42 protein-coding genes and 2 tRNA genes are annotated in these 48,525 nt (G+C 61.6%); 19 read left to right on the top strand and 25 right to left on the bottom strand.

Annotation, left to right across the window (positions count from 1 at the left end; translation table 11 throughout):
* Both RO069_RS13875 and RO069_RS13870 read left to right on the top strand, forming a co-directional pair.
* Positions 1-76: transfer RNA gene (locus tag RO069_RS13875), tRNA-Val, on the top strand.
* A gap of 364 nt (positions 77-440) precedes the next feature.
* Positions 441-716 (top strand): fibronectin type III domain-containing protein, encoded by a 276-nt coding sequence (locus tag RO069_RS13870; protein WP_328188328.1) that lies wholly within the window; start codon positions 441-443, stop codon positions 714-716.
* 15 nt (positions 717-731) lie between these two features.
* Here RO069_RS13870 and RO069_RS13865 read toward each other — a convergent pair whose 3' ends face one another.
* The 4 genes from RO069_RS13865 to RO069_RS13850 all read right to left on the bottom strand — a co-directional run bounded on the left by RO069_RS13865 (position 732) and on the right by RO069_RS13850 (position 8,135).
* Positions 732-3,323, bottom strand: a complete 2,592-nt coding sequence (locus RO069_RS13865; RefSeq protein WP_328188327.1) for a CHASE2 domain-containing protein — start codon at positions 3,321-3,323, stop codon at positions 732-734.
* 67 nt (positions 3,324-3,390) lie between these two features.
* Positions 3,391-5,058, bottom strand: a complete 1,668-nt coding sequence (locus tag RO069_RS13860) for a FecR domain-containing protein (RefSeq protein WP_328188325.1) — start codon at positions 5,056-5,058, stop codon at positions 3,391-3,393.
* Between the two features lie 17 nt (positions 5,059-5,075).
* On the bottom strand, positions 5,076-5,792 hold the full coding sequence (locus RO069_RS13855; protein WP_328188323.1) for a response regulator transcription factor: 717 nt from the start codon (positions 5,790-5,792) through the stop codon (positions 5,076-5,078).
* 144 nt (positions 5,793-5,936) lie between these two features.
* Positions 5,937-8,135 carry a DNA topoisomerase III gene (locus RO069_RS13850; RefSeq protein ID WP_328188321.1) on the bottom strand — a complete coding sequence of 733 codons (2,199 nt, stop codon included), beginning with the start codon at positions 8,133-8,135 and terminating at the stop codon, positions 5,937-5,939.
* Positions 8,136-8,262: 127 nt separating this feature from the next.
* Between RO069_RS13850 and RO069_RS13845 the strand changes: the two genes are divergently transcribed.
* On the top strand, positions 8,263-8,589 hold the full coding sequence (locus RO069_RS13845) for a BolA family protein (protein WP_328188319.1): 327 nt from the start codon (positions 8,263-8,265) through the stop codon (positions 8,587-8,589).
* Positions 8,586-9,209: an L-threonylcarbamoyladenylate synthase gene (locus RO069_RS13840; protein WP_328188317.1), complete on the top strand. Its 624-nt coding sequence runs from the start codon at positions 8,586-8,588 to the stop codon at positions 9,207-9,209. Before RO069_RS13845 ends, RO069_RS13840 begins: the two co-directional genes overlap by 4 nt.
* A 7-nt stretch (positions 9,210-9,216) precedes the next feature.
* Here the strand turns inward: RO069_RS13840 and RO069_RS13835 are convergent, their stop codons facing one another.
* Positions 9,217-9,864, bottom strand: a complete 648-nt coding sequence (locus tag RO069_RS13835) for a hypothetical protein (RefSeq protein ID WP_328188315.1) — start codon at positions 9,862-9,864, stop codon at positions 9,217-9,219.
* A gap of 187 nt (positions 9,865-10,051) precedes the next feature.
* Here RO069_RS13835 and RO069_RS13830 point away from each other — a divergent pair, with 187 nt between their 5' ends.
* The 3 genes from RO069_RS13830 to RO069_RS13820 are packed head-to-tail and all read left to right on the top strand — an operon-like array spanning position 10,052 to position 13,570.
* On the top strand, positions 10,052-10,819 hold the full coding sequence (locus RO069_RS13830) for an SDR family NAD(P)-dependent oxidoreductase (RefSeq protein ID WP_328188313.1): 768 nt from the start codon (positions 10,052-10,054) through the stop codon (positions 10,817-10,819).
* Positions 10,820-10,874: 55 nt separating this feature from the next.
* Complete coding sequence (locus RO069_RS13825; protein ID WP_328188312.1) at positions 10,875-12,569, top strand: AMP-binding protein; 1,695 nt, start codon at positions 10,875-10,877, stop codon at positions 12,567-12,569.
* Entirely contained in the window at positions 12,566-13,570 is a 1,005-nt protein-coding gene (locus RO069_RS13820; protein ID WP_328188311.1) for an XdhC family protein, read from the top strand. Before RO069_RS13825 ends, RO069_RS13820 begins: the two co-directional genes overlap by 4 nt.
* Here the strand turns inward: RO069_RS13820 and RO069_RS13815 are convergent.
* The 5 genes from RO069_RS13815 to RO069_RS13795 all read right to left on the bottom strand — a co-directional run bounded on the left by RO069_RS13815 (position 13,563) and on the right by RO069_RS13795 (position 19,331).
* Entirely contained in the window at positions 13,563-14,186 is a 624-nt protein-coding gene (locus RO069_RS13815; protein ID WP_328188310.1) for a nucleotidyltransferase family protein, read from the bottom strand. The genes RO069_RS13820 and RO069_RS13815 overlap by 8 nt on opposite strands.
* A gap of 5 nt (positions 14,187-14,191) precedes the next feature.
* Positions 14,192-16,504, bottom strand: a complete 2,313-nt coding sequence (locus RO069_RS13810) for a xanthine dehydrogenase family protein molybdopterin-binding subunit (RefSeq protein WP_328188309.1) — start codon at positions 16,502-16,504, stop codon at positions 14,192-14,194.
* A complete protein-coding gene (locus tag RO069_RS13805) occupies positions 16,497-17,003 on the bottom strand; it encodes a (2Fe-2S)-binding protein (RefSeq protein ID WP_328188308.1) in 507 nt (168 codons plus the stop codon). The genes RO069_RS13810 and RO069_RS13805 overlap by 8 nt, the downstream gene beginning before the upstream one ends.
* A gap of 34 nt (positions 17,004-17,037) precedes the next feature.
* Positions 17,038-18,327 carry a cytochrome c gene (locus RO069_RS13800; RefSeq protein WP_328188306.1) on the bottom strand — a complete coding sequence of 430 codons (1,290 nt, stop codon included), beginning with the start codon at positions 18,325-18,327 and terminating at the stop codon, positions 17,038-17,040.
* 182 nt (positions 18,328-18,509) lie between these two features.
* Positions 18,510-19,331 (bottom strand): zinc-dependent peptidase, encoded by an 822-nt coding sequence (locus tag RO069_RS13795; protein WP_328188305.1) that lies wholly within the window; start codon positions 19,329-19,331, stop codon positions 18,510-18,512.
* A gap of 95 nt (positions 19,332-19,426) precedes the next feature.
* On the opposite strand from RO069_RS13795, the gene RO069_RS13790 reads away from it, so the two are divergent.
* On the top strand, positions 19,427-19,981 hold the full coding sequence (locus tag RO069_RS13790; RefSeq protein WP_328188303.1) for a DJ-1 family glyoxalase III: 555 nt from the start codon (positions 19,427-19,429) through the stop codon (positions 19,979-19,981).
* Positions 19,982-19,997: 16 nt separating this feature from the next.
* On the opposite strand, the gene RO069_RS13785 is transcribed toward RO069_RS13790, so the two are convergent.
* Both RO069_RS13785 and RO069_RS13780 read right to left on the bottom strand, forming a co-directional pair.
* On the bottom strand, positions 19,998-20,729 hold the full coding sequence (locus tag RO069_RS13785) for an META domain-containing protein (RefSeq protein WP_328188302.1): 732 nt from the start codon (positions 20,727-20,729) through the stop codon (positions 19,998-20,000).
* A gap of 165 nt (positions 20,730-20,894) precedes the next feature.
* Positions 20,895-21,887: an aldo/keto reductase gene (locus RO069_RS13780; RefSeq protein WP_328188300.1), complete on the bottom strand. Its 993-nt coding sequence runs from the start codon at positions 21,885-21,887 to the stop codon at positions 20,895-20,897.
* Between the two features lie 464 nt (positions 21,888-22,351).
* On the opposite strand from RO069_RS13780, the gene RO069_RS13775 reads away from it, so the two are divergent.
* The 4 genes from RO069_RS13775 to RO069_RS13760 all read left to right on the top strand — a co-directional run bounded on the left by RO069_RS13775 (position 22,352) and on the right by RO069_RS13760 (position 24,531).
* On the top strand, positions 22,352-23,107 hold the full coding sequence (locus RO069_RS13775; RefSeq protein ID WP_328188299.1) for a hypothetical protein: 756 nt from the start codon (positions 22,352-22,354) through the stop codon (positions 23,105-23,107).
* Complete coding sequence (locus tag RO069_RS13770; protein WP_328188298.1) at positions 23,107-23,409, top strand: hypothetical protein; 303 nt, start codon at positions 23,107-23,109, stop codon at positions 23,407-23,409. The genes RO069_RS13775 and RO069_RS13770 overlap by 1 nt, the downstream gene beginning before the upstream one ends.
* 181 nt (positions 23,410-23,590) lie before the next feature.
* Positions 23,591-24,169: a helix-turn-helix domain-containing protein gene (locus RO069_RS13765; protein WP_328188297.1), complete on the top strand. Its 579-nt coding sequence runs from the start codon at positions 23,591-23,593 to the stop codon at positions 24,167-24,169.
* Positions 24,166-24,531 carry a hypothetical protein gene (locus tag RO069_RS13760; RefSeq protein WP_328188296.1) on the top strand — a complete coding sequence of 122 codons (366 nt, stop codon included), beginning with the start codon at positions 24,166-24,168 and terminating at the stop codon, positions 24,529-24,531. The genes RO069_RS13765 and RO069_RS13760 overlap by 4 nt, the downstream gene beginning before the upstream one ends.
* A gap of 4 nt (positions 24,532-24,535) precedes the next feature.
* On the opposite strand, the gene RO069_RS13755 is transcribed toward RO069_RS13760, so the two are convergent.
* From RO069_RS13755 to RO069_RS13725, 7 genes are all read right to left on the bottom strand, one after another.
* Positions 24,536-25,831 (bottom strand): sensor histidine kinase, encoded by a 1,296-nt coding sequence (locus tag RO069_RS13755; protein ID WP_328188295.1) that lies wholly within the window; start codon positions 25,829-25,831, stop codon positions 24,536-24,538.
* Entirely contained in the window at positions 25,828-26,550 is a 723-nt protein-coding gene (locus RO069_RS13750) for a response regulator transcription factor (protein WP_328188293.1), read from the bottom strand. The genes RO069_RS13755 and RO069_RS13750 overlap by 4 nt, the downstream gene beginning before the upstream one ends.
* The gene (locus tag RO069_RS13745; protein WP_328188292.1) at positions 26,540-28,036 is read right to left on the bottom strand and encodes an ArnT family glycosyltransferase; all 1,497 of its coding nucleotides are present in this window, start codon (positions 28,034-28,036) and stop codon (positions 26,540-26,542) included. Before RO069_RS13745 ends, RO069_RS13750 begins: the two co-directional genes overlap by 11 nt.
* On the bottom strand, positions 28,020-29,048 hold the full coding sequence (locus RO069_RS13740; protein WP_328188290.1) for a glycosyltransferase family 2 protein: 1,029 nt from the start codon (positions 29,046-29,048) through the stop codon (positions 28,020-28,022). Before RO069_RS13740 ends, RO069_RS13745 begins: the two co-directional genes overlap by 17 nt.
* A complete protein-coding gene (locus RO069_RS13735; protein ID WP_328188288.1) occupies positions 29,032-29,385 on the bottom strand; it encodes a GtrA family protein in 354 nt (117 codons plus the stop codon). The genes RO069_RS13740 and RO069_RS13735 overlap by 17 nt, the downstream gene beginning before the upstream one ends.
* 260 nt (positions 29,386-29,645) lie before the next feature.
* A complete protein-coding gene (locus tag RO069_RS13730) occupies positions 29,646-30,101 on the bottom strand; it encodes a phosphatidylglycerophosphatase A family protein (protein WP_328188287.1) in 456 nt (151 codons plus the stop codon).
* Between the two features lie 73 nt (positions 30,102-30,174).
* Positions 30,175-31,137 (bottom strand): hypothetical protein, encoded by a 963-nt coding sequence (locus tag RO069_RS13725; protein WP_328188286.1) that lies wholly within the window; start codon positions 31,135-31,137, stop codon positions 30,175-30,177.
* A 347-nt stretch (positions 31,138-31,484) separates the two neighbouring features.
* Between RO069_RS13725 and RO069_RS13720 the strand changes: the two genes are divergently transcribed.
* Both RO069_RS13720 and RO069_RS13715 read left to right on the top strand, forming a co-directional pair.
* Positions 31,485-33,440 carry an alkaline phosphatase family protein gene (locus tag RO069_RS13720; RefSeq protein ID WP_328188285.1) on the top strand — a complete coding sequence of 652 codons (1,956 nt, stop codon included), beginning with the start codon at positions 31,485-31,487 and terminating at the stop codon, positions 33,438-33,440.
* A 64-nt stretch (positions 33,441-33,504) separates the two neighbouring features.
* Positions 33,505-34,515: a sodium:calcium antiporter gene (locus RO069_RS13715; protein WP_328188284.1), complete on the top strand. Its 1,011-nt coding sequence runs from the start codon at positions 33,505-33,507 to the stop codon at positions 34,513-34,515.
* Positions 34,516-34,662: 147 nt separating this feature from the next.
* Here RO069_RS13715 and RO069_RS13710 read toward each other — a convergent pair.
* Positions 34,663-34,739: transfer RNA gene (locus tag RO069_RS13710), tRNA-Arg, on the bottom strand.
* Positions 34,740-34,842: 103 nt separating this feature from the next.
* On the opposite strand from RO069_RS13710, the gene RO069_RS13705 reads away from it, so the two are divergent.
* Positions 34,843-35,577, top strand: coding sequence for a TIGR04283 family arsenosugar biosynthesis glycosyltransferase (locus RO069_RS13705; protein WP_328188283.1), 735 nt, complete (start codon positions 34,843-34,845; stop codon positions 35,575-35,577).
* Positions 35,574-36,215, top strand: a complete 642-nt coding sequence (locus RO069_RS13700) for a TIGR04282 family arsenosugar biosynthesis glycosyltransferase (protein ID WP_328188281.1) — start codon at positions 35,574-35,576, stop codon at positions 36,213-36,215. The genes RO069_RS13705 and RO069_RS13700 overlap by 4 nt, the downstream gene beginning before the upstream one ends.
* Here RO069_RS13700 and RO069_RS13695 read toward each other — a convergent pair.
* Complete coding sequence (locus tag RO069_RS13695) at positions 36,194-39,031, bottom strand: insulinase family protein (protein ID WP_328188279.1); 2,838 nt, start codon at positions 39,029-39,031, stop codon at positions 36,194-36,196. The genes RO069_RS13700 and RO069_RS13695 overlap by 22 nt on opposite strands.
* A 45-nt stretch (positions 39,032-39,076) precedes the next feature.
* Complete coding sequence (locus tag RO069_RS13690) at positions 39,077-39,373, bottom strand: hypothetical protein (RefSeq protein WP_328188278.1); 297 nt, start codon at positions 39,371-39,373, stop codon at positions 39,077-39,079.
* Between the two features lie 220 nt (positions 39,374-39,593).
* Here RO069_RS13690 and RO069_RS13685 point away from each other — a divergent pair, with 220 nt between their 5' ends.
* Positions 39,594-41,576 carry an SDR family oxidoreductase gene (locus RO069_RS13685; protein WP_328188276.1) on the top strand — a complete coding sequence of 661 codons (1,983 nt, stop codon included), beginning with the start codon at positions 39,594-39,596 and terminating at the stop codon, positions 41,574-41,576.
* A gap of 28 nt (positions 41,577-41,604) precedes the next feature.
* Here RO069_RS13685 and rnt read toward each other — a convergent pair whose 3' ends face one another.
* Both rnt and pyrC read right to left on the bottom strand, forming a co-directional pair.
* Positions 41,605-42,273 carry a ribonuclease T gene (rnt, locus tag RO069_RS13680; RefSeq protein ID WP_442915373.1) on the bottom strand — a complete coding sequence of 223 codons (669 nt, stop codon included), beginning with the start codon at positions 42,271-42,273 and terminating at the stop codon, positions 41,605-41,607.
* 68 nt (positions 42,274-42,341) lie between these two features.
* Positions 42,342-43,376 (bottom strand): dihydroorotase, encoded by a 1,035-nt coding sequence (gene pyrC / locus RO069_RS13675; RefSeq protein ID WP_328188274.1) that lies wholly within the window; start codon positions 43,374-43,376, stop codon positions 42,342-42,344.
* A 135-nt stretch (positions 43,377-43,511) separates the two neighbouring features.
* Between pyrC and RO069_RS13670 the strand changes: the two genes are divergently transcribed.
* Complete coding sequence (locus tag RO069_RS13670) at positions 43,512-44,465, top strand: flagellar protein MotY (RefSeq protein ID WP_328188272.1); 954 nt, start codon at positions 43,512-43,514, stop codon at positions 44,463-44,465.
* Between the two features lie 53 nt (positions 44,466-44,518).
* On the opposite strand, the gene RO069_RS13665 is transcribed toward RO069_RS13670, so the two are convergent.
* Positions 44,519-45,448: a histone deacetylase family protein gene (locus RO069_RS13665; RefSeq protein WP_328188270.1), complete on the bottom strand. Its 930-nt coding sequence runs from the start codon at positions 45,446-45,448 to the stop codon at positions 44,519-44,521.
* A gap of 184 nt (positions 45,449-45,632) precedes the next feature.
* Here RO069_RS13665 and RO069_RS13660 point away from each other — a divergent pair, with 184 nt between their 5' ends.
* Complete coding sequence (locus RO069_RS13660; protein WP_328188269.1) at positions 45,633-48,377, top strand: bifunctional acetate--CoA ligase family protein/GNAT family N-acetyltransferase; 2,745 nt, start codon at positions 45,633-45,635, stop codon at positions 48,375-48,377.
* Positions 48,378-48,525: the final 148 nt, after the last annotated feature.

Genomic DNA, 48,525 nt, shown 5'->3' with positions numbered 1-48,525 from the left:
GGGTGGTTAGCTCAGCTGGGAGAGCATCGCCCTTACAAGGCGAGGGTCGCAGGTTCGATCCCTGCACCACCCACCATATTTCTCTCCGTACCTTTCCTGAATGACGCCTAATGCTACGCGTAATGTGGCGGCCCCATGCCTGGAAAACTTCACGACACGTCGTAACTGCATGCTGTTACGTAAGTTTTCAGAGTTTAACAATTTTCCTTACGAAAACTACAACTTACGTTCATAAAACAGATCTTGCGCACAGAGTTGACCCCCTGTAGTTTTGTAAAATTCTATTAAATCGTATGTGCCGGGAGTCATCATTGATGCAGTGTCACGCTACTGAAAAATCACGGGCAGGGATTGCCGCCGTCGTATTCGCGGCCTTGTTGACTGGCTGTGGTGGATCCGGCAGCGGGTCGTCCTCTAGCAATTCAGCGGAAGGGTCCACCGTGCGGGGGCAGACCGTTTCGCTGAGTTGGCAGGCGCCTGGCCAGCGCATCAATGGCGAGCAGATCAGCCTCTACGATATCGATGCCTATATTGTTCGCTATGGGCGTGATCCGGACAATCTGGACCAGCAGGCAATCGTCGACGGGTGTTCATCGCCGCAGTGCGCCTATGACATCAAGGGGCTTGCGTCGGGTACCTGGTACTTCGCGGTGCAGACGAAGGACGTCAACGGGCTGATCAGCCTGCCCAGTGCCCCCGTTTCCCGGACCATCTGAATACCAGGTTCCGGGTTAGTGCTCGGGCTCCCCGGGGTGGGCCGTGACTGGCAGCTTCAGGGTGAAGGCGGAACCTTCACCCTCTTTTGATTCCACATTGATCTCCCCCTTGTGTTTCTCCACCACGACGCTGACGAACGACAGGCCCAGGCCGACGCCGTGCTTGCCGGCCAGTTCGCTGCTTTTCTGCCGCTGGAAGCGATCGAACAGGGTGGGGAGTTCCGAGGCGGCAATGCCCGGGCCTTCATCCGTGACCGTCAGGCAGGCCTGATGGCCGGCGCGGAATACCTGCATGGTAACCGCCGTGCCGGGCTCTGAGTACTGCACGGCATTGGTCAGCAGATTGATCACCGCCCGCTCCAGCAGCTCCGCATTGCCCCGGAGCCAGAGATCGTCACTGCCCAGTAGTACCAGCTTGATGTTCTTCTGCAGGGCCTGTTCGCTGACGCTGTCCCGGGCATTTTCCACGATGGCAAGGAATTCGCAGTCATAGAAACGGGTTTCCGTGAGCTGCTCGGCCCGGGCAAGCTGTACGAATTCCTCCGCCAGGTGATAGCTGCGCCGGGCCAGCTTGCGGAGCTGTTCCAGCTGTTCTGTCTGGACTTCACCGGGGCGGCGCTTGAGCTGTTCGATCAGCGCCAGTTGGGAGACCAGCGGTGAGCGCACGTCGTGGGAGATAAAGTCGATGGCTTCCCGGTGCTGGCGCTGCTGTTCCCGCAGTTCCGAAATATCCGCGATGTTGGCAATCACGCCATTCTGGTTACTGTCCGGCAGCAGGAAAGGTGCAAAGTGGATCAGGAAATCCCGCCCGTGCAGGCGCAGGTCCACGGTGCGGCTCTGTTGCTGGGTCAGGGTGTCGGCCACGGTCTCCGACCAGCCCGGTGATCGTGGGTCGTGGCCCTGAAGCAGCGTTGCCAGGGACATGCCCTGCAGGCTGGGCTGCGGCTCGTTGAACCATTGTGGCACGTGCCCATTGGCGAACAGGATCAGCCCCAGCGGGTCGGTGACCACAATGCCGTCCGGCATGTGCTCGAAGCTGCGCCAGATAAAACTCTGGATATGGTTCAGCTTCTGGGTGGCCTGTTGGGCCCGGTTGATGCGGGTGGACAGGTTCTCCCGCACCACGGCCACCGGCTGATGGTCATGGGGTTGCTGTAGCTCCAGGCGCCCGAGGTAGCGTTCGGCGGCGGCACCGGCCAGGCCTGATGGTAGCTTCAGGGCAAGTCGGTACCGGTGGTCGCCGCGGGTCAGGGTGGTTCGGCTGACGCCATGGTCATGCAGCCAGAATCCTGGGCGTCGTGGCCACACCGGCAGCTCGTCGTTGGACAGGTTCTCCCGGACCAGGATGGTGTCGTCTTCCATCAACAGCCAGCCTTCCGGTGTCACCAGTTCGCGAAGGTTGGCCAGGATCTGGTGCGGGCTGCGGCTCCAGGGTGGCGGCAGGTGCAGCAGGTTGCCACGCTCCAGTTGATCGATCTGCTGGTTGAGGAACCGGTTGGCCAGTGACAGCCGGCGGGCGCTCCATAGTGGAAACGCAATCACCGGAACCAGCAGAGCATTGGCCACCGGCACCCAGGTATCCAGGTACAGCAGGGTAAACACCGCAGTGCCCAGCACCAGCACGAACAGCAGGCCGGAAAACCCGAAGGTCCGGCTGGGGCGCAGTCGGGGCAGTACCAGCACGATCACCAGTCCGCTGAACAGGGCGAGCCCCACGGACCACAGTGGCGATACCTGACGAATCAGGCCGTGGTTCTCGATGGCGGCCAGTACGTTGGCATGGAATTCCACCCCCGACATGGGTTGGGCCAGACCGGAGAAGGGCGTGGGCAGCACATCGCCAAAACCCGCGGCGGTGGCGCCAACCAGCACGGTTTTTCCGTCCAGCCAGCCGGACGGCGGCGGGTTGACCAGCAGATCGCTGTAGGAATAGGTGGTATAGGCACCGCTGCGGCCGGCTAGGGGGACCCGGCGGAAATCCCGGCGGACGTTGACGTAGGCGGGGGCATCCAGCCCATCGGGCGATACCGGTGCCACTGAGGGGGAGTTGCTGCTGGTGGCCAGGGCCATGGCTGGCCAGAGTTCGTTGCCCAGGCCGTTGTAGAGGTAGAGACCCCGGGCAATGCCGTCGGAGTCCAGCTCCACATGGGCGTGGCCAATGGCAAAGGCGGCACCGGCCAGTCGCGGCGTGGGCAGTTGCTCGCGGAACAGGTCATCCTGGCTGCTGGGGGCCACATAGAGCGGCAGGATCACCCGGCCGTGGGAGCGCATGGCCTCCGCCAGGACCTGATCATCCATGGCCGGTTCCGTAAACAGGATATCCAGTACGATGCGCTCGGCACCGGCCTCCGCCAGGTTGTCGATCAGGCTGGCATGTACCGAGCGTGGCCATGGCCAGGGGCCGATGGCGGACAGGCTTTTCTCGTCGATGGCAACAATCACCACGTCCTCGGGAGCTTCCGGGGACCAGGTGGTGATCAGTGTGTCGTACAGCCAGTTATCGAGACGTTGCGGCAGGGTGGTGAACTGAAGCAGCAGCAGGAGGCCGATGAGGGGCAGGGCCAGCGTCCAGGCTGAATGTCCGGTGGAAAACCAATCCCTCGTCATGGGCCCTGCTATGGTACGTGGTGGATTCAGTGCTGACCGCCTTGAAGTCAAAAGGCTGACAGTACCATTATTCTACATATAATTCTCTACCCGGGCCCCACCGACCCACAGTTGGACCTTCGGTAACCGCCCGCAGACGTACAAAGTACCGTCTGCCGGGGATCAGTCGCAAGGCGGCCGTGGTATTGTCCACCGTGGCCTCCTTGATCACGTCCTCGAACGAGGGGTCTTCCGACAACTGCAGGAGGTAACCGGAAGCGTCCTCATTGCTTTCCCAGAATACCCGTACCTGGCGATCAATGTAGTTGGCACTGATCACCCTGACCGGCGGCAGGGTGCCGTTGACGGTCAGCGTCCGGGTCTCACTGGTGGCGACGGAATTACCACCGGCCTCGGTGACCACCCGCCAATGGTATTGCCCCGGCTTCAGGGACTTGTTCGGGGTTGCCGATTCCTCCCCGCCCCAGTCGCTGCTGGCTACCACGTCAGTAAAGCTGCTGTCGTTGGCGATTTCCACCCGGGCTTTCTCGCTGTCCCCCTGGTAACGCCACCGGAAGCGGGGTTGATCGTTGTCCACCTCGGCCTTGTCCGCCGGTTCCAGCAGTTCCGCGGCCCTGGCCGCCAGGTCCACCTGGAAGGCGACACTGGCGGGCATCCCGCTGGTGCCATCTTCCATGAGTGACGCCACCTGTACCTGGTACTTGCCGTTGGCCAGGCCGCCGAGGTTGACGCGAGTGTTGCCGGTCTGTTCCCGGCGGACCCAGTGCCCGGTGTTCTCGTCCAGGATATCCACCCGGTATCGACCGGCGCCGGTGGACTGCCACGCCAGCTCCGTGGGCATGTTGCTGATGGTTTCCGGCAATGGCTGGGGTTTCGGGGCTGGCGGCAGGCGGAGTATCCGCAGCTCCTTGGGGGTGCTGCGATTCACCGATGCGCCATAGCCCGCCGGGATCTCGCGGATGTCGTCGGGCGGGCCGAAGGCAACGCGGCCCTCGGTCACCTGCAGGTGACTGCCATTGCCATCCGCCTGCAGGGCGAAGGCGGTTCCCCGCACGGCGGCAATGGCCGATGGGGTTTCGATCTCGAAGCGGGCGCCTTCCTCGATCATCGGCTTGATGCGATTGCTCACGCCGCCCCGCTCCAGGCGCACCCGGGTGTCGGTCATGCCGGTGCGGCCATAGCGGGTGAGGCGGTTGAACACCACCGAGCTGCCGGGATTGATGCGGATGGTGGAGCCATCGGCAAGCTCGACGGTGACCATGCCATCGTGGGTGACCACGGTATCACCGGCCAGGATCTGTTGGCCGTCGGTCAGCCGTCGAACGGTGCCGGTACCGGCGGACCGGATCCGGGCATGACCGCTGACACCCTGAACCCGGGCGGGCTCGGGCTGTTGCTTGAGCCAGGCCACCGGAATCCGGATCTGGTCGCCGGCACTGATGGTGGACGGTGAGCGGAGGCCATTGTAGCTGGCCAGGCGGTCCGCGGAGGCGGACGATTTCAGCAGTTCCCGGGCCACCTGTCCGAAGGATTCGCCGGATTTGAGCGTATAGGTCCAGTCGGAGGGATCACCCACGGGCTGGGACAGACCGACGCCGGACGACCCGGAGCCCCTGGCGATGGTCAGCTCCGCCAGCGACGGGGCCGGCAACAGGCCGGCCACCAGCAGCAGGGCCAGGGTCAGGCGCACCGGGGACAACCGGTGTCGGCGTGTCATGGAAACGAATGATGGCAAGTGGCGGTCCCGGGTCATCAGGCGGAAGTGGTTTCCTCAGCAACGGTGGCGTCGGCCATGGACTCAAGCCGGTAGCCCCGTTGATAGATGGTCTTGATCCGGAAACCGTTTTCCGGGTTCAGGCCCAGGCGCCGACGCAGGCGACTCATATGGGTATCCACGGTCCGGGTGTTGATGTCCCGGGTCAGGCCCCAGACACGTTCCAGCAGCATCTCGCGGGTGAGCAGCCGGCCCTGGTTCTGGAACAGGAACAGGGTCAGGTCAAAGTCCTTGTCGGTCAGCGTCAGCAGTTCGCCGCGCAGGGTGATGGTGCGTCGGCTGGTGTTGATCACGAAGGGGCCGTAGACCAGCTCTTCCTTATCCGTGTCCGGGTTGGAGCGGCGGGCCAGGGCGTTGATACGGGCATTCAGTTCCGCCGGCCGTGCGGGTTTGGCCAGGTAGTCATCGGCACCGGCATCCAGGGCCTGGACGATGTCCTGCTCGCTGTCACGCTGGGTGAGGAACAGCACCGGTACCGGCCAGTTCAACTGCGCGCGTACGTCCCGCAGCACATCCAGGCCGGTCATGTCGGGAATCTGCCAGTCCAGTATCATCAGGTCATAGCTGCGGTGAAGCACGGCACTCAGGAATGACTGCCCCGTGGGGAAGCTGTCACAGGGGTGACCCTGATCCGCCAGAATCTGCTGCACATGCTGAGCCTGTTCATGTTCGTCTTCCAGCAGGGCTATGCGCATGATTTGTCTCCTGAAAACGCAAGTTTCACCGGCACCGGGTGATGATGGGCATCCGGGCGTTACTCAAACGGCTGTTTAACACGCCATATTGTGTCAAATATTTAATGACGAGTCAGTGTCATTATGTAGCGTTACGTAAGGTCGCTATGACCTGGCCGGCGGTCGCTGGAGCGAGGCTGGCGAACCATTGTCGTCATTGACTGTTTGTCGGCAGGAAGGGAAATTACTGCAGCCCCAGAACCAGCCGCGATGGCTTTTTCTGCGGACCAGGGGCGCATAGCAGGCGGGGCAGGGCCATGGTCGCTGACTGGTACCGTCCTGCGGGGCGGTGTCGTCGATGGGCCGGGTGCCGTTGCAGTCCGGGAAGCGGGTACAGGCATGGAACCGGCCGTACTTGCCCTCGCGGATGCGCATGGGTGCCCGGCACTTGGGGCAGTGGATGGCGTCCGAGTCAGCGGGCGCATCGGTGGATTGCCGATGTGAGGCCGCACCGGCGGTGGCGGCCGGCTGTCGTATGAAGCCGGTGATCTGCCCCTTGAGCTGATCCAGGAACTGGCGGGGGTCGCCCTTGCCGGCCCGGATCTCCTCCAGGGTGGCTTCCCAGAGGGCGGTCATGTCCGGCTGGCTGATGGCTTCCGGCAGGGCATGTATCAGGCTGCGTCCCTTCCCGGCAGCCCGGATGTGTCGGCCTTCCCGGTACAGGTAGTCCCGCCGGAAGAGGGTTTCGATAATGGCGGCCCGGGTGGCCTCCGTGCCCAGTCCGTCGGTTTCCCGCAGGGTCTTGCGCAGCTCCGGGTCACTGACAAAGCGGGCGATGTTGGTCATGGCGGCCAGCAGCGTGGCATCCGTGAAATGCTGGGGGGGCTGGGTCATGCGTTCCTTCACCGAGGTGTCGGTGCAGGTGACGTCATCGCCGGTTTCCAGCCGTGGCAGGGGCTTCTTCGGTGGGCCGTCCGGTGTGGCGGACTGACGTTGTTTGGGCTCCAGGGTCTTCCAGCCGGCTTCCAGCAGGGCGGTTTCCGTGGCCCGGAACCGGTGTTCGCCGATGGCCAGTTCCAACCGACCCTCCCGGTGGATGGCGTCCGCCATGAACTGCATCAGGTAGTAACGGGCCACCAGGTTGTAGACGTTCTGTTCCGCCGGTGTCAGCCGGCCCGCCGGTCGTGCCCGCAGTGTGGGGATGATGGCGTGGTGGGCATCCACCTTTTTATCGTTCCAGGCCCGGGTGCGGCGTTGCAGGTCGAGGCTGTCGGTGGCTGGTGCCAGGCTGTCGTCCACCCGGCCGATGGCCCGGACAACGCCGGCGGCCTGAGCCAGGTGCCCTTCGGGCAGGTAGCGGCTGTCGGACCGGGGGTAGGTGATCAGCTGGTGTTTCTCGTAGAGGTTCTGGGCGGTATCCAGCACGTCCTTGGCGCCCATGCCAAAGGCCTTGCCCGCCTCGATCTGCAGGGCGGACAGTGACAATGGCAGGGGCGGGGCCTCCGGGCGGTCCCGGAAACGGGCGGCGGTAATGCGGCCGGGTCGGCCCTGTACCGCCCTGGCTATATCCTCGGCGATGTCGCGGCTGAGCAGCCGGTCCTCGTCGTCCAGATGGTCGCGCACCGTCTCCGAGGGCAGCCACCGGGCCTCGAAGGACTGGTCGCCATCGTCATCGACGGGTTGCGCGGTAATGGTGAGGCGATACCAGGGTCTGGGCTCGAAATCGGCAATGGTGTCGTCACGGTGGACCACCAGTCCCAGCACGGGTGTCTGTACCCGACCCACGGAGTAGACGCCGTCCGCCCCCTGTTGCTGGTAGCTCAGGGTGTAGTAACGGGTCAGGTTGATGCCATAGAGCCAGTCGGCCCGCTGCCGTGCCAGGGCGGAGTGGGACAGGCGCCGGAAGTCCCGGTTGTCCCTCGGGCTGGCCAGGGCCCGGCTCACCGCATCCCGGTTGAGGTCGTTGATCAGTACCCGGTGCACGGGGCACTGGACGCCGAAATACCGCAACACCTCGTCCACCAGCAATTGCCCTTCCCGGTCCGGGTCGCCGGCATGGTAGATCACCTGCGCCTTGCGGATCAGGCTCTCCAGTACGCCCAACTGTTTGGTGACACTGTCCCGTGGCATCAGTCGCCAGCGCTCCGGAAACACAGGCAGGTCGTCCATTCGCCAGGATTTCCAGCGTGGATCGTAGCTGGCCGGCTCCGCCGGTTCCAGCAGGTGGCCGATGCACCAGCTTACCGTCACAGCCTGCTCACCTTCACCACAACGTAACCAGCCGGGGCCCTTCTGGACGGGGCCGGGCAGGGCGTCGGCTATGGCGCGGCCCAGGCTCGGTTTTTCGGCTATGTACAAGTGCATGGCGTCGTGGACTATCCGGCGGTTCAGGGGAGAGGCAAGATGGCGCCTCGGCCTCCCCCTGTCAAGACGCGGCACAGGGTGTAGACTAGATAGCAACAGCCACCACACCAACAGAGATACTACGGGTATGCGGATACAGCAGTCGATCGAACAGAAACTGGGCGAACGTTTCGAGGGCGGTCACCTCACGGTGGAGAACGAGAGCCATATGCACAGCGTGCCGCCGAACTCCGAAACCCATTTCAAGGTCACGTTGATCTCGGACCAGTTTGAGGGTCAGTCCAGGGTGCGTCGCCACCAGGCCATCTACCAGGCCCTGTCCGAGGAGATGCAGGGCGGGGTCCATGCCCTGGCGCTGCACCTGTTTACACCGGAGGAATGGGAGCAGGCCGGCGGCCAGGTTCCCGACTCCCCCAACTGCATGGGCGGTTCCAAACGGGAGCAGGCGTCGTGAGTCAGTTTTTCCAGATCCATCCGGAAACACCCCAGAAGCGGCTGATCAACCAGGCCGTGGACATCCTCCGCAAGGGCGGTGTGATCGTCTACCCCACCGACTCCGGTTATGCCATCGGCTGTTGCCTGGAGGACAAGCAGGCGGCGGACCGCATCAAGCGTATCCGCAAGCTGGACGACAAGCACAACTTCACCCTGGTGTGCCGGGACCTGTCGGATGTGGGCATCTACGCCAAGGTGGACAACACCCAGTACCGCCTGCTGAAGAACTTCACCCCGGGGCCCTACACCTTCATCCTGGACGCCACCAGCGAGGTCCCCCGCCGCCTGCTGCATCCGAAGCGGCGTACCATCGGCCTGCGGGTGCCGGATAACGCCATCGTGCAGGCGCTGCTGGGGGAGCTGGGTGAACCCATTATGAGCAGCACGCTGATCCTGCCGGGGGAGGAAGAGGTCATGACCGACCCCTACGACATCCGCGATGTGCTGGAACACGAACTGGACCTGATCATCGATGGCGGTTTCTGCGGCATGGAACCCACCACCGTGGTGAACATGACCGGGGAAGTACCGGAGGTTACCCGGGTGGGCAAGGGCGACCCGGAGCCTTTCCGGGTGTAGTGTCCCGTCAGGCCCGGGCGTTAAGTCGGAAGGCGTAGGCCCGGGCACTGGATGCGGTATCGCCGGAGTCGCCAGAGAAGGTGCGGCGTATGCTGTCATAGCGGTGCACCAGGTCCTGCAGGCCGTTGAACTGCTGGTTATCGCTGACTAGAGTATCCAGCACGGTATTGCTGGTGCCATAGGCTTGGTTCAGCTTCAGGGCGGTGTCGACGAAGGTCAGTGTCGGTTCATTGACGCTCAGGCGCTGGAGCGCGTCCCGGAACTCCCGGCTGTTGTTCAGGTCCTGCTGGATACGCTGCCGCGGCTGTTCCGGCATCCGGCCCTGTATTTCCACCTCTCCGTTGCTCCCCCGGGAGGCGGCAATCTGGGTGGTGGGTTGCATGCTGTACTCGGCAAGCTTGTGCCGCAGGGTCTCCCGCACGAAGGCAATATCCTGCCCGACCTGTTGCCGGTACTCGGTGACGGACAAGCGCCCGGTCTTGCTCCGGGGCTGGCCACCGGTGAGGGTAAAGGTGTCGTCATTGCCCTGGCGGGTATCCGTCGGCGTGGCCTGGCTGGCCTTGCCTGCCGCTCCGGCCTGGGGATCAGCGGCCTTGCGGGCGGTGGCCTGCTGGAACTGGCTACCGGCCTTGATCAATGATGTCAGCAGAGACATGGTGGCTTTACCTCCGGAACAAACCGGCCAAACAATGACGTGTCAGGAGGATGTAAGCAGGAATCGCGCCAGGAGGTCTGATGCCGACCTTCCCCGATCACTATCCCTGACACTGGCAATTTCCTGATTAGCATGCTTTCCTTTAACGGATTTCAATAAAAACAACCCCATAGAAGGTAGTAGAACCATGTCCCTATTCGATCTTTCCGGAAAAGTCAGCCTGGTCACCGGTGCCGGGCGTGGCATTGGCCGCAGCATTGCCCTGGGCCTGGCCGACGCGGGCAGCGACCTGGTGTTATGCAGCCGCAGCCGCGACGAACTCGAGGTTGTGGCCGGGGAGGCCCGCAGCAAAGGCGTCCAGGCGTGGGTCGTCACCTGTGATGTGGGTGACCCGGGGCAGATCACGTCCGCCGTGGAAACCGCCATCCGCGAGGCCGGCCATATTGATGTGCTGATCAACAATGCCGGGCTGGCGATCAAGCGGCGCGCCGAAGACCTGCCGCTGGAAGACTGGCAGACCATTATCAACATCAACCTGACCGGCGTGTTCCTGATGGCCCAGGCGGTGGGCCGGCACATGCTTGAGCGTGGCAGCGGCAGCATCGTGAACATTTCCTCCATCGCCGGCAAGACCGGGCTGATCGGCTCGTCCGCCTATTGTGCGAGCAAGGGTGGCGTCGACATGCTCACCAAGACCCTGGCGGTGGAGTGGGCCGAGCGCGGGGTGCGTGTCAATTCACTGGCGCCGGCGTATACCGAAACGCCCCTGGTGAAGTCCATCACCGATGTGCGAGCGGACTTCGCTGAACAGGTGGTCGCCCGTACCCCCATGAAACGCATGGCCGATCCTGACGAAATGGTGGGCACCGCGATTTTCCTGGCATCCCGGGCCTCGTCCTATGTCACCGGTGAGACGGTGATGGTCGACGGTGGCTGGACGGCCCTCGGAGCCTGAGCAGACCCTGTTTCGACAACCAAGTCATCAACAAACAGAACAAGAAGGAGTACCCATGAACCAAGCCGTTGTTGCCCCGGATGCCCCCTGGTTCTCCAGCTATCCCCCCGAGATTCCCCACCAGCCGGAACTGACCGGCCTGTCGGTCCACCAGATGCTGGCCCAGGCCGCGGGCCGTTGGCCGCAACGGGCGGCCGTCAACTTCATGGGCCGTGACCTGAGCTATACAGAGCTGGACCAGTTGGTGTCACGGGCCGCCGCCGGGTTCCAGGCACTCGGCGTTGGTCCCGGCGTCCATGTAGGACTCTATCTGCCCAATACGCCCCACGGCATACTCTGTTTCCTGGGTGTCCTGCGGGCCGGCGGTGTGGTGGTGAACTATTCGCCCCTGGATGCCGAGCGCATCCTGGAGCACAAGATCGGTGACAGCGAGACCGATATCATGGTCACTGTCGACCTCAAAGCACTGCTCCCCAACATGACCGGGTTCCTGGGCAACTCCCGCCTGCGGAAACTGGTGGTGGGATCGGTGGACGAGTTCTCGGGCCAGCCGGAGGCCGTGCGCGGCAAACTGGAACAGGCCGGGGAACTGGCGGAGGTACCCCGGGACGAGCAGGTGATGAGCTTTGCCAGCCTGCTGGATAACGATGGCCACTACCAGCAACACGCCGAGGCCAACGACCTGGACCGGCTGGCGGTGCTGCAGTACACCGGCGGTACCACCGGCGCCCCCAAGGGGGCCATGCTGACCCACGGCAACATTGCCGCCGCCGCGGATCAGCTGGGCACGGCCCTGAAGACCACGGTATCGCCCGGGGAGGAGAAGGTACTGGCGGTGCTGCCGCCCTTCCATATCTATGCCATCGTGGTGAACATGCTGTTTGGCCTGCGTAACGGCGCCACGCTGTACCAGCACATCAAGTTCGATCCGGAACAGGCCCTGGAAACCATCCAGAAGGACGGGATCACGGTGTTTCCGGCGGTGCCCACGATGCTCTCGGCCCTGCTGGCCTTCCCGAAGCTGGGGGACTATCAACTGGATTCCCTGAAACTCTGCAACTCCGGTGGCGCCCCGTTGCCCGTGGAGTTGCAGCAGCGGTTCCAGGAGGCGGCCAGCTGTTCCGTCAAGGAAGGCTGGGGCATGACGGAAACCACCGCCCTGGGCACCTTCACCCCGGAGGGCATGCCGTCCCCCGACGGTGCCTGCGGGGTACCGGTGCCGGGTATCGACCTGAAGATCATTGCCATGGATGGCAGTGACCGGGAAATGCCCCAGGGAGAGCGGGGCGAACTCTGCATCGCCGGCCCCAACGTGATGACAGGCTACTGGAAGCGGGACGACGCCACCGCCGAGTCCATGACCGCCAATGGCTATTTCCGCACTGGTGACGTGGCCTGGATGGATGACAAGGGGTTCGTCTACATCGTCGACCGCACCAAGGATATGATCATCTGCAGTGGCTACAACGTCTACCCGCGCAATATCGAGGAGGCCATCTACGAGCACCCGGCCGTGGCGGAAGTGTCGGTAATCGGCGTACCGGACGATTACCGGGGCCAGAGCCCACGGGCCTACATCACCCTGCGGGAAGGACAGCCGGAGCCCACCCTCGATGAGATGAAGGCGTTCCTCAAGCCGCGCCTGGGTAAACACGAGATGATCCACGGTCTGGAGGTTCGCGATGAACTGCCCAAGACCCCCGTGGGCAAGCTGTCCAAGAAGGAACTCTACGCCGAGGTGGGGCGTTGACCAGGGAGACTGCCACAGCCACCAGGCTGCGCAGTTGGGACTGCCTGGTGGAGGACTTCCTGGCCTTCCGGGCACAGGGGCAGGCGGTTGCCCTGGTCACGCTGGTGAACTCGGAGGGCGGCTCACCCCGCCCGCCGGGGAGCCAGATGGTGGTGGCCGCCAATGGCGACCATGCCGGACACCTGACCGGCGGCTGCGCGGAGAGCGTGATCGTCGACGAGGCCCGGGCCGCATTGGGGGAAGGGCGCAACCGCACCCTGCGCCTGGGGGCGGGGTCGCAATACCTGGACATCCAACTCCCTTGCGGCGCCTCGGTGGAACTCTATATCGACGTGACCGTGGACGACGGGACCATGGCCGCCGTCCAGGCTGCCCTGGGGCAACGCCAGGTGGTGGCCCTGGATACCCTGGCGCCGGGCTCTCACCAAGTGGTCATCGACCCAGGGGATGGCAGCCCCGCTACGGGTTTTCGACGCTGCTACTACCCGCCCCGGCGGCTGCTGATCTACGGCAAGGGGCCGAATGCCTACACTCTGGCGCGCCTGGCCCGGGAAAGCGACCTCCAGGTATCACTCCACGCACCAGACCGGGCCACCCTGTCGGCCTGTGACGGTACCGGCGTGGATACTGGCCTGCTGACATCGCCAGCGTCGGTCCGGGTGCCGCCGCTGGATGCGCACACGGCGGTCGTGCTGATGTTCCATGAGCATGACTGGGAGCCGGCATTGCTGAGGCAGTTGCTACCGACCAATGCCTTCTATCTCGGGGCGCTGGGCAGCCGCCGCACCCACCAGCAGCGCTGTGAGCAACTGGCGGCGGACGGCTTCCCGCAGGCAGCGGAGCGCATCCATGGACCGGTGGGGCTGGATATCGGGGCCGGCAATCCGGTGGAGATTGCCCTCTCTATCCTCGCGGAAATGGTCCGGGACTATCGCCGGGGGCAGGGCAACAGGCCACTGCTGATCAGGGCGAGCGCTGAGACCGTCGACCGGGTTACGTGAGCGCCGCCAGATCCGCCGGGGTATCCACATCCGCCATGACGCCGGCGATGGCAATCCGCTGTGCTCCAGCGGCCTCCAGAAGTCGTCCCGCCCCCCGGTCACCCTCCAGGGTCAGCACCGCCGGCCATAGCCACCGTGGCAGGTAGGCGGGGACCCCCGGGCGCCCTCCATAGTCTGCCGCAAACGGTTTTTCGGGCATCTGTTGCGCCGCGTCCCGCAGCCGCCCCAGGGCGTCATGATCCAGCAGCGGCTGGTCCACCAGCACCACGAACACGCCCCGGGCCGTGGACGGTAGGGTATTTATGCCTCTTTTCAGGGAGGCGGACATGCCTTGGGGCCAGTCGTCCGTATCCAGCCATGATGAAGGGCGTTGGCCGGCCCTGAGGGGCAGCAGTGGCCCCCGGCACCCCGTGATCACCCGGACATCGGCGCTGAGCCGGCGGGCCTGGCCTATGGCGTGATCCAGCAATGACCGGTTCCGCCACCGGGCCAGGGCCTTGGCCCGACCGAACCGGCGGGACGCGCCCGCCGCCAGTACCAGGGCCGGCAGGGTGTTCGTGGCGCGAAAGGCCGCCGCACACGCCTGCCGACATCGCGAGCCGTTACCGGCGACCACCGGCGTCAGGCCTGCAGGGCCTTGCGCACGGCCTCGGCGGTGATGGGGATCTCCCGCATCCGCACCCCGACCGCCGCGAAGATCGCGTTGGCAATGGCGGGGCCGGTCACCGTGGTGGCCGGTTCCCCCAGGCCCACGGCGGTCTCGGTGCTGTCGATGAACTCGATCTCCAGTTCCGGCACGTCCCCCATCCGCATCGGGGTATAGGTGTTGAGGTTACGGGCCACGGGTTCCCCTTTCTCGAAGTGGGTGCCTTCATGGAGGGCCATACTGGCGCCCCACAGGGCCGCCCCTTCCACCTGGGCACGGGCACCATCCGGATGGACGACGGTGCCGGCGTCGGTCACCAGGGTCAGTTTCTCCAGCTTCACCCGTCCGGTCTCCCGGTCCACGTTCACTTTCGCCACGCAGGCGGTCCAGGTGGGCATATTCCGCTCCTGGCCATAGGTGGTGGCGACACCCAGTCCGGTGCCTTCGGGCATCTCCTGACCCCATTCCGAGAGGGCCCGCACCCGCCGCAGCACATTGGCCTGGCGGGAGGCCCCGCCCACGGAATTGGGCGCTTGCCCCGCGTTCCTGCCCTCCGCCTTCAGCAAGGCCAGGCGGAAGTCGATGGGGTCCTGGCCCGCCTTGCGGGCGGCCTCATCCATGAACGACTCCAGGGCGAAATTGACCCAGCCGGAGCCCACGGAACGCAGCCAGCCGGGGCGGAAGGTGGCATTGGCGAGATCATTGGAGATGGCCCGGACCCGATGCGGGCCCACGGAATACCAGTGGGCCGCCCCCTGGATGGAGAAGGGGTCGAAGGGCTCGTCGTTGGCTCCCTTGGGCATGAAGAAGGGGGCCATCACCTGAGTGGGCCAGCCCGCCGTGGCGTGGTGCTCCATACCCACCGGGTTGCCGTCGCCGTCAAAAGCCATCCGCAGGCGCTGATAGGAGGGCGAGCGCAGGGAATCGAAGCGGCTGTCGTCCTCCCGGGTCAGTACCAGCTTCACCGGCTTGCCCAGCTGCTGCGAGGCCAGCGCCGCCGGCACCGCGTAGTCACCGTTCAGCCGGCGGCCAAAGCCACCACCGAGCATGTAGGTGCGCATGATCACCTGGCTCTCCTTGACACCGAGGGCCTTGGCCAGCACCGGAATGATCAGGGACTGCCACTGGTTGCCGGTGTGGATCTCCCAGGTGCCGTCCTTCTCGTAGGCCAGGGCGTTCACCGGCTCCATCTGGAAATGCAGCACACTGTGGGTGATGTAGTCCTGTTCGAAGACGTCAGCGGCGCCGCCGAAGGCATCGTCCACGCCCTCGTCCGGGAACATGATGGAGCCCTTGTCCGGGTTTTCGATCAGTTTCACACCGTGGTCCAGGATGTCCTGCTCGCTGACATCGGCGGTGTCGCCGGCGCTCCAGTCCACCTTCACCTTCGCGGCGGCCTTGTTGGCGGCGTGGAAAGAATCGGCGATCACCACGGCCCAGCCGGGCACGGTATTGGTGGGGTCCTCCAGCACGATGGTCTGCCGGTAGCCCTTGACCGATTTCGCCTCGCTGTCGTCCACACTGTTCACCGTCGCGCCATAGCGGGTTGGCGGAATCAGCGGGCGTCCGTACACCATACCATCCACCTTGGCATCCAGGCCGTAGCGGCTGGCGCCGTCGGTCTTGCCCGGGATGTCCAGGGCCATGGATTCCCGGCCGATCAACCGCCGCTGGGAGGGCGGTTTGATGGGCATTTCCTTGAGTTCTTCCTCACTGTAGGTACGGGTGAGGTCGCCCCGGCTGACAATATCGCCATAGCTGATGCTCTGGTCCCCGGCAATGACCTGGCTGTTGCGGGCCTGGCACTGGTCCGGGCTGACGCCGAGCAGGCGGGCGCCTTCCTCGATCAGGGCCTGCCGGCCCGCGGCCCCGGCCTGGCTCAGGGGGGTGAAGTTCTGCCAGACGGACCAGCTACCCCCGGTCACCATCAGGCCCCACTTGGGATCGCTGTCCACATGGTTCAGTTCCACCATGGACCAGTCCGCCTCCAGCTCGTCGGCCACAATACGGGCCAGGGCGGTGCCCACGTGCTGGCCCATTTCCGCCTCGGCGATATTAACCACAATGCGGCCATCCGGGTGCAGGTGGTACCAGATCGTGGGTTCGAAGGCTTCGGCCTGCACCACGTCCTCCGGTTGGGCAAAGCTCAGGCCGGAACGGAAGAAGGCGAGGGTGAAGCCGGCGCCGGCGGCGCCGATCAGGAAGCCGCGGCGGCTCAGGGACAGCCCCTGGTCTGTGTTGTCCTGGCTGCCCTCGGGACGGTTGAGATAGCGGTAGAACTTACTCATTGGTGGCCCCTCCTGCCTCGGACGCCTCGACGGTGTCGCCGCCGTTCAGTTCCCGGGCGGCCAGTTTGATGGCCTCGCGGATCCGTACGTAGGCCATGCAGCGACAGAGGTTTCCCCCCATCACCGAATTGATCTGCTCGTCGGTGGGCTCCGGGAAGTCCCGCAGCATGGCGGCGGCCTGCATGATCTGGCCGCTCTGACAGTAGCCGCACTGGGGCGTCTGGGTCTGCACCCATGCCTTCTGCAGGGGGTGCTGGCCGTCTGGCGCCAGTCCCTCGATGGTGGTGACGGTGGCATTGGCCACGGATTCCACCGGGGTGATGCAGGACCGGGTGGCGCGGCCATTGACCAGCACCGTGCAGGCACCACACATGCCGATGCCGCAGCCGTACTTGGTGCCGGTCAGGTCCAGGTCATCCCGCAGGGCCCAAAGCAGGGGGGTATCCCCCTCGATGTCCACGGCCACGGCCTGGCCGTTGAGTTGGAATTCAGTTGCCATGTGTTGTCGCTCCGTTCTGGTCTCTCGGCCAGGGTTATTGTTGTCTCTGGTCCCGAATGGTCTGTTCCAGGTTGTCCCAGGCCGGCTGATCGGTGTGGGTGTCCCGCAGGAAGGCCAGCAGGCTGGCGATCTCCTGGTCGCTGAGGGCATCCGCAAAGCCGGGCATCATCACACCGGCGATACCCTCCTCCTGGGAGACCCCATGCAGGGTGGCCCGCACCAGGTTGACCGGGTCCGGTGCCGATACCGCGCTGTTCAGGCTCATTTCCGGGCGCATGGCGCTTGGATCGGCAGGGTCGTTGTAGTGGCAGGAGGCGCAGGCATAGGCAAACAGCCGTTCGCCCTGGCCCATGGTGGTGCCGGGTTCCATGCGCTCATGGGCGCTCTCTATGGCGTCGGCGGCCTGGCTTGCGGCCTGCTGGTTGTCGCCGGCCCCGGACAGGTCGCTGAGCCAGACGGACAGGCCGCGGATATCCTCATCCGGTGCCAGCTCAAGGCCGTCGTGGACCACTTCCGCCATGGAGCCGATGGCCACGCCATGGTAGGGGGAGCCGCCGCTGCGCAGGTAGGCGTAGGCGGCGTCCTCGGTCCAGTCCACGGGCGACCGGTTGCTGGCATTGAGGGCCGGGGCGTACCAGTTGTTGACCACGGTGCCTTCCCAGGCACGACTGTCGTCCTCGGCACCGAACGGGTTGCGGGGTGAATGGCAGGCGCTGCAGTGTCCCAGCCCCTCGGCGATGTAGGCACCACGGTTCCAGTCCCCGCCCTTGCCGTCGTCGGCCACATAGCGGCCCTCATCGAAGAACAGCAGTTTCCAGCCCGCCTGCAGCATGCGGATATTGAACGGAAACTCCACGGTATTCTCCGGCGCCTCGGCCCGGATCGGCTCGCGAGTCATCATATAGGCGTAGAGATCCGCGACATCCTCATCGGTCATTTTAGTGAAATGAGTGTAGGGAAAGGCCGGGAACAGGTGCGTCCCGGACCGGTCCACCCCCTCACGCATGGCCCGGGCAAAGGCCTCTTCCGACCACTGGCCGATGCCGGTCTGTGGGTCGGGGGTGATGTTGGTGGAATAGATTGTGCCGAATGGCGTCGGCATGGCCAGGCCGCCAGCAAACGGTTGTGCCGGATCGGTGGTGTGACACGTCTGGCAGTTGCCCAGGCCGGCGAGGACTTCGCCCCGGTCGATCTGTTCCTGGCCGAACTGGTCGCTGGCCGGTGGATCCACGGGGTCTATGGAAGACTCCCATGCAATCACCAGGAAAACGGCCAGCACCACAACGGCCAGGCCAATGATTCCCATCAGGATTTTCTTGATCACCGTTCTTCTCCCTGTTTGACCCGATGATCGGGTTTTGGGTGGGTACGGAGAAACGTTGTTTTATAGTTAGCGTGCTTCCGGGTGCATGACGAACATCGTCACCAGCTACCAGTCTAGGCAACGAATGGCCGGATTCGCCAATCCAGATCCAAAACCCGCCCGGAGCGAGGGTTGGCAGGGCGTCAGAAATAGTCCAGTGGATTGATACGGTAGAAACCGCAAAGGGTTTCATAGACTTTTGGCTGTTCGGCAAACAGGTGGGCCGGTTGCTGGAAGAAGGTCTCGGTGAGCACGGCAAAGAACTCGGCGGGTTCCGTGGCGCCGTAGGGATCCAGCCAGCTCGTCTGACGTTGGCTGAGGGACTGTTGCAGGTGCGCGTAGGCCTCGCTCATGGTCTGTTGCCAGTGCTGGGCCTGGGCACCGGCGAGAGGGGGCGCCCCATCAGCGGAGCCATCCAGGTAGTCCAGTTGGTGGGCAAACTCGTGGAGGATCACGTTGTGGTGACTGTCCGGCGACAGCGCGCCGCTCTCGCAATCATCCCAGGACAGTACCACCTGACCCATGGACGAGGCCTCGCCGGCGCGCACCTCGTGGGCGGTGTCCACGATCATGCCATTATGGCGGGGTTCCGTGACATGGTAAGCGGACGGGTAGACCAGGATGCTGCGGACCTCGTCGTAGTTGCTGTAGGAGCGACCGAGGATCAGCAGGCAGGCATGACCGGCAATGGTCAGGCGCACGGTGTCATCCACCTCGAAACCGTCGCAGCCGTAGAAATCCTTCTCTGACAGGAATAGCTGCACCCGCTGCTCCAGGTCTGTCTTCAGGTGGGACGGCAGGCGGTTGTACAGGGGAACCCGCTCCGCGAGCAGGGCACGCCATTGTGGGGGGAAGGGCCGTTGCAATTCGCGGCGCCGACGCCAGCGGCGGTAGAAGAAGAGATAGAACACGGCCAGCGCGATGGCGGCGATGGCAAATACGGCGAAGATCAGGCCTGGCGACATAGTCCGCTGGTACCCCTGGAAGGCTACGGGTTGGGTTCATGGATATAGTACAGTAATCCTATCCCCTTTCAGGCCCGACGTGTTAAGGAGACACCATGAACATGACCGCCCTGGTACCCGTTGCCGACGGCAGCGAAGACATTGAAGCCATTACCATTATTGACGTGCTGCGCCGTGCCAGCGTGGAAGTGACCGTGGCCAGCGTCCATGAGCACCAGACCGTTACCCTGTCCCGCCGGACCCGGATAACCGCTGATGCCCTGCTGCAGGACTGCGTCGACCAGGACTACGACCTGATCGCGCTGCCGGGCGGCATGCCCGGGGCCCGTAACCTGTCGGAGTGCGCCCTGTTGATCGACCGCCTCCGCAAACAGCGGGAGGCGGGGTTCTGGTACGGCGCCATCTGTGCGGCTCCGGCGGTGGCGCTGGCTCCCCACGGCCTGCTGGATGGCGTGGCGGCGACCGGCCATCAGGCCTTCCGGGACGACCTGCCGGACCGGTCGCGGGAGCATGAGCGGGTGGTGGTCGACCAGAACTGCATCACCAGCCAGGGACCCGGATCCGCCATCGAGTTTGCCCTGGAACTGGTGGCCAGGGTGTGCGGGCAGGACGTGCGAGACCAGGTGGCCGCGCCAATGATGCTGCCTTAATGGACGGGGTCTGAGTTCAGTCGTCCCGCCGGCAGGTATAGGTGATGCCATCCACTTCGAGCATGGTTTCCGGCGCCTTGTTCCAGAGCGTCACGGAGTCGTTGACGTAGCGGGCGCCGGAGGCGGTCACGCTGCGCTGGAGGGTTTCCGACCGGTCGCCCAGGCTGATTGTCAGGGTTTCATCCCCCGTAAAATGCAGGTCCATCGGTCCCATACCTTCACAATTGAAGTGAACCACGGACTTGACCGGGGACATGTCCTGGACCTGCGGCTGGGTGGCTGCGCCACTGGTGGTGGGATCCTCGTCGATCTGGATCATCTTCAGGCGGGTCCTTTCCCTGTCATCAATGATCAGCAGCCAGGTGTCCGATTCCATACGATAGCTGGTGGCCCCCATCAACCCATGAAGGAATCGTTGCTCCTGGGCCGAGATGGCCGGTACGCAGGCTTTCAGGGTGCTGCCCAGATCCCTGATGGTGATGGATGAGCCCACCGTCTCGTAGCTGCCGAAGTAGTGGTTGCAGCCGGTGTAGCCGGTTACCCTGCCATCGTCGAAGGCCACGGTGATCATGGAGTTGTCGATAATGCCACCCTCGTCCACATCCTCCACCTGCCACACCGTGCCATCCAGCTGCGGCGGTGTGGACGGTTCCTCTGTCGTACCGCCAAACCAGCCGGCACAGCCAACCAGGGTCAGGGCGGGGAGTGAGATCAGTAATGAGCCAGCCAGGGAGCGTTTGTTCATCATGGGTGAGTGCGCCTTGTCGTTTGCAAAGGGGAAGTGCAGATAGCTTAGATGATGGTGGGGTGTGCGTCGATGGACGTCTGAGAGGTAGGCTTTCGCGGACCATAAAAGCCGGCTCCTCTGGAAAGAGGCCGGCTTTGTGTTGGGTGATCACCAATGGGACCAGTATCAATCCTGCCGGCCTGGTGGCGCCATGAATTCCGGCCCTACCGGATCGGTAACGTGTTCTTTCAGGATGTCATCGATGGCAAGCAGGTCGTCGCTGTTCAATGACCAGCCTTCGATCTCGCTGACCGGGTCCAGTTGGTCCGGCCGCCGTGCGCCCCACAGGGCCGTTGTCACGCCCGGCTGGTCAATCAGCCACCGCAAGGCCAGGGCCAGCACCGACTTGCCGAACCTGTCGGCGGCATACTGCTCCAGCGCGTCCACTGCCCCCAGGTACTGCGCGAAACGGTCACCCTGGAATTTCGGATCGTTGTTGCGAAGGTCATCCCCCTCGAACCGGCTGTTCCGGGTCATCTTCCCGGTCAGCAGTCCCCGGCAAAGGCCGCCGTAGGTAATGGTGGCAATGTCGTTATCCCGACAATAGGGGAGGATGTCGTCCTCGATCTCCCGTTCGAAAAGGTTATAGGGTGGCTGCAGACTGTGCAGCGGCGCGAACTTGCGGAACTCGTCCATCTGCGCCGGGGTGAAGTTGCTGACGCCAATTGCCCGGATCTTGCCGTCCCGCAGCAGCCGTTCCATGGACCGTGCGGTCTCCTCCATGGGCGCGACAGGATCCGGCCAGTGGATCTGGTAGATATCAATGGTGTCGGTCTTCAGGCGGCGTAGCGAATCCTCCACCTCCTTCTCGATGCGGGCGGCGGTAGCATCCCGGAACACGTTCCCGTCACCGTCCCAGTTCAGGGCCACCTTGGTGGCCAGGGCGACCTTTTCACGACGACCACCGGCCAGGGCCTTGCCAACAATTTCCTCCGAGCGCCCGAAACCATAGACCGGCGCCGTATCCACCAGCCCGATGCCCCGGTCGACGGCGGCGTGAATGGTGTCAATGGACTGGGCTTCGTCCGTACCGCCCCACATCCAGCCGCCAATAGCCCAGGTCCCCAGGCCGACTGGCGTGACGTTGATATCGGTGTTGCCAAAGGTGCGGGTCTGCATGGTGCCTCCGTGGTCCGAATCTGTGGGAATGGGGTTTATCATGTCTTCATGATTAGTCATGGGGTGGCTGGCGTGGCTATTCAATGATGGGAAGTGACGTATGGGGAAATGTATATGGCAAACGGAAAACAGAACTCAAATAGCGAATAGCAATCGGCGTGGGCAATGGCAACGAACGAACACACGCCGGTGAGCGTTCAGGAGAGGCCGATTTTTCGTTTGCTGTACATCCGTAGCGTCCGGTTCGGGGGGGAGAAGACGGAGGACAGACCAACGCGCCTATCTGCACTGCACTTTGTCGTAGTTTCGTGACTCCTTCCCTTGGTTAACCAGCGAAACGTCAGGTATGCTCCTTGACTCTTTCGCGTACGTACGAGGCGGCTGTTCCGCGTACATCGCAGCTTTACAAGTTCAGGGACAGGATGATGGGCAACGGATTGACGGTGTTTCTCGGTGGAGCCGGGATGAACGGAAGCTATCAGGAAGATTTCATTACCAGCCTACGTCAGGCAGGGATAGCAAATCCGGTCTACGGCAACTACTCTGCCTTGTTTGAGGGATTTGACCACCACCTCTACACGACCATTGATACGCTGGGTGACGCCTCAGCTGTTATTTTTTACAACCAGAGCAAGAATGACCCTATCGCCCTTCAGCTTGTGAATACGAACCAATGCAAGGTTGAAGGGAAGTACAGTGCTTTTGGGATGGTGGTGCACGAGTATTCCGGAAGGAATAATCGGGGCGAAGAATGTGCGCGGTACGTGCTTCGCTATGAACTGGATACGCCAAGGGAAGTCATCTTTTCGCTGCCAAGCATTGGCATCCAAAAGCAGCTACCCACCAGAGGCCAGTTCAACTTTGTTGGCTATTCCTGGGGCGCAGTCATCGCTGCCCGTTCAGCCCTCTACTACGCCAATTTCCAGGTGAAGGTCGATAATCTCGTACTGGTGGGAGCCCCCATAAACGCCAGCCTTCTCACTGCTGTCAGGACTCATCCCAAGATAAAAAACGTCATTGTCATCGACCTGGGCCAACACGGTGATCCCATATACGCGGGTATGAGTGATGGCGAGTTGATCGAGGCGGTGCCTACACTTGGCATGCAGATGGTGAGGGGGAAAGGAGAGGGGCATTTCTACTATGCGGTAGAAAACGGAGAAGGGCAGACCCGCCGCCACCTCTTGGCACGATCTCTATTCCAGAAGGGGTTGCGTTAATGTGGTTTTTGAGAGGCCTGCTAATTATTGAACTCCTGGCTTGCCTGCTACTCCACGGTGCCAAGGCTTGGGGGTGGGAGCCCGCCGACGAGTCATCAATTCTGGTCTGGGCGTTTCTGTTTGCCTTTCCAATGTCGGTCCTCGGTTTTGTCCCAGCCCTGATACTCCTTGTCGTCGATGCAGTGCGTTTCAGGCGCAGGTCGATGGCCATTGCCCTGGGGTGGGTCGGTTTCGATGTGGTCATGCCGGTCCTGAACCTGATCGTTTTCAACGCTTATTATGAGCAGATTGGCCAGATGTGAGGCCAGGACGCCTTGGGGCGTATTTCTCTCCCGTTGTCCTCTTTATGATTTTCAGACATTCCCCGGTACCCGGGCTGTATGATCGTGTGCCGTTCGATACCCCTTATGGCAAGGCCTGGGTGTATATCTGAAACCCTGATCTGTCGGGCTACCTGGCGATTCGCTCTGGTGGCTGGTTGGCATGGGAGCCGCGTTGATGTTCCGGTTACCTCAGGGTGTTTCGAAAAATTCGAATATTGACATTGGTCTGGTAATTTCGAATAATTCGAAAAGATACGGTGGTACTGAGAAGGCTTTCGCGATGAACTCTGTAAACGAAAAACTTCCGACCCGGGAAGAAGCACTCCTTGCCCGAGCATGCAGCCAAGGGTTGTCAGCGGTCATTGATACCAGGTCTGAGGCACAGGACATTACTCTCACCGATCGGGAGGGTGTGGCCCATAAGGTATCTATCCCCGTCAGCGCGCTGCGTCTGTTTGTGGAGCTTCTGACTCAGCTGGGAGAAGGCAATATGGTTAAGCTGGTGCCTATCCATGCTGAACTGACGACTCAGGAGGCGGCGGACCTGCTCAATATTTCACGTCCAACCCTGATCAAACTGTTGGACGAAGGCGCACTGCCTTATCACCGCGTCGGTAACCGGCGCAAAATACTGTTTTCGGAGCTTCAGGCCTACAAGAGACAGATTGAAGAGGAGCGTCTGGCGGCTCTGGATGAACTGGGCAGCCTTGATCAGGATCTGGGGATGGGATACGAGTGAACTCACATTACACAGTAATCTACGATGCGTGTGTGATGTATCCAGTTCCGTTAAGAAGCTTTTTGATGTACTTGGCGCAAACGGGTATTTATCGTGCTCGCTGGACTGATCAAATTCACGATGAATGGATTCGAAACCTGCTGGTACGACGCCCGGATATTCCCCGTGAAAAGCTGAACCGGGTTCGGGAGTTGATGGATCGGTACAACGTTCAGGCCGTGCATCCTGATCGGTTTATCGCTGACCGGTTTGATATGGATGCTGCAAGCGTAATCAAGGCGGCGCGCAATCAACGACGCAGCCTGAAGAATCCGGCCAAGAGCTCGGCCACGATTCTCGTGACGAAAGCTATTGGGCCATGATTGATCAGTTCCCATCCATTTCGTAAATGTAAATCAAAAATTCAGTGCCCGTGCTGTCGGACTTTGGCACCTCAATCTTCCAGCCTAGTCGCTCACAGACCAGGCGGACGATCAACAGCCCAAATGTTGTATTACTGAAATCCCCGTTTCTGGAATCCGTGGTGAACAATGGTCTTGGAGCGTTCAGGCGGTTGGCCAGTTCCTCGGGAAGCCCGGCCCCGAAGTCCCGAACCGATAGGGTATTTCCGCTGATCCTCACCTTTACCTCGGATCGCGTATGACGCAACGCGTTCTGCAGCAGATTGCGTAATAGCATTCTGACCAAAGGAGGATTCGTGTTGACGCTCAGATCAGGGTCCTCGCTGGTTATAATGATTCGGTCTCTATGGCCTGGATGGCTCTGCTCAAGCTCCTCAACAGTTGCTTGAACAATGTCCTTCAGCACAATGGGTGTGTCACTCTCGCTGGACGGTTCAACACGGGCCAGCTCAAGCAGAACCTCTGTGTCATCGCGCATGGTGTGCAGGGCACGACGGATGCGGGCAAGGGTTTTCTGATCCCCTTCGGAAAGGCTTTGGCGTTGCTCAAGAATTTCCAGAGCGCCGTTCATGACGGCCAGCGGGGTCCGGAGTTCATGGCTGGCAAGCTTCACAAAGGATTTCTCACGCTCAACATGATGTTCAAGAGCAGACAGGAAGCGGTTGAACGCCTCAGCGATCTCGTGGAACTCTTGGTCCTGATAGTCCGTGGCAATCCTCGACATGGATGATCGCGGCTCGGTACCGGACACTTCCAGGGTCAGCTTTCTGAAGGGACGGACCAGATAACGGGCTCCCATCCGGGCAACAAGATAACTGATGAGTAGCATCCCAGCAGCCACACCAATTAATACAAGCTGAACCAGGAATTCACGATTCTCCATGATCGTGATGTCCTGGGCCAGGAAGAGCTTGCCCTGTGGCTCATCCAAGTGTTCACCGATGATCAGCAAAGTCGTCTCGCCCAGTTCGACCTCACGGGAAAAGGGCATAGACCGACCACGAAAATAGGCGGGCAGGACGGCTTCGGACTCCCCTGCGGGGAGAAAAATGGCTTCCAGTCGGGCTGTTTTGACTGGCTCGAATTTGCGGTTGCGGATCTGTTTCTTGAAATAGTCTGCGTCCGCTTTCAGTTCAAGATCAAGAATGGTGTCCTCGATATCCTCTGCGAATTGCTCGACGATCACCAGTGAGACGGTGGCTGTGGCGGCGATAAGAACAAACAGTGTCCGGGTCAGGCGGGTAATGACCGACGACTTCATCGGCTATTCGCTCCCTCGTTATCGGGGGCCTCCAGGCGGTATCCCCGGCCATGGACCGTTTTCACCAGGGCCTCGCCCACCCCTGCCTGCAGGGATTTACGAAGCGTGTAAATGTGTGTGCGCAAACTGTTTCCTTCAATGTCACCATGACGCGCACCTCCCCAAAGGGCGTCACTTAAAGCCTCGTGACTGAGAAAGTTCGGATAGGCTCGTATCAGCATTTCAAACAGGCGGGCGGGAGTACCGGACAAGGCTGTTGTTCTTCCATTTAATCGGACCTCCAGCGTCCCAGGATCAAACCGGACGTCGCCGGCCTGCACGACATCCGGTTGGGGCGAATGGCGTCGGTGCAGGGCCTCCACTCGCAATTGCAGTTCCCGTAGCTCGAAGGGCTTGACGATATAGTCGTCGGCGCCTGCTTCAAAACCCTGTTCCTTGTCCTTCAGAGCGCCGAGTGCTGTCATCAGGAGAATCGGTGTCTGGCATGAGAGGTCTTGCCGGATGCGTCGGCAGATCTCAAACCCATTGACTCCCGGAAGCATCAGATCAAGGACAATGACGTCATAGGTCTGGGTTGCCAGCAAATGCAGTGCAGTCAGACCATCAGCCGCAAAATCCAGGACATAGCGATCCTCGCCCAGAAACTCAAAGAGGTTTTCGGCGAGGTCTACCTGGTCCTCGACGATTAGCAATCTGAGCGGTGGTCGATCAGCTGTCATTCAGTCTAACTCCGCTGGCACTGGACACTGATGGCTTGTTGCCTTTGTGTGGGTCGATTGTCATAAGGGAATATCGGCGATTCTCCATGACCGTGAAGGCCGACGGGAACCGACCGGTCAAATTATCTTTCGGCCAGTCATCTGGTACCGCCAGGTATAGCTGTTGGAATCGGTTACTCTGGTTTAGCTCATTCAGCTCCTCTGGCGTCACCTCCCGGGCCATTCCCCGGGAGTAAAACCTTGCCGAAAATGGCAGGTCATCCAGGTATAACAATGGACTGTCGCCTTCTTCACGGACCTGCTGGTAATAGTTTACCAGCCCCTTCTCAGTCTTTAGTGGTGTCAGCCCCATCGCTGCGGCCCCTACGAATACAGTCAACAACACCGGGACCACTCCAGCCAGAAGCGCTCTGCCCCGGGATGACCAGACAGACTCCAGTTGCGCCGCCCAGCGCCCAATCAAAATCGCGGTAAACGGCAATGATGGCAGTATATAGGTCCACAGGGTATTGCCGGCCAGGGAGAAAAACAGCATCGGTGATAGTGCGCACGCCAGCAGAAACATCAGGGCAGGGTCCGATACCGCGGGTTTCAGAACAGCCATGTCCCGGTTCCTGAGGCATTTCGTGCCCAGAGCTGCCGGTGCGACTATACCCCAGGGGAACGACGCCCAGAACCAGAATACCCATATCATGCCTTTGGGTTCGTCGTGGGCACTGCCGTATAGGTCCCCGGCCCACCCAGGATCCAGGAAGCGTCGCAGGTGCTCGCCGACGATGAAGTAATCGAGGAAGCCTGGCGTCTTTAGTTCCGCCAACAGGTACCAGGGGCCTGCCAGCATCAGCGTTAACAGTGCACCGCGAAACCAGGGGAATCTGGCCAGAGTGCGAACCTCCTGCCGGTTCAGAAGCAGCCATAAGGCAATCGGGATTCCGGTCAGTACGACAGATACTGGCCCCTTTGCCAGCAGCCCAATGGCGGCGCCGATAAAGAAGAGCCATCGCCAGGCTCCCGACTGTCCAGAGATCACCAGAAAGAAGCTGACCAGTGACAAGGTGGTACCCAGTGCCAGGAAGGCGTCGGTCATGACGGCGCCGGCACTGATATAGGTCAACGCCATAGTGGCGAATACCATACTGGACCACTGGGCGGCCTTGGCGCCCCAGACCTGCCTGGTCGCCCGCCAGACAAGCCAGACAAGCCCCAGGGTAGCCAGCCAGGATGGGAACCGTAAGGCAAATTCCGAAACACCAAGTGCTTTGATCGAGATCGCCTGGGCCCAGAATGACAAGGGCGGCTTGCCCCAGAAGGGTACGCCAGGTTCGAACCAGGGCGTAATCCAGTCACCTGTTTCGGCCATCAAGCGTGCTATTTCGGCATAACGAGGTTCGGTGGTGTCCACCAGGGGAAAAAGCGCCATGCCAATCAGTCGACTCGCCAGAATGGCAGTAAGAGCCAGCAGTATGACGTTAAACCGCTTTGACATAACGCTCTCCTGCCTGCGGATTCTCGCTTGATTGATATCGCCGGTGAGGATTTTCCACGACCTCCTCGGTCACATAGACCGGTCGTTGCTTCGATTCCATATACGTCTTGCCCACATACTCGCCGACGATGCCTATGCTCAACAGCTGGATCCCGCCCAGAAAGCTGATGATCGCCACCAACGATGGATAACCACTGGTAGCAACTCCCAGAACCATGGCCTTGACCACTATCCACACTCCGAACAGTGCACCAACGCTGGCAGCTAGCAGACCGATGATCGTTGCCCACCGCAAGGGTGATACGGAGAACGACGTCAGGCCTTCGATGGCCAATCCGACCAGACCCGGGTAGTCCCACTTGGTGTCACCGGCAGCTCGGGGATCGCGATCGTACTGGATCACCTGGGTGGGCAGTCCTATCCAGGCAAACAGCCCTTTCATATAACGGTTGCGCTCTTTTAATTGCAGCAGTATGTCAACAGCCATGCGGCTCATGAGCCGGAAATCGCCGGTATCCACCGGAATATCGGTGCGACTTGTGCGACTGAGCAGACGATAGAAAAGATGCGCACTCCAGCGTTTGAAAAGGGTTTCTCCGGCCCTGGAACGGCGCTGCATCAGGACCACATCGGTGCCGGTGCGCCAGCAGTCGACCATGGCTGGTATGTGTTCAGGAGGATCCTGCAGATCCGCATCGATGATAATTACAGCATCGCCCCTGGCGTTCTCCAGCCCGGCTGTCAGAGCGGCCTCCTTGCCGAAGTTACGGCTCAGTTTAACCAGTCGGACGCCGGGCTTACTGGTAACGAGGTCTTTGATGTAATCAGCGCTTCCATCGGTACTGCCATCATCAACCATCACCATTTCCCAACAGACGTCCAGTGTCCCCAGGGTGGGAAAAACTCGCTTCACAAACAGGGGCAACATTGCCCGCTCATTGAACACGGGTACGACGATCGACAGCAAAGGCTTTTCACGAGCCTTGTCCGCGAATTCAACTCGTTGGTTCATGGAATACCAGCCTCTTGTAGATGATGTAATTCAGTGCCGCCACCAGACCTGTGGTAATGGCCTGGGATAAGGTGACGGGGACAGACAGGGCACTGTTTAACAGGAAGAAAAGGATGAGGTTGCACAGCCAGGCAAAAAGGCAGGAGCCTGCATAGCGCCACAGCGTGATACCGTGAGGACCAGCTTTAGTGAATGCCAGGCGACGCTGAAGCCCATAGTTCATCAGGGCGCCAGCTACGCTTCCGACGGCGGTTGAGAAGGTTGGACCAAGTCCGATACCGATCAGCCCTGCCATCACGAGCCAGTGAAACGCCGTCGCAAGGCCTCCGGCAGCCACAAAGCCCTGCACTCGTCTGGGAGCGATTCTGTGTATAACGGAAACTGTCACATTGATTAACCGGATTACTGACTGATGAGTGAAGCGTCAGGGTAAACGGCCCGGCATCATCGTTTTGTGGGGATTTTGTCAAGAAAACGTCAAAGCTGGAGCCAGCGGGGGCCTTGGCGGGACAGCTCCAGAATCTCGATTTGGACTGCTCTTATAGTTTTATCGGTGAGTGAATGCGTGACATCGATCCTGGTCGATTAGCTCCGGAGTCATCGGCTATGGCTCCATCGCCATAGTTCAGCCCCCATACGGAGCATCATGAACGCATAGATGGCGGCCAACACATCATCCAAAACGATTCCCACCCCACCTCCGATGGCTTCTACGTGATGGATGGGCGGAGGTTTGGTTATATCGAATATTCGGTACAAGGCGAATGCCACCATCATCTTCCAGGGGGGGCGCGCCAATGCTCCCCCGAGAATCACGATTGGGAAGGCCAGAAATTCATCGGCAACAATTTGTGGGGCATCGCCGCCGCCGAGCCAAATCGACGCCCAGTGGCAGAGCGGCACCCCGATAGCCAGCAAAGCCACCGTGAGGATGACCTGATTAGTCAGTGTGCGCCCAACCAACCACCATGCCAGGGGGATGCCAAGCAACGAACCAAGGGTTCCCTGGGCGAAGGGCAGCCAGCCTAACCAAAACCCACCGGCGAGCAACATTACTGTGCTTTCTACAATCAGTTATAAACCTGTTTTGGCACCTGATCTCTTTGGTAAATAAGAAAACAGGTATTTAAATAATCTCTACACCCTCACATTTATATCGGCCTATTAATGTATCGTCCTGCAATACGTTGCCATCAAGGTCGAAGCAGAACAAATAGGTCTCAGTGCGATCACCGACTTCAACACTTTTCAGGCCCACGCATTCATTGGGGTAACCCGGGATAATCTTGAAGGAAGAAATGCCTCGTTCCGGTACGCGCTCGCCAATTGTGAGGGTGCGTATGTTTGTAAAATTTTCATTCGCAATGATCAGAGTATTGGCGCCTCGCTCACGTTCGTCGAGCTTCTTATCAAAGGGTTCGGTAGAGATTTTGCGCGGGAAAAATAGCCATTCTTGGCGATAGGGGTGCCATTCCGCTGCTTCATGAATCACGTAGCCATTCGGTCCGACGCCTAAGGCTTCCCGGATGTGCTGGTAGTTTTCACGCCAGTCAACGCTGTCCAGCCCATATTTGCGGTCCAGGATCTTAATCCACTCTTCCTGGGGCTTTTTACCATGGCTTCCGACAATCATATCGTCGCCCTTGAGGGTGGCCCACTCGCTTTTGAAGCCCTTGAACTTTTCGTCACCACTGCCAGTCATCAGAATATGGCGGGGAACAAGGTGATTCTTGTCGCGGATTTCACATACGAGGCCGGTACGGTCGTCAAAGGTGATCAAACGCTTGCCGAACTTTACGAGTTCCGAGAACTCTGCGCCTCTCCCACCTTCGGCAATCAGACTGATCAATTGATGTTCGCCGCCCTGGTCTTCCGGGATTTCGTCAAGGCGATAACTGACCTTTCCTGTGCCCGGATCAACGTCTCGATAGAGCTTGTCGTAGCGGAGGGTTGACTTCCAGGCGGTCTGGCCATCCTCCAATTCAACCTGTGATGCGTGGTCTTCGTCGGTAATGATGGCGAGGGTGTATTCACGGGTTTCTGCCCCGTAGCGTTCCAGGCGTGCGATGTCGGCGGGTTTCTGATTCATGGGAGTCCTCCGGGCATAAATAAGGGTTGGCCCCGTACCTTGGGCAACTGAATCGGATTTTCCAGAATCTCAGTCACATCACCTAACTGTCTACTCTACATAGGCTTTTTCGTCTCGATAGACCTCTGCGTAAGGAGGCTCAGTGTCTCGAACCTGCTCATCAAATCACCCCACTGATAGTGACTGGAGGCGTGGTGAGCCAGCGAACGTGCCGGTCCTTTGAAGTCTTCACCGATTCACATTATTGTCGTCCGGGCGATGCATGCAAAGTACTCACAGTATCGAACAAGGTGTGACGAAAGGTTAGGGAAACATCGATAAACATCAAAGTGTGTCGGGAGAATTGAATGAGCGATCAGTTTCGGCAGCCCTTGCCGCCTGTTTTGGCGGGGCCGCTTCTCAGGCACACCACCTGTGACAGGCTTACCCTCTGGCTGGTGGGGTCCTGTTCGCTGAACCTGCGATTGCGCCTGTATCTTGAGAATTCAGGCGAGCCCTGGTTTGATCGGTTATTGACGGAAAAGGAAGTCATCCGGGTGCGGATCGGGGCTTCTGCCTGCCTGCATCTGATCGATATTGAACTCGACGATGCGCTGCCGGCGAACACCCGCATCGGGTACGACCTGGGTGTGTCCAACGCCGAGTCTCCCGGGGCTGCAGATGGTGAAGATTCCTGGATAGCGGATTGGGCGCCACACCTGTGCATGCCGGGCGCTACTCGGCCTGATTTTGTTCTCAAGGGGCGGGTAGATCGACTGATCCATGGGTCCTGCCGGCGGCCTCATTCCCCAGCAGCCGATGGGCTGGTCAGGGTGGACGAAATGCTACTGGAAGCCCGGTCTGACCTTGCCAAACAACCCACTTTGATGCTGATGACCGGCGACCAGATCTACGCCGACGATGTTGCCGGCCCCATGCTTCGTGCCATACACAGCCTGATCGATTGTCTGGGGCTGTACGACGAAGTGCTTACCGGCAGTTCGGTCAGTGACAGCACGGAATTGCGGGACAACCCGGACACCTACTTTCACCGGGAAAAACTGCTACCGGATATCCGCAGCAACGAGGCGCTGCTGGAGCGTTTCTTTGGCGGCGTCAGAAAGCCGGTCTTTACCACCGCCAGTGCCCACAACCACCTGATCTCCCTGAACGAAGTCATGGCCATGTACCTGTTGGTCTGGTCACCCGTGTGCTGGCGCCTGGTCAGCAGTGAGCAACCGACCCTGTCCCGGGAAGATGAAGCGGTCTACCAACAGCAACAAGTCGCCATCGACGCCTTCGTGGCCGGATTGCCCCTTGCATCAAGGACTCTGGCGCACCTTCCCACCTACATGATCTTCGACGACCACGATGTGACGGATGACTGGAACCTTTCCGCTATATGGGAAAGTACAACCTACGAACACCCTTTCTCCCGCCGCATTGTGGGCAACGCCCTGATTGCCTACCTGCTGTGCCAGGGGTGGGGAAACAGTCCTGATGCCTTCGGTGACATCATGCCAGCCCTCCAGAAACTGGCGACATCGGCAGAGCAGGGCGCTGTGTTCGACCAAACCCGGCAGGACCAGCTTATTGATGAGCTGCTGCAGTTTGAACAATGGCATTACAGCCTGCAGACGTCGCCAAGGATAGTGGTGCTGGATACCCGCACCCGCCGTTGGCGCAGCGAACTCAACCGCGCCAGGCCCTCAGGCTTGCTTGACTGGGAAGCGCTGACCGAATTCCAGCAGGACATCATGGGCGAAAAGGCTGTAATCGTGGTGTCTCCTGCGCCCATGTTCGGCGTCAAACTGATTGAAGCGATCCAGAGCGTGTTTACCTTCTTCGGGAAATCTCTGGTGGTGGATGCCGAAAACTGGATGGCCCACCGGGGTGCGGCCAGTGTGCTGTTGAACATTTTCCGCCACTCCCGCACCCCGGAAACCTTCGTGATTCTTTCAGGAGACGTTCACTACTCCTTTGTCTACGACGTGCGGCTTCGCCACAGGCCGGACCGGCCCAGAATCTGGCAGATCACAAGCAGTGGCATCAAAAACGAATTCCCTCACACCCTCATGGAGTGGCTCGACCGGATCAACCGCTGGCTCTACGCACCCTGGTCGCCACTGAACTGGTTTACCAAGCGAAGGCGCATGCGGGTAACACCCCGCGAACCGGAGGGCCGTGAAGCCGGTGAACGGCTGTGGAACGCGGCAGGGGTCGGTATGGTGCAATTGGACGATCAAGGGGTACCGACTAAGATAGAGCAACTGAACTCGCGCTCCGGCGGAACACAGTTCCCGCCGCCGGAGCGCTATCGATGAACCTGAAACTCGCGCCCAGAGCCAACAATCGGGAGGCTGTATTTTTCAATTATTAGTCTGGACAGTGGTCGCCGTCATCGGTACAGGCATCGTCTGGAAGGGCAGCGGCCTGCTCGAATCCGCCAGTGAACGCCTGTCGCTTTATTACAGGCTGCCCGAGATCGTTCAGGGCGCGATTGTTGTGGCTATTGGCTCCAGTTTTCCGGAGCTGGCGACGGTGGTGGTATCCACGCTGGTGCATGGGGAATTCGAGCTGGGCGTCGCGGCCATCGTAGGCTCGGCTCTGTTCAATATCATGGTCATACCGGCGTTGTGCGGACTGGTTGCCAAAGATCAGCTTATGACAAACCGGGACCTGGTTTATAAGGAAGCGCAGTTTTACATGATAGCCGTCGCCGCTCTGCTACTGATGTTCTCGTTTGCGGTGATTTACAATCCGGTGGAATCAGAGGGGGGCGTCCTTCGTGGTGAGCTCACCCGTTGGCTTGCCATCATGCCGCTCGCGCTTTATGGGATCTACGTATTTGTCCAGTATCAGGACACCATGGACTATCACTCCGATGAAGACGTGTCCCACGTTCAGCCTGGAAAAGAGTGGGCCCGCCTGGCTGGCGGTCTGGCACTGATCCTGGTTGGTGTTGAAGGGCTGGTTCGGGCGGCCGTTAACTTTGGCGATATTCTGGGTACCCCAAGTTTTCTCTGGGGTATTACCATCGTAGCCGCAGGAACTTCGATTCCGGATGCTTTTGTTTCCGTCCGGGCTGCCCGTAATGGTAAAGGCATCACCAGTACGGCCAACGTGCTGGGCAGCAATATCTTTGATCTGCTCTGCTGTATTCCAATCGGGGTGCTGATCGCCGGCACAGCGATCATCAATTACTCAGTCGCGGCCCCGATGATGGCCGTTCTGACCCTTGCGACACTGGTGCTGTTCCTGATGATGCGAACAGACATGATTGTAAGCCGCAAAGAATCCTGGACCTTGCTGACGATGTATGGCGCGTTTGTCGTCTGGATGGGGCTGGAATCGGTTGATCTGACCAATCTGATCGTCAATTTTCCGCCGGGGACATAACGATCCATTGAGGTGTGTTCCCCTTAAGTGCTCCCAAAAGAGATGGCTGAGCGTGGATCTCGGAGGCCCAAAAGGTTAACTGAGAGAGTTTACTTTCCTAAGAAGCAGGGCGGTATTGAGGGTGATGGCGCCTGATGGAATTGCAGATGGTACCCCCGGCAGGACTCGAACCTGCTACCTTCCCCTTAGGAGGGGGACGCTCTATCCAGATGAGCTACGGGGGCCTTTCGCTGGAAAGGCCGGTATAATAACGGGGTGGCGCCTGTCTCTCAAGGTGGGTGTCCGAATCCGGTGGTGTCATTCACTTTTTCTGCCTCGGAGTGCCTTGTGCCTCGGTCGCCTGCTGTCAGCGTTATAGTTCCCGTCCTGAACGAATCCATCTCCATTGTGCCGGCCCTTGAGCGGCTTCTGCCCCTGCGTGATGCCGTTGCCGAGGTCATTGTGGTGGATGGTGGCAGTACCGACGATACCGTGGCTCTGGCGACGCCGCTGTGTGACCGGCTGGCGGTGTCCAGCCCGGGCCGGGCCGTGCAGATGAACCAGGGGGCGGCGGTGGCCCGGGGGCAGGTGTTGCTGTTCCTGCATGCGGATACGGAACTGCCGGACGGGGCTGACCGGCTGCTGGCGGATTTCTCGGCCAGTGAACGGGCCTGGGGGCGTTTTGATGTGCGCCTGAGCGGGCGGCGCCCGTTGTTCCGGGTCATAGCCTCTATGATGAACGCCCGCTCCCGCTTTACGGGGATTGCCACTGGTGACCAGGGCATCTTTGTCCGCCGCACGGTGTTCGAGGATCTGGGCGGCTACCGGTCCATGCCCCTGATGGAGGATGTGGAGTTGTGCCGCCGACTCCGGCGAATATCTCCACCTTTCTGTATTCGTACCCCCGTGGTCACTGACAGCCGTCGCTGGGAACGGCATGGCCCCTGGCGCACGATTTTCCTCATGTGGCGCCTGCGCTGGCGGTACTGGCGGGGTGCCGATCCGGCGGATCTGGCCCGTCAGTACCGGTCGGATGTCCGGCGCTCCACCAACCCGATAACCCATAAGGCGGATTCACCATGAGCCCGACGGTGCAGATATTCCAGTTTGCCAAATGGCCACACAAGGGCAGGGTGAAAACCCGCCTGGCCGCGACCCTGGGGGATGATGGCGCTCTTCACGCCCACGTCACCCTGACCCTGACGGTGCTGGAACAGTTGCGGCTATGCGGCTATCCACTGGCCCTGGCCTGGGACCATGACCTGGACGAGCCTCCTGCGGAAGCGGGGCCCATCCTGAATGCGGTGGCCGGGTATGGCATCGGGCAGCTGATCCAGCAGGGGCGGGATCTGGGCGAGCGGATGACCCAGGCACTGTCGCGAGGCCTGCAGGAGGCCGACAGGGCCATTGTGGTGGGCAGCGATTGCCCCTCCGTGGACGCGGATTACGTGGACCAGGCCGTCGCGGCCCTGGAGGAAGCGGATGTGGTCTTTGGTCCATCGGATGATGGCGGCTATGTGCTGATCGGCGCCCGTCGCACCACACCGGGGATGTTGCGGGAGGTGGCCTGGGGCAGCGAGACAGCCCTGGAGGAGAGCGTTGCCGCAGTAAGCAACGCGGGGCTCAGTGTCGCAACCCTGGCCCCGCGCTGGGATGTGGACGAGCCCGAGGACTGGGCCCGTTTCCTGTCCGAATTCGGTCAGTCGCCAACTGGCGGCTGATCCCGGAGTGTGCGGAGGACATCGTCCGAGGCTTCCGCATCGGCGCTGGTGGTGACCAGCAGACTGGCCTCATGGTCCTCCAGGGCGGCATCGAAGGTCGCCATGAGTTCGGCCCTGGTGACCTGTTCAACGGCGGCGGAGAGCCGTTCCCGGGTATCGAAGTCCGTGGCCTGTCGGTCGATTTCCCGCCAGTAGCGTTGGGATACATCGGTCAGGCGGCGGTCCTGTTCCATCAGGTTGCTGATGACGGCCTGCCGTTCCCGCTCCAGCTCGTCCTCCGGCATGCCTCCAATCTGTTGGCGGAAGTCATCGGCAAATGCCTGCACGGCTTTATCAATGGTATCGGCACTGGCGTCCGGCGATTGCACCACCAGCCCGATGGCGGGTGTCTCCAGCATCTCGAACGGTGTTGCATAGACCACATAGCCCAACTGCCGGTTGGTGCGAATTTCCTCATAGAACGCGCTGCTGATCACCTGGGCCAGCAGCCGGTAGCGGCCCCGTTCGTCAAACCCGGTGCTGCTGCCCTGGCTGTAGCGTACATAGCCGGTGTCCGGATGGGGTACCGGCAGGGTGACCACGGTCTCACCGGCGGGAAGGTCCCGTACCGCGCTGCGGTTGACGGTGGCCGGTTGCGAATCATGGAACAGCACGGCGTTGGCCTGCTGGGCGGTATTCAGTGCGAACGCCGGGGTGGCGTTGCCATGGACCAGCATGACGGCGTCCATGCGGGCGGTGAAGTCCCGGGCGAACTCCCGCAGGTCTTCCACGGTCAGGGACTCGGCCGCTGACAGTTTCTCCTGGCTGGTCCAGGCTCCCTGGACCAGGGCGTCCTGGACGAAGCCGGTCGCCTGCGCCACGGGCTTGTCCTGGAGGCTGTTGCGCAGGTCGTCCATCAACTGCTGCCGGGCGATGCGGAATCGCTGTTCGGTAATCTCCGGGTCGGCCAGGGTGGCCATGATCCGGTTCATCAGCGCCGGCAGCCGGTCGTGGTAGCCCCCGGTCCGGATCGTCAGTCCGCGCAGGTGCGGATACACCTGGTAGTTCAGTCCGGCAACCTGTGCGGGGTAGGCCCAGGGGTTAAGCTGGACGGAGACGGTGTCCGCCAGCAGGCTGGTCAGTACCTGCCCCCGGGGCGAGGCCGTGGTCAGGGGCGACCGCAGGCTCAGGAAGATGTTGGCTTCCGGGCGGCCGAAACGGGTATCCCGGGCGTACCAGACCTCCAGGTCCTGCAGGGTGGCCAGTTTTTCCGGCTGTTCCATGGATTCGCCGTCCACCATGGACAGGTCCTCGGGGATAAACGGGTTCTCGTTTGGCAGTGCCAGTTGGGCGGACAGCTCTGCCACCTGGTCGCCACCGGTGGGCACCTCGATACCGGTATCAAGCTGGTAGGGTGTGTCATACCACCGGGTGCGGCTGGCGTCCTCGGGTAGTGCCTGTTTGCTCTGGACCACGATCAGCAGGTTGTCGGGGGTCAGGTGCCCGAGCAGGTCGCGGTATTGGGCCGGTACATAGTCGGTCATCATCCACGGGGCCTGCAGCACATCCTCCGGGGCCACTTCCTGCATCTGCATGGACAGCCGCATGGCCAGGTGGACCGGGTCCGGCCGCTGCTGGTAGCGGAAGTCGATCTCGGAGAGCTGCTGGTCCTCCTCGAACCGGAAGCGGTCAATGCCCTCGGTGCGGACCAGTTCGATATAGTCGAAGGTAAGGGCGACGATGTCATCCTGGTGTTTCATGCCCTCGTCGGTCAGGGCCATGGTCAGCTCCAGGCTGGACTCTTCACCGGTATCCGTACCGCTACCTGCGGACAGACTCTCCACCCAGCCGTGACGCTTGAGCACGTCCAGCAGGCTACCGGGGCCTTCATGCCCCAACAGGCTGGCGACATAGTGGAGCGGCTTGGTCCGGTAGTGTTCCTGCTGGGACGGGATGGGAAAGATCAGCCGCAGTTGGCGGATATCCTTGATGGTCTGCACCTGGAGTTTCGCCGGCAGGGTGTCCGGGGTGAACAGTGGCCGGGGGTAGGTCTTTTCCGTGAGGTTGCGGTTCTCGATGGCGCGGAAACTGGGGCGCACCATGGCCTCCAGCTCGTCCAGGGACTGCGGGCCGTAGACCGCCAGGGTCATCAGGTTGGCGGAGTACTGGTCCTTCCAGAACTCGATCAGGTCGTCCCGCAGTGGCCGCTCACCGGAATTGTCCAGGGTCTCCAGGTTACCCACGGAGAACTGGCTGAAGGGGTGTTCCGGGTTGCTGATGGCCTTGCGGACGGAGTAGTAGCGGCGACCGTCGTCCTTGAGGGAGGCGCTGTATTCCGAGTGCACCGCGTTGCGTTCCCGGTCCACCAGTTCCGCCGTAAACAGCGGGGCCGAGAACTGCTGGGCAAAGCGGTCCAGAGCCGGCTCCAGATGGTCGGGCTGGATATCGAAGAAATAGTTGGTGTCCTGGAACGCCGTGAAGGCGTTATGGCTGCCGCCATGGCTGCTGATGAACTGCTGGTACTCCCCGGGGTTGGGGTATTTCTCGGTGCCCAGGAACAGCATGTGTTCCAGGAAGTGGGACAGCCCGGCGCGGTCCTCCGGGTCATTGCCGCTGCCCACCGCCACGTTGAGGGAGGCCGCCGCCTTGTCCGCGTCCGGGTCGGAGATCAGCAGTACCTCCAGGCCATTGTCCAGGCTCAGGTAACGGTAGTCGTTGGTGTCCGCCGGGCTTTTCACCGGCTCGATGGCTGCCTGGGCCAGGGTAGCCACCCACAGCAGGGTGAACAGGGCGGCGGAGCGGGCAAGGCTCATCTTGGCGACGGGCGTCATCCTCATTCAGTACATCCTTTACCGGGTTATGCGTGTTGGGGAGTTTTCGGGTCAGTGGATCCGGCCCTGGTTGGCCGCGTTCGGGTGCTGGTCCAGGGTGATTCGCGCCAGGGTGGCGGCGTCCTGGTTGTCCAGGTCACCGGTGGCGATACGTTCGAGCACCGATGCCATCACGGCAATGGCCTCCCGCTGCTCGGCGAATTCGGCCTGGAAGGCCTCGTCAATGGCCTGGTAGACCGCCTGGATCTTCTCCTCACGGCTGCCGCTGTCGGTGGCGGTATCGTTGATGGCCCGAAGGCAGGCGCGTGCAATGGAAATGTAACGGTCAGCGTTGTCCTGGCTGGGCATTCAAGGATCTCCTGATTGGATCAGCCGCATCTGGGCGGCCATGTCGATGCATTGGGACACGGATTATCGCATCTGGTTCCCCGGCATGCATGTGATGTTGGTGTCTGCCTGTCTGGTGGTGGATAAAAGTCGATGCCATTTCCGTTTGAGGAATCAGCGGGATGGCATACAGTATGAGTAGGTGCACAAACGACAAAAACAACCCAAGGACGTAACCATCATGAACTATTTTCTGACCGGTGGTACCGGCTTTATCGGCCGTTTTCTGGTGGAGAAACTGCTGGCGCGGGGAGGCGATGTCCACCTGCTGGTGCGAAAGGAATCCCTCGACAAGCTGGAAGCTCTGCGAGAGCGCTGGGGACCGGCATCCGACCGGGTGCACGCGGTGGTCGGTGACCTGGGCACGCCCGGCCTGGGGCTGGACGCCAAGACCCGCAAGGCACTGACAGGCAAGGTGGACCATTTCTTCCACCTGGCGGCAGTCTATGACATGGCCTCGGACGCGGCCACCCAGCAGCAGGCCAATGTGGAGGGCACGCGCCATGCCCTGGAGGCCGCCAGTGCCCTGGAGGCGGGCTGTTTCCACCATGTGTCGTCCATTGCCGCAGCGGGCCTGTACAAGGGCACCTTCCGGGAGGACATGTTCGACGAGGCCACCAACCTGGACCACCCCTACCTGAGCAGCAAGCACGAATCCGAGGGCGTGGTACGGCAGGAATGCCAGGTACCATTCCGCATCTACCGCCCGGGTATGGTGGTGGGGCATTCCCGCACCGGCGAGATGGACAAGACAGATGGCCCCTACTACTTCTTCAAGATGATCCAGAAAGTCCGCCGTGCCCTGCCGGAGTGGGTGCCAACCATCGGTGTGGAAGGTGGCCGGCTGAATATCGTGCCGGTGGATTACGTGGTGGACGCCCTGGACCATATCGCCCATCAGCCGGGGGAGGACGGCCTGTGTTTCCACCTGGTGGACCCGGAACCCTACAAGGTGGGGGAGATTCTCAACCTGTTCTGCGAGGCCGGCCACGCACCGCGCATGGCCATGCGGGTGGACTCACGGATGTTCGGGTTCGTGCCGCCGTTCATCCGCCAGTCCCTGAAGAACCTGCCACCGGTGAAGCGCCTGACCTCGGCGGTACTGGAGGACCTGGGCATTCCGGAATCCGTGCTGTCGTTCATCAACTACCCGACCCGCTTTGACGACCGGGAGTCCGAACGGGTCCTCAGGGGCAGTGGGATCGAGGTGCCCCGTCTGGCCGATTACGCCACGGTACTGTGGGATTACTGGGAGCGGAACATGGACCCGGACCTGTTCCGGGACCGCAGCCTGCGGGGCGCGGTAGCCGGCAAGGTATGCGTGATCACCGGGGCGACCTCGGGTATCGGCCTGTCCACGGCGCAACGGCTGGCGGATGCCGGGGCGATACTGGTGATCGGCGCCCGCAAGCCGGAGCGGCTGAAGGAAGTGGCGGAGTCCCTGCGAGGCCGGGGCGCCGAGGTTCATGCCTACCAGTGTGATTTCGCGGATATGGAGGCCTGTGACGGCTTCGTGGCCCAGGTGCTGGAAGACCACGGCACGGTGGATGTGCTGATCAACAATGCCGGTCGCTCCATCCGCCGGTCACTGGCGCTGTCCTTCGACCGCTTCCACGATTTCGAGCGCACCATGCAACTGAACTACTTTGGCGCCGTGCGCCTGATCATGGGCTTCGCGCCGGGGATGCTGAAACGTAAAAAAGGGCATGTGGTGAATATCTCGTCCATCGGCACCCTGACCAATGCGCCCCGGTTCTCGGCCTATGTGGCCTCCAAGTCGGCGCTGGATGCCTTCAGCCGTTGCGCGGCGGCGGAATGGTCGGATCGCAATGTCACCTTCACCACCATCAACATGCCCCTGGTGAAGACGCCGATGATCGCGCCGACCAAGATCTATGACTCGGTGCCCACGCTGACCCCGGACGAGGCGGCGGACATGGTGACCGAGGCGATCATCCACCGGCCCAAGCGCATTGCCACCCGGCTGGGGGTGTTTGCCCAGGTCACCCATGCGGTGGCGCCAAAGCTGGGGGAAATCGTCATGAATACCGGCTATCGTATGTTCCCGGATTCACCGGCGGCATCCGGCAAGCGGGGTGATCAGCCCAGGGTGACCTCCGAGCAGATCGCCTTTGCTGCGCTGATGCGGGGTATCCACTGGTAGTCGACTGCTGCAGCAGGGCAGCAGGCGATCAGCCGCTGGCTGACTTCTCGGTATCTGGCTGTTCCGCCTCGGACTTTTCCGGGGCGTTGGCTTCCGGCAATGGAAAGCCACCCAGGGCCTTCCAGCGGTTGACGATGCCGCAGAACAGGTCGGCGGTTTTCTCCGCATCGTAGGCGGCGGAGTGGGCTTCCTTGTTGCTGAATTCCAGCCCCGCCCGTTTGCAGGCTTCCGCCAGTACCGTGTGGCCATAGGCCAGGCCCGCCAGGGTGGCGGTGTCAAAGGTGGAGAAGGGATGGAAGGGGTTGCGCTTGATGTCCGCCCGTTCCGCTGCCGCAAACACGAAGTTGTGGTCAAAGGTGGCGTTGTGGCCCACCAGCACCGCCCGCTTGCAGTCATGCTCCTTCACCGCCTTGCGGATGGGGTTGAACACCGCCCGCAGGGCTTCCTTCTCGTCCTCCGCGTCCCGATCCTCGGCCCAGGGATCGATGCCGGTGAAATCCAGCGCGGACTTTTCCAGGTTGGCACCGTCGAAGGGTTTGACGTGCCGGGCGATGGTTTCGCCCCGCTGCAGCCAGCCGTCCTCGTCCATGGTGATCAGCACCGCCGCCACCTCCAACAGGGCATCGGTGCGGGCATTGAAGCCGCCGGTTTCCACATCCACCACAACGGGCAGGAAGCCCCGGAAGCGCTGAGACATGGGGTGGGCTTTCACAGTGGCTTCGTCAGTCACAACATCTCCAGATCGGGATTGGGTAAAGGCTGAAATCACGCCAGGCGCCAGCGCAGGGTTTCGCCGGCCCGCAGGGGAACAATGGCACCATCGGCCAGGGGGAGCCGTTCCGGTACGGTCCAGGGCTCCCGCTTCAGGGTGATGGTGCCGCTGTTGCGGGGCAGACGGTAGAAATCCGGGCCGTTGAAACTGGCAAAGGCTTCCAGCTGGTCCAGTACGCCCAGGTCCTCGAATATCTCCGCATACAGTTCGATGGCGGCAAAGGCAGAGTAGCACCCGGCACAGCCACAGGCGGTTTCCTTCTTGCCCAGGTCATGGGGCGCGGAATCCGTACCCAGGAAGAACCGACGGTCGCCGCTGACCACGGCGTCCCGCAGGGCCTGCTGGTGCACGTTGCGCTTGAGCACGGGCAGGCAGTACAGGTGCGGGCGGATGCCGCCCACCAGCAGGTGATTACGGTTATACATCAGGTGCTGGGGGGTGATGGTGGCTGCCAGTCGGTCGCCGTCGTGCTGCTTGACGAATTCGGCGGCATCGCCGGTGGTGATGTGTTCCAGCACCACCCGCAGCATTGGATGGCGTTCCATCACCGGGGCCAGCACCTGGTCGATAAAGGCCTTCTCCCGGTCGAAGATGTCCACATGGTCGTGGGTGACCTCGCCATGGACCAGCAACAGCATGCCGCACTCGGCCATGGTGGCCAGTACGTCGTCAATCTCTTTGATGTCCCGGACGCCGGAAGCCGAGTTGGTGGTGGCGCCGGCCGGGTACAGCTTGGCCGCCGGGATGCCGGCCCGATGCGCCTCGCGAATATTGTCGGGTGTGGTTGTACCGGTGAGGTACAGGGTCATCAGGGGCTCGAAACCGGTGTGCTCACCCCGGGCCGCCAGGATGCGGTCCCGGTAGTCCAGGGCCTGCTGTGCCGTGGTCACCGGGGGGGCCAGGTTGGGCATGATAATGGCCCGGGCAAACCGCTGGGCCGTGGCAGGCACCACATCCGCCAGCACATCGCCATCCCGTACGTGCAGGTGCCAGTCGTCCGGTCGGGTGATGGTGATCTGATCGGTCATGGGGCCTGGGTCTCCGGTATCAGGGTTGCCTTCTGGAAAACGCCGCGAGTATACCAGAAGGTCAGGGCTAAAGAATCCGCGCTGGCCGCCGATAGCCTTCTCAGGTGCACCTTTATCAGATCTCCGGAAACGGCCATGGTCAGACACGATTGTTCAACGGACACACCAGCAAACAACCGGTTGCCGGGTCGCAAGGCCCTGCTGGCCCTGCTTGTGGCCGGGGGACTGGTGGCCAGCCTGCCCACTGGTGCACGCAGCTTTGGGGCCGGGCTGGAGAACAGCGAATGGTACCTGTCCGAATCCGTGTTCGACTGCACGCTGACCCATGACGTGCCCGGTTACGGTCGTGCGGTGTTCCGTCACCGGGCCGGTGAGGACCTGGGCTTCTACCTGGAGGCGGACCTGCCGCTGATGCGACCGGGGCGTGGGCTGCTGGTGGTGGAGGCGCCGTCCTGGCGTCCGGGCGAGCCCACGCAACGGCTGGGTTATGTCGATGTCAGCGACGACCGCAAGGTGGTGGAAGTGGGTCAACGGGAAGCCATGGCCATGATGGAGGGGCTGCTGTCCGGCATGGCGCCCACCGTGACCCGCCAGGCCCGGTACCAGGGTGACCCGGTGCGGGTGCGGCTGTCCAATATCAACTTCCGTTCCGAATTCGACGGTTATCGCCGCTGTGTAACGGGGCTGTTGCCGGTCAACTACGAGCAGATCCAGCGTTCCCGTATTCCCTTCGCTTCCGGCAGTACCTCGTTATCGGACCGGGACCGGCAACTGCTACGGAATATCGCCACCTATGTGGCGGCGGATCCGAGCATCACGCGGATGTTTGTGGATGGCCATTCCGACAGCATGGGGAGTCGTATCCAGAACCGGGCCCTGTCCGAGGAGCGCGCCCAGGTGGTGGCGGATTACCTGATGGAAGTGGGTGTGCCCGAAGACCTGATCGTGATCCGCTCCCACGCGGACCAGTATCCGGTGTCCGGCAATCCGGCGGATAACCGGCGAACCAATATTCGTCTGGAACGGGAAGGGGACAATCAGGGTGTACAACGGGCGGACCGTGACGCCTTTGGTGGCGCCAGCGGCTAGTGCGCCGTGCGGCACACTAGTACTCAGACGGGACACCAGAACCGTCGGCAGGACTATCGGCCAGCCCTGACCAGCTCGCCGACATGGGCACCCACGCTCTCGGCCAGCGCCGTGAGGTGGTAGCCACCCTCCAGGGTGGAGACCAGACGGTCGTTGGCGTATTCCCCAGCCAGTCCGGTCAGCATCTCCGTCAGCCAGAGGTAGTCCCCGGTTTCCAGGTTCATTTCCGCCATGGGGTCCATGCGGTGGCCGTCGAAGCCGGCGGACACCAGGATCAGTTGCGGCTCGAAGGCCTCCAGCCGCGCCAGCCAGCCATCCTTCACCCGATCCCGGTAATCCTGCCCCCCACATCCGGCGGGCACCGGCACATTCACGATATTCTCCGGCAGGCGGTAGACGTGGGAGTGGGGGTAGAAGGGATGCTGAAAGCTGGAGCACATCAGGATGCGGTCGTCCCCCTGGACGATATCCACGGTACCGTTGCCCTGGTGGACATCGAAATCCACGATCGCCACCCGTTCCAGGTGATGGAAGGTCAGCGCCCGCATGGCCGCCAGGGCGATGTTGTTGTAGAAGCAGAAGCCCATGGACTTGGCCCGCTCGGCGTGGTGTCCTGGTGGACGGGCGCAGATAAAGGCGTTGGTCACCTGACTGCTGAGCACCATATCCACCGCCTCGATATTCGCCCCTGCGGCCAGCCGTGCGGCCCGCAGGGTATCGGGCATCAGTGCGGTATCCGGGTCGGTGAACACCCGGCCCTTGGTGGGCTGCATCAGGTCCAGCTGGTGCAGGTATTTCTCGGGATGCACCATCATCAGCTGGTCACGGGTGGCCTCATCAGGCCGGACCCAGTCCAGCTCCTGGTCCAGGCCGGTATCCTCCAGGTAACTGATAATGCGGCTGAGGCGCTCTGGGCATTCCGGATGCTCTGCGCCCATGTTGTGCTTGGCGCAGTCGTCATGTGAGAAAAACGCGGTAGTCATGTATCGATAGGGTCCTGACGGCGCTGGACTTGGAGTTGTTAAAGCAATGGTAACAGGGATCGTTGACCTTCGCTGTGTTTCTTTGGTCGTAAGCAATCGGGATAAGGAATTCGTTTTACATCAAGGACGCAGGGCCTAAGATAGGCACTATCCCATGGCGTTATTGGTCGAAGGAGACTGCATTTTGGGCACCCGCTACCTGGAAAGCCTGTTCAACCCGTCGTCGATCGTGGTGGTCGGCGCCTCGGAACGTGCCGATAACCTGGGGGGCATGGTGCTTCGCAACCTGCTGGGCGGTGGCTATCCGGGCCGCATGCTGGTGATCAACCAGAACGGCTACGAGTCAGTACACGGGGTGCCCTGCGTATCGGGGGTCTCGAAGATGGACTTCAGTCCGGAACTGGCCATTGTCTGTACGCCGCCCGACACGGTGCCCAAGGTGGTGCGACGATTGGGCAAGGCCGGGGTCCGCACCGCCATGGTGATGACCGGTGGTATGTCCCGGGCCCACTCCCAGACCGGACAGCCGCTGATGTATTCCGTGGGGGACGCGGCCCGGGAAACGGGTATCCGTGTGCTGGGGCCCAACACCATCGGCCTGATGGTGCCGGCCCGCAGCCTGAATGCCACCTATGCCCACATGGGCGCCCTGCCGGGCAAGGTGGCGTTTGTGGGGCAGTCCGGCAGCGTGGCCAGTTCGGTGATCGACTGGGCCTTTGCCCGGGGTGTGGGCTTCTCCTACTTCCTGACCCTGGGGGATTCCATGGACATCGATCACGACGACCTGATCGATTACCTGGCCCAGGACTCCCAGACCCGCGCCATCCTGCTGCATATCGAGAACATCCCCAACCCCCGGCGGTTCATGTCGGCGGTACGGGTCGCCGCCCGCACCAAGCCGGTGATCGCCGTGAAGAGCGGTCGGGTGCCGGAATCCGAGTGGATACGCCATGAACTCCCCGCCGGCCTGCACCGGGCCGATCCCATCTACGATGCCATGCTGCAACGGGCCGGTGTGCTGCGGGTGGACGGCCTGGGGCAGATGTTCGACGCCCTGGAAACCCTGTCCCGCATGCGCCCCCTGAAGCGGGAGTCCCTGGCTATCATGGCCAACGGGGTGGGGCCTGGCGTACTGGCGGTGGACCGGCTGGCGGCGCTGGGGGGAGAGCTTGGTACCTTATCCAGTCAGTCCATTGACGCCCTGGCGGAAATCCTGCCGCCGTACTGGACCCGCAAGAACCCCATTGACCTGAACTACGATGCCTCGCCGGACCTGTATGCCAAGGCGATCCGGATCCTGGCCAAGGATCCCGAGGTCCATAACGTCCTGATCATGTATTCCCCCAGTCTGACCGAGGACAGCCTGCAGATTGCCGATGCCGTGGTGCAGGCGGTCAAGGGCACGCGGCTGAACGTATTCACCTGCTGGCTGGGCCAGAGCACGGTGATGGATGCCCGTGACGAGTTCTACCGGGCCGGCGTGCCGTCGTTCTTCTCCCCGGAGAAGGCGGTCATGGCCTTCATGCAGCACGTCAACCACCAGCGGGTGCAACGGCTGTTGCAAGAAACCCCGGAGTCGTTCACCGACCACTTCGCCGACCATGCCAACACCCGCCGGATTATCGTCAACGCCCGTCGACAGGGCCGCAACCACCTGGCCAACCGCGAGGCCCGGGACATTCTCAACGACTACGGCATTAACACGGTGCCCACGGTGTACTGCGACGACGTGGAGGAGGTTGTCGAGGCTTTCGCCGTCGAACGTCGGCCCATCGACGTCACCTTGATGCACCAGCGTGCCTGCCATCCGTTCATGGAATACCAGTCAGGCCAGGGCCGCTACCGCTCAACCGTGCACGGCCTGACCAACGAGGACGACATCATCGACGCCTGCCGGCAGTTGATGGAGGACTACCAGAAGTACTTCCCGGACAGCGGTTTCCTGGGCTTTGCGGTGCAGCGATCCTATACCCATATCGACGGCATCGCCTTCAGCGTCGGCATCACCCGGGATCCACTGTTCGGCCCGCTGGTGGTGTGCGGCGCCGCCGGCGCCCAGATCAATGTGATGACCGACCGCCAGATTGCCCTGCCGCCCCTGAACATGGTGCTGGCGCGGGAGGTACTGCGGCGAACCTACATGTTCCGGCTGCTGGAGGAATTCAGCACCCAGCCGGAACGGGATATCCGCGCCATCTGCGAGGTACTGATCACCCTGTCGCAGATCGTCATCGACCTGCCGGAAATCCGGGGCCTGGAGATCTCGCCGCTGCTGTTCGACAGCGATCGCATCATGGCGGTGGACGTGGCCATCGACCTGGCGGACAAGCCGGGTAAGCCGATCATCCAGCCCTATCCCCGGGAACTGGAGGAATGGATTGTACTGCCCAAGTCCGGTCGCCGGGTCATCATCCGCCCGGTCCTGGCCGAAGACGAGCCGGCCCACCGGGCCTTCCACGAACTCCAGTCGCCGGAGTCCATCCGCTACCGGTTCTTCCAGTTCCGCAAGCACTTCTCCCGGGAGGACGTGGCCCAGATGGTGCAGATCGACTATGACCGGGAGATGGTGTTCATCGCCAACGCACCCCGGGAAGACGGGGAAGGGGAGGAAACCCTGGGCACAGTCCGGGTCTGGACGGACGCGGACAACCTGCGCTGCGAGTTTGCGGTGATGGTGCACGACAAGATGAAAGGCGAGGGGCTGGGTGTGGCCCTGATGCAGAAGATGATCGACTACTGCCGCTCCCGGGGCACCATGGAGATGGTGGGCAACGTTTTGCCGGAGAACCGCCCGATGCTGCAGCTTGCCGAGCACCTGGGGTTCCAGATCCAGTACAACCGCGAAGAAGAAGTCATGGATTTGCGGTTGGTGCTGAATGAGCCTGAGAAGGACTGGCAGCGGGAGCGGTTGGCTAAGGCTCACCACTGAGTTTGTTCTTTGGCTCACGCACTTCAACTCTTTTCGTGGAGTCCCACACCCATGAGATCTGCACTGAGGTTCGGCGGGCGTGGGCAGGAGGCTCTTTCCGGGACCTTCAAAAACAGGGACGTTTTTGAAGAGCCTCCATGGATGGATT

The organism is Marinobacter sp. OP 3.4 (genome assembly GCF_036224885.1).
In the GTDB taxonomy this organism is placed as follows: domain Bacteria; phylum Pseudomonadota; class Gammaproteobacteria; order Pseudomonadales; family Oleiphilaceae; genus Marinobacter.
This window is presented reverse-complemented; position numbering and strand designations above follow the sequence as displayed.

What these genes read in the sequence shown, in the direction of transcription:
- RO069_RS13780 (WP_328188300.1), bottom strand. Translation starts at nt 21,887, where the DNA reads ATGCAGACCCGCACCTTTGGCAACACCGATATCAACGTCACGCCAGTC.
- RO069_RS13745 (WP_328188292.1), bottom strand. Translation starts at nt 28,036, where the DNA reads ATGTCAAAGCGGTTTAACGTCATACTGCTGGCTCTTACTGCCATTCTG.
- RO069_RS13755 (WP_328188295.1), bottom strand. Translation starts at nt 25,831, where the DNA reads ATGAAGTCGTCGGTCATTACCCGCCTGACCCGGACACTGTTTGTTCTT.
- RO069_RS13700 (WP_328188281.1), top strand. Translation starts at nt 35,574, where the DNA reads ATGAGCCCGACGGTGCAGATATTCCAGTTTGCCAAATGGCCACACAAG.
- RO069_RS13690 (WP_328188278.1), bottom strand. Translation starts at nt 39,373, where the DNA reads ATGCCCAGCCAGGACAACGCTGACCGTTACATTTCCATTGCACGCGCC.
- RO069_RS13775 (WP_328188299.1), top strand. Translation starts at nt 22,352, where the DNA reads ATGAACGGAAGCTATCAGGAAGATTTCATTACCAGCCTACGTCAGGCA.
- RO069_RS13685 (WP_328188276.1), top strand. Translation starts at nt 39,594, where the DNA reads ATGAACTATTTTCTGACCGGTGGTACCGGCTTTATCGGCCGTTTTCTG.
- RO069_RS13845 (WP_328188319.1), top strand. Translation starts at nt 8,263, where the DNA reads ATGCGGATACAGCAGTCGATCGAACAGAAACTGGGCGAACGTTTCGAG.
- RO069_RS13850 (WP_328188321.1), bottom strand. Translation starts at nt 8,135, where the DNA reads ATGCACTTGTACATAGCCGAAAAACCGAGCCTGGGCCGCGCCATAGCC.
- RO069_RS13810 (WP_328188309.1), bottom strand. Translation starts at nt 16,504, where the DNA reads ATGAGTAAGTTCTACCGCTATCTCAACCGTCCCGAGGGCAGCCAGGAC.
- RO069_RS13770 (WP_328188298.1), top strand. Translation starts at nt 23,107, where the DNA reads ATGTGGTTTTTGAGAGGCCTGCTAATTATTGAACTCCTGGCTTGCCTG.
- pyrC (WP_328188274.1), bottom strand. Translation starts at nt 43,376, where the DNA reads ATGACCGATCAGATCACCATCACCCGACCGGACGACTGGCACCTGCAC.
- RO069_RS13765 (WP_328188297.1), top strand. Translation starts at nt 23,591, where the DNA reads ATGGGAGCCGCGTTGATGTTCCGGTTACCTCAGGGTGTTTCGAAAAAT.
- RO069_RS13740 (WP_328188290.1), bottom strand. Translation starts at nt 29,048, where the DNA reads ATGAACCAACGAGTTGAATTCGCGGACAAGGCTCGTGAAAAGCCTTTG.
- RO069_RS13665 (WP_328188270.1), bottom strand. Translation starts at nt 45,448, where the DNA reads ATGACTACCGCGTTTTTCTCACATGACGACTGCGCCAAGCACAACATG.
- RO069_RS13830 (WP_328188313.1), top strand. Translation starts at nt 10,052, where the DNA reads ATGTCCCTATTCGATCTTTCCGGAAAAGTCAGCCTGGTCACCGGTGCC.
- RO069_RS13790 (WP_328188303.1), top strand. Translation starts at nt 19,427, where the DNA reads ATGAACATGACCGCCCTGGTACCCGTTGCCGACGGCAGCGAAGACATT.
- RO069_RS13825 (WP_328188312.1), top strand. Translation starts at nt 10,875, where the DNA reads ATGAACCAAGCCGTTGTTGCCCCGGATGCCCCCTGGTTCTCCAGCTAT.
- RO069_RS13670 (WP_328188272.1), top strand. Translation starts at nt 43,512, where the DNA reads ATGGTCAGACACGATTGTTCAACGGACACACCAGCAAACAACCGGTTG.
- RO069_RS13785 (WP_328188302.1), bottom strand. Translation starts at nt 20,729, where the DNA reads ATGATGAACAAACGCTCCCTGGCTGGCTCATTACTGATCTCACTCCCC.
- RO069_RS13720 (WP_328188285.1), top strand. Translation starts at nt 31,485, where the DNA reads ATGAGCGATCAGTTTCGGCAGCCCTTGCCGCCTGTTTTGGCGGGGCCG.
- rnt (WP_442915373.1), bottom strand. Translation starts at nt 42,273, where the DNA reads ATGTCTCAGCGCTTCCGGGGCTTCCTGCCCGTTGTGGTGGATGTGGAA.
- RO069_RS13725 (WP_328188286.1), bottom strand. Translation starts at nt 31,137, where the DNA reads ATGAATCAGAAACCCGCCGACATCGCACGCCTGGAACGCTACGGGGCA.
- RO069_RS13835 (WP_328188315.1), bottom strand. Translation starts at nt 9,864, where the DNA reads ATGTCTCTGCTGACATCATTGATCAAGGCCGGTAGCCAGTTCCAGCAG.
- RO069_RS13730 (WP_328188287.1), bottom strand. Translation starts at nt 30,101, where the DNA reads ATGTTGCTCGCCGGTGGGTTTTGGTTAGGCTGGCTGCCCTTCGCCCAG.
- RO069_RS13805 (WP_328188308.1), bottom strand. Translation starts at nt 17,003, where the DNA reads ATGGCAACTGAATTCCAACTCAACGGCCAGGCCGTGGCCGTGGACATC.
- RO069_RS13865 (WP_328188327.1), bottom strand. Translation starts at nt 3,323, where the DNA reads ATGACGAGGGATTGGTTTTCCACCGGACATTCAGCCTGGACGCTGGCC.
- RO069_RS13695 (WP_328188279.1), bottom strand. Translation starts at nt 39,031, where the DNA reads ATGAGGATGACGCCCGTCGCCAAGATGAGCCTTGCCCGCTCCGCCGCC.
- RO069_RS13750 (WP_328188293.1), bottom strand. Translation starts at nt 26,550, where the DNA reads ATGACAGCTGATCGACCACCGCTCAGATTGCTAATCGTCGAGGACCAG.
- RO069_RS13795 (WP_328188305.1), bottom strand. Translation starts at nt 19,331, where the DNA reads ATGTCGCCAGGCCTGATCTTCGCCGTATTTGCCATCGCCGCCATCGCG.
- RO069_RS13855 (WP_328188323.1), bottom strand. Translation starts at nt 5,792, where the DNA reads ATGCGCATAGCCCTGCTGGAAGACGAACATGAACAGGCTCAGCATGTG.